The organism is Methylobacterium sp. WL119, assembly GCF_008039875.1.
GTDB lineage: Bacteria > Pseudomonadota > Alphaproteobacteria > Rhizobiales > Beijerinckiaceae > Methylobacterium.
In genome coordinates this window covers 1-42,787 of the sequence record NZ_VRUU01000043.1, presented here as the reverse complement: position 1 = coordinate 42,787, position 42,787 = coordinate 1, and the positions used below count along the sequence as shown (strand labels likewise).

At 69.5% G+C, this 42,787-nt stretch carries 34 protein-coding genes, 1 tRNA gene and 1 riboswitch; of the genes, 15 read left to right on the top strand and 20 right to left on the bottom strand.

The annotated features are described in order from the left end of the window. Positions 1-305 precede the first annotated feature (305 nt). The 6 genes from hpnA to FV227_RS16020 all read left to right on the top strand — a co-directional run bounded on the left by hpnA (position 306) and on the right by FV227_RS16020 (position 7,429). On the top strand, positions 306-1,346 hold the full coding sequence (gene hpnA / locus FV227_RS16045) for a hopanoid-associated sugar epimerase (RefSeq protein ID WP_147859434.1): 1,041 nt from the start codon (positions 306-308) through the stop codon (positions 1,344-1,346). Beyond that, a complete protein-coding gene (gene hpnC / locus FV227_RS16040) occupies positions 1,343-2,242 on the top strand; it encodes a squalene synthase HpnC (protein WP_147859433.1) in 900 nt (299 codons plus the stop codon). Before hpnA ends, hpnC begins: the two co-directional genes overlap by 4 nt. After that, positions 2,239-3,090, top strand: coding sequence for a presqualene diphosphate synthase HpnD (gene hpnD, locus FV227_RS16035; RefSeq protein WP_147725751.1), 852 nt, complete (start codon positions 2,239-2,241; stop codon positions 3,088-3,090). The genes hpnC and hpnD overlap by 4 nt, the downstream gene beginning before the upstream one ends. Continuing rightward, positions 3,090-4,376 carry a hydroxysqualene dehydroxylase HpnE gene (gene hpnE, locus FV227_RS16030; protein ID WP_147859432.1) on the top strand — a complete coding sequence of 429 codons (1,287 nt, stop codon included), beginning with the start codon at positions 3,090-3,092 and terminating at the stop codon, positions 4,374-4,376. The genes hpnD and hpnE overlap by 1 nt, the downstream gene beginning before the upstream one ends. Before the next feature lie 142 nt (positions 4,377-4,518). Continuing rightward, entirely contained in the window at positions 4,519-6,516 is a 1,998-nt protein-coding gene (shc, locus tag FV227_RS16025) for a squalene--hopene cyclase (protein ID WP_147725753.1), read from the top strand. Between the two features lie 148 nt (positions 6,517-6,664). Then, positions 6,665-7,429 carry a phosphorylase gene (locus tag FV227_RS16020; RefSeq protein ID WP_147859431.1) on the top strand — a complete coding sequence of 255 codons (765 nt, stop codon included), beginning with the start codon at positions 6,665-6,667 and terminating at the stop codon, positions 7,427-7,429. 33 nt (positions 7,430-7,462) lie between these two features. On the opposite strand, the gene FV227_RS16015 is transcribed toward FV227_RS16020, so the two are convergent. Both FV227_RS16015 and hpnH read right to left on the bottom strand, forming a co-directional pair. After that, on the bottom strand, positions 7,463-9,949 hold the full coding sequence (locus tag FV227_RS16015; protein WP_147859430.1) for an esterase-like activity of phytase family protein: 2,487 nt from the start codon (positions 9,947-9,949) through the stop codon (positions 7,463-7,465). 207 nt (positions 9,950-10,156) lie between these two features. Then, a complete protein-coding gene (hpnH, locus tag FV227_RS16010; RefSeq protein ID WP_147725747.1) occupies positions 10,157-11,320 on the bottom strand; it encodes an adenosyl-hopene transferase HpnH in 1,164 nt (387 codons plus the stop codon). A gap of 629 nt (positions 11,321-11,949) precedes the next feature. On the opposite strand from hpnH, the gene FV227_RS16005 reads away from it, so the two are divergent. After that, positions 11,950-14,607, top strand: a complete 2,658-nt coding sequence (locus FV227_RS16005; protein WP_147859429.1) for an MMPL family transporter — start codon at positions 11,950-11,952, stop codon at positions 14,605-14,607. Positions 14,608-14,723: 116 nt separating this feature from the next. Here FV227_RS16005 and FV227_RS16000 read toward each other — a convergent pair whose 3' ends face one another. The 6 genes from FV227_RS16000 to FV227_RS15975 all read right to left on the bottom strand — a co-directional run bounded on the left by FV227_RS16000 (position 14,724) and on the right by FV227_RS15975 (position 21,216). After that, positions 14,724-15,485 (bottom strand): YfdX family protein, encoded by a 762-nt coding sequence (locus FV227_RS16000; protein ID WP_147725745.1) that lies wholly within the window; start codon positions 15,483-15,485, stop codon positions 14,724-14,726. Between the two features lie 243 nt (positions 15,486-15,728). Beyond that, on the bottom strand, positions 15,729-16,580 hold the full coding sequence (gene hpnK, locus FV227_RS15995) for a hopanoid biosynthesis-associated protein HpnK (RefSeq protein ID WP_147859428.1): 852 nt from the start codon (positions 16,578-16,580) through the stop codon (positions 15,729-15,731). Between the two features lie 130 nt (positions 16,581-16,710). Beyond that, the gene (gene hpnJ / locus FV227_RS15990) at positions 16,711-18,144 is read right to left on the bottom strand and encodes a hopanoid biosynthesis associated radical SAM protein HpnJ (RefSeq protein ID WP_147725743.1); all 1,434 of its coding nucleotides are present in this window, start codon (positions 18,142-18,144) and stop codon (positions 16,711-16,713) included. 84 nt (positions 18,145-18,228) lie between these two features. After that, on the bottom strand, positions 18,229-19,413 hold the full coding sequence (gene hpnI / locus FV227_RS15985; protein WP_147725742.1) for a bacteriohopanetetrol glucosamine biosynthesis glycosyltransferase HpnI: 1,185 nt from the start codon (positions 19,411-19,413) through the stop codon (positions 18,229-18,231). Between the two features lie 76 nt (positions 19,414-19,489). Next, entirely contained in the window at positions 19,490-20,086 is a 597-nt protein-coding gene (locus FV227_RS15980) for an ABC transporter substrate-binding protein (RefSeq protein ID WP_187274837.1), read from the bottom strand. Further along, positions 20,086-21,216: a flippase-like domain-containing protein gene (locus FV227_RS15975; protein ID WP_147859426.1), complete on the bottom strand. Its 1,131-nt coding sequence runs from the start codon at positions 21,214-21,216 to the stop codon at positions 20,086-20,088. Before FV227_RS15975 ends, FV227_RS15980 begins: the two co-directional genes overlap by 1 nt. A gap of 207 nt (positions 21,217-21,423) precedes the next feature. Here FV227_RS15975 and FV227_RS15970 point away from each other — a divergent pair, with 207 nt between their 5' ends. Further along, a complete protein-coding gene (locus tag FV227_RS15970) occupies positions 21,424-22,596 on the top strand; it encodes an amidinotransferase (RefSeq protein ID WP_147842102.1) in 1,173 nt (390 codons plus the stop codon). A gap of 168 nt (positions 22,597-22,764) precedes the next feature. Here the strand turns inward: FV227_RS15970 and ettA are convergent, their stop codons facing one another. The 4 genes from ettA to FV227_RS15950 form a co-directional block, all read right to left on the bottom strand. Further along, positions 22,765-24,417 carry an energy-dependent translational throttle protein EttA gene (gene ettA / locus FV227_RS15965; RefSeq protein WP_147728950.1) on the bottom strand — a complete coding sequence of 551 codons (1,653 nt, stop codon included), beginning with the start codon at positions 24,415-24,417 and terminating at the stop codon, positions 22,765-22,767. 214 nt (positions 24,418-24,631) lie between these two features. After that, a tRNA-Leu gene (locus tag FV227_RS15960) sits at positions 24,632-24,717 on the bottom strand. A 40-nt stretch (positions 24,718-24,757) separates the two neighbouring features. Beyond that, positions 24,758-25,957: an FAD-dependent monooxygenase gene (locus FV227_RS15955; RefSeq protein WP_147859425.1), complete on the bottom strand. Its 1,200-nt coding sequence runs from the start codon at positions 25,955-25,957 to the stop codon at positions 24,758-24,760. A gap of 4 nt (positions 25,958-25,961) precedes the next feature. Beyond that, on the bottom strand, positions 25,962-26,216 hold the full coding sequence (locus tag FV227_RS15950) for a zinc-finger domain-containing protein (protein ID WP_147726292.1): 255 nt from the start codon (positions 26,214-26,216) through the stop codon (positions 25,962-25,964). A 170-nt stretch (positions 26,217-26,386) separates the two neighbouring features. On the opposite strand from FV227_RS15950, the gene map reads away from it, so the two are divergent. The 6 genes from map to FV227_RS15920 all read left to right on the top strand — a co-directional run bounded on the left by map (position 26,387) and on the right by FV227_RS15920 (position 32,280). Next, a complete protein-coding gene (map, locus tag FV227_RS15945) occupies positions 26,387-27,205 on the top strand; it encodes a type I methionyl aminopeptidase (RefSeq protein WP_147726291.1) in 819 nt (272 codons plus the stop codon). A 37-nt stretch (positions 27,206-27,242) separates the two neighbouring features. After that, positions 27,243-27,956: a DNA repair protein RadC gene (radC, locus tag FV227_RS15940; protein ID WP_246686345.1), complete on the top strand. Its 714-nt coding sequence runs from the start codon at positions 27,243-27,245 to the stop codon at positions 27,954-27,956. A gap of 90 nt (positions 27,957-28,046) precedes the next feature. Continuing rightward, positions 28,047-29,486 carry a circularly permuted type 2 ATP-grasp protein gene (locus tag FV227_RS15935; RefSeq protein ID WP_147726289.1) on the top strand — a complete coding sequence of 480 codons (1,440 nt, stop codon included), beginning with the start codon at positions 28,047-28,049 and terminating at the stop codon, positions 29,484-29,486. An 83-nt stretch (positions 29,487-29,569) separates the two neighbouring features. Continuing rightward, on the top strand, positions 29,570-30,514 hold the full coding sequence (locus tag FV227_RS15930) for an alpha-E domain-containing protein (RefSeq protein ID WP_147726288.1): 945 nt from the start codon (positions 29,570-29,572) through the stop codon (positions 30,512-30,514). 154 nt (positions 30,515-30,668) lie between these two features. Beyond that, entirely contained in the window at positions 30,669-31,496 is an 828-nt protein-coding gene (locus FV227_RS15925) for a transglutaminase family protein (protein ID WP_147859424.1), read from the top strand. Between the two features lie 31 nt (positions 31,497-31,527). Beyond that, positions 31,528-32,280 (top strand): peptidase, encoded by a 753-nt coding sequence (locus FV227_RS15920; protein ID WP_147726286.1) that lies wholly within the window; start codon positions 31,528-31,530, stop codon positions 32,278-32,280. Between the two features lie 199 nt (positions 32,281-32,479). Here FV227_RS15920 and FV227_RS15915 read toward each other — a convergent pair whose 3' ends face one another. The 4 genes from FV227_RS15915 to thiO are packed head-to-tail and all read right to left on the bottom strand — an operon-like array spanning position 32,480 to position 35,308. Next, on the bottom strand, positions 32,480-33,082 hold the full coding sequence (locus tag FV227_RS15915; protein WP_246686344.1) for a thiamine phosphate synthase: 603 nt from the start codon (positions 33,080-33,082) through the stop codon (positions 32,480-32,482). A 22-nt stretch (positions 33,083-33,104) separates the two neighbouring features. Further along, positions 33,105-33,905, bottom strand: coding sequence for a thiazole synthase (locus tag FV227_RS15910; RefSeq protein ID WP_147726284.1), 801 nt, complete (start codon positions 33,903-33,905; stop codon positions 33,105-33,107). A 3-nt stretch (positions 33,906-33,908) separates the two neighbouring features. Continuing rightward, positions 33,909-34,121, bottom strand: coding sequence for a sulfur carrier protein ThiS (gene thiS / locus FV227_RS15905; RefSeq protein ID WP_147842140.1), 213 nt, complete (start codon positions 34,119-34,121; stop codon positions 33,909-33,911). After that, positions 34,118-35,308 (bottom strand): glycine oxidase ThiO, encoded by a 1,191-nt coding sequence (thiO, locus tag FV227_RS15900; protein ID WP_147859436.1) that lies wholly within the window; start codon positions 35,306-35,308, stop codon positions 34,118-34,120. The genes thiS and thiO overlap by 4 nt, the downstream gene beginning before the upstream one ends. A 111-nt stretch (positions 35,309-35,419) precedes the next feature. Continuing rightward, a riboswitch (TPP riboswitch) is annotated at positions 35,420-35,548 on the bottom strand. A gap of 210 nt (positions 35,549-35,758) precedes the next feature. Here thiO and FV227_RS15895 point away from each other — a divergent pair. Continuing rightward, the gene (locus tag FV227_RS15895; protein ID WP_246686343.1) at positions 35,759-36,262 is read left to right on the top strand and encodes a TIGR02281 family clan AA aspartic protease; all 504 of its coding nucleotides are present in this window, start codon (positions 35,759-35,761) and stop codon (positions 36,260-36,262) included. A gap of 8 nt (positions 36,263-36,270) precedes the next feature. Here FV227_RS15895 and FV227_RS15890 read toward each other — a convergent pair whose 3' ends face one another. The 4 genes from FV227_RS15890 to FV227_RS15875 form a co-directional block, all read right to left on the bottom strand. After that, positions 36,271-37,530 (bottom strand): adenylate/guanylate cyclase domain-containing protein, encoded by a 1,260-nt coding sequence (locus FV227_RS15890; protein WP_147726281.1) that lies wholly within the window; start codon positions 37,528-37,530, stop codon positions 36,271-36,273. A gap of 173 nt (positions 37,531-37,703) precedes the next feature. Further along, positions 37,704-39,698 (bottom strand): RNA polymerase sigma factor RpoD, encoded by a 1,995-nt coding sequence (rpoD, locus tag FV227_RS15885; protein WP_147726280.1) that lies wholly within the window; start codon positions 39,696-39,698, stop codon positions 37,704-37,706. 196 nt (positions 39,699-39,894) lie between these two features. Then, on the bottom strand, positions 39,895-41,805 hold the full coding sequence (gene dnaG / locus FV227_RS15880; protein ID WP_147859423.1) for a DNA primase: 1,911 nt from the start codon (positions 41,803-41,805) through the stop codon (positions 39,895-39,897). Positions 41,806-42,005: 200 nt separating this feature from the next. Next, positions 42,006-42,467, bottom strand: a complete 462-nt coding sequence (locus tag FV227_RS15875) for a GatB/YqeY domain-containing protein (protein WP_147729595.1) — start codon at positions 42,465-42,467, stop codon at positions 42,006-42,008. Between the last annotated feature and the right edge of the window lie 320 nt (positions 42,468-42,787).

Genomic DNA, 42,787 nt, shown 5'->3' with positions numbered 1-42,787 from the left:
TGCGGGTGCGCACGATGACCCTGCCCGACAGCTACCAGGACCACGACAGCCCGGACAAGATGTACGCCGAAGCCGGCCTCGACGCCGCCAGCATCGTCCGGAAGGTCGAGGACATCCTCCCCGAGCGTCAGGAAGGGCGTTCGCGTCTCCGCCTCGCTTGAGGGCGTCGTCGCGCGCCACGATCCGGGCCGCCTGTGGCCCGGATCGCCTTGTCGTGCACGTCATTCGATGACAAAAGCCGGCTTGCTGCGGTGCGATGCCCAAAACGAAGGCATCGCCCGCGTTCCCGTGACGATTCGAGCGTGATGGCAGAGGCGACCCCAAGCGGTTCTTCCGACCTCGGCCCGGTGCTGATCACCGGCGCGAGCGGCTTTCTCGGGCCGGCCCTGGTCGACGTGTTCCGCAACGCCGGATTTCCGGTGCGCATCATGGTGCGTGCCACGAGCCCGCGCACGAACCTGACCTGGTCCGACGTCGAGGTCGTCGAGGGCGACATGCGCGACCCGGAGGCTTGCGCGGCCGCGATGCGAGGGCAGCGCTACCTGATCCACGCCGCCGCCGACTATCGGCTCTGGGCGCCGGACATGGAGGAGATCGTCCGGACCAACCGCGACGGCACCCGCAACCTGATGCGCGCCGCCCTCGAGGCGCGCGTCGAGCGCGTGGTCTATACGTCCAGCGTCGCCACCATCAAGCCGCCGGACGACGGCGTCACGCCCTCGGACGAGACGCGGCCGCTGACGCCCGAGACCGCCATCGGCGCCTACAAGCGCAGCAAGGTCGTGGCCGAGCGCGTGGTCGACGCGATGGTGGCCGGCAGCGGACTGCCCGCGGTGATCGTCAACCCGTCGACGCCGATCGGCCCGCGCGACGTCAAGCCGACGCCGACCGGGCGCATCATCCAGGAGGCGGCGCTCGGCAAGATGCCGGCCTTCGTCGACACCGGCCTCAACCTCGCCCATGTCGACGACGTGGCCGCCGGCCACCTGCTCGCCTTGCGCAGGGGGCGGATCGGCGAGAAGTACATCCTCGGCGGCGAGAACGTGCTCCTTTCGCAGATGCTCGGCGACATCGCCCGCATGGTCGGCCGCAAGCCCCCGACGGTGAACCTGCCGCGGGCCGTGGTCTACCCGATCGCCTTCGTTTCCGAGCAGATGGCGCGCATCACCGGCAAGCAGCCCTTCGCCACGATCGACGGCATCCGCATGTCGCGCTACCGGATGTTCTTCTCCGACGCGAAGGCGCAGGCCGAGCTCGGCTACGCCGCCCGCCCCTACCGGGAGGGGCTGTCCGACGCGATCGACTGGTTCCGCGGCGCGGGATACCTGCCGGGAGCCGAGCGATGAGCGCGTCCGGCACCGCCACGGAGCTGCGCTCGGGCAAGGGTGCGAACGACGAGAACTTCCCCGTCGCCTCGCACCTGATCCATCCGAAGAATCGCGGCGCGATCCTCGCGTTCTATGATTTCGTCCGCGCCGGCGACGACGTCGCCGACCATGCCGCGCTGTCGCCCGAGCGCAAGCTCGCGCTTCTCGACGGTCTCGCCGACGCCCTGACCGGCGCGGGGGCCGCCGACCCGGAGGCCGAGCCGCTCAAGCGCGAGCTCGCCGCCCGCGGGCTGCCGCCGCGCCACGCCCTCGAGTTGCTCGACGCGTTCCGGATGGATGCGCGCAAGAACCGCTACGCCGACTGGGACGAGCTGATCCATTACTGCCGCTACTCGGCGATGCCGGTCGGTCGCTACGTCCTTGACGTGCACGGCGAGGATCCCGCCCGGGTCTGGGCCGCCTCGGACGCGATCTGCGCAGCGCTCCAGATCGTCAACCATCTCCAGGATTGCGGCAAGGATTTCCGCACTCTCGACCGGGTCTACATCCCGCAGGACGCGCTCGATCGGCACGGCGCCACCGTCGCCATGCTGGGAGCCGCCAGGGCGACGCCGCAATTGCGCGCGGTCATCCGCGACTTGGCCGAGCGGACGCTGGGCCTGCTCGACGCGGGCAAGGTGCTGCCGGACCTGATCGACGACCTGCGCCTGTCGCTGGAGATCGCGGCGATCCACCGGCTCGCCGTCGTCCTCGCCCGCGGGCTGCTCGATCGCGATCCGCTCTCGGAGAAGGTCCATTACGGCAAGGCCGGTTTCGCGTTGACGGCGCTCGGCGGCATCGGCGCGACGCTGGCCCGCCGGCCGTTCCGAGGGCGCATCGTCCGCGCGGCGCCGCAGGGCAAGGCTTACCCATGACCGTCACCGCCACCGCGACGGCCCTGCCCGCTGACGAGGCCCCGGCCCTGTCGGCGGCCGGCTCGTCGTTCTACACCGCGATGCGCCTGCTGCCGAAGGAGCGGCGCGAGGCGATGTACGCCGTCTACGCGTTCTGCCGTGCGGTCGACGACGTCGCCGACGACGGCGGCGCGGCCGACCTGCGCGCGGCCGAGCTCGACCGCTGGCGCGCCGACATCGACGGACTCTATGCCGGCAGGCCCGCGGCGCGCGTGCGCGACCTCGTGGTTCCGGTGCAGCGCTACGACCTGAAGCGGGAAGACTTCCACGCCGTGATCGACGGCATGGCGATGGACGCGTTCGAGGACATCGTCGCGCCCGACGCGGCGACCCTCGACCTCTACTGCGACCGGGTCGCCAGCGCCGTCGGGCGCCTGTCCGTGCGGATCTTCGGCATGCCGGAGGCGCTCGGCATCGAGCTCGCCTGGCACGAGGGCCGGGCGCTGCAGCTCACCAACATCCTGCGCGACATCGACGAGGATGCCGAGCGCGGCCGGCTCTACCTGCCGCGGGAAAGGCTCGCCGCGATCGGCCTGACCGATCCGACGCCGCACGCGGCGATCACGCATCCGCGCATCGGCGAGGTCTGCGCCGCGCTCGCGGCGGAGGCCGAGGCGCATTACGCCGCGACCTGGGCGATCATCGCCAAGAGCCCGCGCAAGCCGACCAAGGCGGCCCGCCTGATGGCGGCGGCCTACCGGCTCTACCTCGTCGCGCTGCTCAAGCGCGGCTGGGCGATGCCGCGGGCGCGGGTGAAGCCTAGGAAGCTCGCCCTCGTCGCCGTGGCGCTTCGGCACGGGATCGTCTGATGGCGACGGTCCACGTCGTCGGTGCCGGGCTCGCGGGCCTGTCGGCCGCCGTCTCCCTGGTGGAACGCGGCGCCCACGTCGTCGTGCACGAGGCGGCCAAGCAGGCCGGCGGCCGCTGCCGGTCGTACTACGACCCGACGCTCGGTCTCGAGCTCGACAACGGCAATCACCTGCTGCTGTCGGGCAACGCCGACGCCCTCAAGTTCCTGAAGCGCGTCGGCGCGCCGGACGACGCGCTGACCGGCCCGGACGAGGCCGCCTTCCCGTTCGCCGACCTGAAGACCGGCGAGCGCTGGACCCTTCGCCCGAATGCGGGCCGGGTGCCGTGGTGGGTGCTAAGCAAGGCGCGCCGCGTGCCGGGCAGCCGCGCGCGCGACTACCTCGCGCCGCTCGGCATCCTGCGGGCGGCAGCCGGCAAGGCGGACGGTGCCGGCGGGACGATCGGCGCCAGCATGGCCTGCGAGGGCGCGCTCTACGACCGGCTCTGGCATCCGGTCCTGCTGGCGGCGCTGAACACCGAGGTCGCCGAGAGCGATGTCGGGCTGGCCGCCAAGATCCTCCGCGAGACGCTGGGCGCCGGCGGGGCGGCTTGCCGCCCGCTGGTGGCGGTGAAGGGCCTGTCCTACGCCTTCGTCGACCCGGCGCTGCGGTACCTCGCATCGAGCGGCGCCTCCGTCCGCTTCGGCCGGCGCCTGCGTGGGTTGGGCCTCGGCGCGGCCGGCGTCGAGCGGCTCGACTTCGCCGACGGGGCGGTCGACGTGGCGGACGGCGATTCGGTCGTGCTGGCCTTGCCGCCCTGGGTCGCCTCCGAGATGCTGCCCGGCCTGTCCGCGCCGAAGGCGTTCCGCTCGATCGTCAACGCCCATTTCAAGATGGTGCCGAAGGCGGGCTCGCCGCTGATCCTCGGCATGGTGAACTCGCTGACCGAGTGGCTTTTCGCCTATCCCGACCGCTATTCGGTGACGATCAGCGGCGCCGACCGGCTGCTCGACGTGCCGCGCGAAGATTTGGCCAAGCAGATCTGGGCCGAGATCGCGACCGTGGCCGACCTTGCCCCGGAACTGCCAAGCTGGCAGATCGTCAAGGAGAAGCGCGCGACCTTCGCCGCGACGCCGGTTGAGGCCGCGCGCCGCGCCGGCGCGGAGACGGCGTGGTCGAACCTCGTGCTCGCGGGCGACTGGACGGCCACCGGGCTGCCCTCGACGATCGAGGGGTCGATCCGCTCGGGCAAGACGGCCGCACTCGCCCTGTCGTGCGATCCGGCACGCACGCGCGGCGCCGCATGAGGCAGGACCGAGACGAGCATGCGTTCGGACCGGCGACGGGCCGGTACGGCCCATGCGTAGGCAGGACGAGAGGGGCGAGCCGTGATCCGATCCGGGACGATCGGGCGCGGATCGAGAGTTGTGGCCGTTTGAGGCGAGGATGATGCGAGAGGCTGTGAACAAGGTCGAGGCGCTGCAACGCCCGAAGACCCAGGCGATTTCCCTCGACGACGTCGATCACGGCGTCGCGCGGGCGACCCGCGCCCTGACCGCCCTCGCCCAGGCCGACGGGCACATCTGCTTCGAGCTCGAGGCCGACGCCACGATCCCGTCCGAGTACATCCTGTTCCACCAGTTCCGCGACACCCGTCCGCCCGAGGGCCTGGAGCCGAAGATCGGCAATTACCTGCGTCGCACGCAGGAGAAGCATGGCGGCTGGGCCCTCGTCCACGAGGGGCCGTTCGACATGAGCTGCACGGTGAAGGCCTACTTCGCCCTCAAGATGATCGGCGACGACATCGAGGCGCCGCACATGCGCCGGGCGCGCGAGGCGATCCTGTCGCGCGGCGGCGCGGCGCAATCCAACGTCTTCACCCGCTTCATCCTGGCGCTCTACGGCGAGGTGCCGTGGTCGGCGGTGCCGGTGATGCCGGTCGAGGTGATGTTCCTGCCGAAGTGGTTCCCGTTCCACCTCGACAAGGTGTCGTACTGGGCCCGCTGCGTGATGGTGCCGCTCTTCGTGCTGCAGGCGACCAAGCCGCGGGCGAAGAACCCGCGCGGCGTCGGCATCGGTGAGCTGTTCCTGACGCCCCCGTCCAGCGTGCGCCGCTGGCCCGGCAGCCCGCACGCGACCTGGCCGTGGACGCCGATCTTCGGCGCGATCGACCGCGTGCTGCAGAAGGTGGAGGCCTACTTCCCCCATCGCATCCGCCTGCGGGCGATGGAGAAGGCGCGGGCCTGGGTCAGCGAGCGCCTGAACGGCGAGGACGGGCTCGGCGCGATCTTCCCGGCCATGGTCAACACCGTGCTGATGTACGAGGCGATGGGCTACGGCCCGGACCATCCGCAGGTCCGCGTCGCCTGCGACGCGATCGAGAAGCTCGTCGTGGTGAAGGCGCACGAGGCCTACGTGCAACCCTGCGTCTCCCCGGTCTGGGACACCGCTCTGGCCGGGCACGCGCTGCTCGAGGCCGGCGGCACCGATGCCGAGGGGCAGGCCCGCGCCGGCCTCGACTGGCTGCTGCCGCGCCAGGTGCTCGACATCGCCGGCGACTGGGCGGCGGCCAAGCCCAAGGTCCGCCCCGGCGGCTGGGCCTTCCAGTACGCCAACGCCCACTACCCGGACCTCGACGACACCGCCGTCGTGGTGATGGCGATGGATCGCGCCATGCGCCAGCACGGGCTGGTGGCCAACATGCCGGACTACACCGCCTCGATCGCCCGGGCGCGCGAATGGGTCGAGGGCCTGCAGTCGAAGGACGGCGGCTGGGCGGCGTTCGACGCCGACAACAACCACATGTACCTCAATCACATCCCGTTCTCGGATCACGGCGCGCTGCTCGACCCGCCGACCGCGGACGTGACCGCTCGCGTCGTGTCGATGTTGTCGCAGCTCGGCGAGACCCGCGAATCGTCGAAGGCCCTCGATCGCGGCGTGACCTACCTGCTCAACGACCAGGAGCAGGACGGCAGCTGGTACGGCCGCTGGGGCATGAACTTCATCTACGGCACGTGGTCGGTGCTGTGCGCGCTGAACGCGGCCGGGGTCGATCCCGCCTCGCCCGAGATCCGGCGCGCCGTGGAATGGCTGATCCGCATCCAGAATCCGGATGGCGGCTGGGGCGAGGACGCGTCGAGCTACAAGATCGATCCGGCGTTCGAGGCCGGCTCCTCCACCGCATCGCAGACCGCCTGGGCGCTGCTCGCACTGATGGCCGCCGGGGAATGCGACGACCCGGCCGTGACCCGCGGCATCAACTTCCTAGCGCGCACGCAAGGAACCGACGGCTTCTGGAACGAGGAGCGCTACACCGCGACCGGTTTCCCGCGGGTGTTCTACCTGCGCTACCATGGCTATCCGAAGTTCTTCCCGCTCTGGGCGATGGCGCGCTACCGCAACCTCAAGCGCGGCAACAGCCGCCGGGTGGCGTTCGGGATGTGATCGGCCGACTTTGCGCGATCCGAGCGGAGCGGGCACGGGCGGGAAGGACCGTCTGCGCCACCCCGGGCTCGGCGAGCGGTCGGGGTGATTTGTAGGACGGACCGCCGGTGATCGCTTCGCGGATGCCACCCTTTACGATCGTCGACCCATGACCCGCGTGGAGCCGGCGTCCCCTGCCCGCGCGGTCGGTCTCCATGCGCCCGACCCCGCGTCGAGCCTTCCGGTGCTCGCCGTCACGGGCCTCGCCAAGGAACGCCGGCTCGCTTCGGGCCCCGGCGTCGAGGCGGTGGGCGCCGGCGGAAATCCCGCCCGTCTCGCCGCCCTGCTGGCGTCGTGGGACCCGCCCGGCTGCCGCGCGATCGTCAGCATCGGCATCGCGGGCGGTCTCGATCCGAACCTCGTTCCGGGCGACGTGGTGGTCGCGGCCGGAATCGTCGCGGCGGACCGGCGCTACGAGGCCGATCCGGCGGTCGCGGCCGCCCTGCTCGCGCGCCTCGGTCTGCCCGGCGACACGATTCGCTCCGGCGACCTCGCCGGCGTCGATGCTGCGGTGATGAGCGTCGCGGGCAAGGCCGAGCTGCGGGCGCGCACCCGGGCGCTAGCCGTCGACATGGAATCGCACATCGCCGCCGCCTTCGCGGAGCGGCACGGTCTGCCGTTCGCGGCGATCCGGGTGGTCTGCGATCCGGCGCACCGGGCCTTACCCGCCTTCGCCGCCCAGGCTCTCAAGCCGAATGGCGAGCCCGACATCCTCGCCGTCCTCTCGGCTGTCGCACGAGGATCGGCCCGGATTGTCGATCTTGTCCGTCTCGCGCGCGATTCGAACGCCGCCTTCGCGGCGCTCAGCCGCTGCCGCACGCTCCTCGGCCCGAGCCTCGGGGTGCCGCCGCACGAGGATCGCCGCGGCGCCTGAGCGTGCGGCTTCGGCGATCCTCTAGCTCGCCTGCTACCACTGATAGCGAAGTCCCGCGGTGACGCCGTGGGCGACGCCCGTGCGGGTGCCGATGGCCGCCTGATAGTCGACCCGCCAGCCCAGGTCGTCGGTGAGGCTGCCCTGCAGGCCGGCGCCGGCGCTGACGAAGTCGTCGCGCAGGAACGGCACGGCCACGGCGGCGGTGGCGAGACCGTTCTGGACGCTGGCGAGACGCACGGTGCCGCTGCTGCCTTGCGGAACCGTGGCGAGGTTGTACGCCAAGCGCACCGACGGGATCAGTCCGGCGAGCCCGTAATAGGCCAGCTCGCCGCCGAAGCGCACCGTGGTTTGAACCAGGGTGAGGTCGCGATACGCGATGTTGTTGCCCGCCGCTCCGGTCTCCGTGAAGCCGTCGACGGTGCCGGACAGGTGGGTGATGCCTGCGAACAGCGTCAGCCCGAGGTCGCCGGCTCGGATCGGCACGCCGGCCTCGCCGTCGATCGCGAAGGCGCTGCCCGAGCTGCGCCCGGACGCGGTGAGCCCGTAGGCCGCAGGTCGGCGGATCCCGTCGAGGCTGACCTCCGGCGCGCCGCCGACGATGCCCTGGGCGTAGAAGTCCGCACCGTAGTAGCCGGCATAGGCCGAGACCGTGAAGGCGCTCTGGTCCTGCCGGAAGCCGCCGGCGCGGCTGAGCGACCCGCCGCCGCCGCCGACGGCGACGCCCGCGCGCCAAACTCCGGGCAGCGGAAGATCGAGTCCGGCGCTGCCCTGCGCGATGGTGCGGTCGAGGGCGAGGCCGCCGTTGCGCGGCTGGTCGGCGAACACAACATCGCTGCGGATCCACAAGCCGCCGGACTGGCTCCAGGGCCCGGCGAGGCCCTGGCCGCGGCGCAGGGCGGCGAGGTGGTCCTGCACGCCCCGTGTCGCCGACGCGGCGAAGCCGAGGGTCGCGCCGCCGAGCCCCTGAAGCACCACGGGCGCCGTCTGCTTCATCACCGCGAGGGAGAGCGGATCGACGTAGGTGGGCAGCGTCAAGCGATAGGCGAGCAGCACCGAATCGTTGTTGATGCCGGCATCGTAGCCCTGACCGTTGATGCTGCCTTGCCGGGTGAGGAAGTCATTGTCGTTGCCGACGAGCAGGAAATAGTCGTTCGGCGCCCGCTCGCTCAGCACCGGCACGAGACCGAGGGCCTCGAACTTCTCCGAGAGCGTGGTCTGGGTCGCCGGGTTGGTGTTGAGGTTCATGCCGAAGCGCCCGAGCTGGACCGGGTTCAGCAGGTTGACGATCTCGGTCGTCTGCGCCGGCTGGACCCCGGGCCGCAGGGTGCCCCCCGGCGAGATCGGGGTGGCCCCGTCGTAGGGGGGGCCGGCGATGTTTGTGGCCTGCGCGATGTCGACCAGCAGGACGCTCTTGTAGACGATCGGCGTGGTGTTGCCGGTGCCGAGCCCGTTCGAATCGCGAGAGAGCACGAGGAACTGGGTGTCGTTGAGGGCCAGCATGTCGCTCTGTGCCGCCGTCCGGTTCGGCGCGCCGCCGTTGCCGGTGTCGCGGTAGGTCGGCAGCTGCAGCACGTATTCGCGCGCGGGCGCGGCCGGTACCGCGCTGCCGGCGAGGTCGTAGATCAGGATGCGGGTGTTGTTGCGCTGTTGCTGATTCGGGCCGGAATCCTGGAGCGTGGCACTCTGCAGAATGGTGACGAGGCTGCGGCCGTCGGGGGCCAGCGACAGCGCCTCGAAGCCCTGGTTGTTGCGTCGGCCGGTGTCGGGCGGGTTGATCGAGTTGAAGTCGAGCGCCCCGGCCGTGCGCGGCCGGATCGCGTCGGGCACGCCGAGCACGCCCTGAAGCTGCCCGCCGGCGCTGAAGTAATAGATGTTCGGCCCGTACTCGTCGCTGACGTAGAAGGAGCCGTCGAGTCGCCGCGCGAGACCTTCCGCATCGAGGCTGATCCGGCCTGCGCTCGGCCCGCTCGCCACCGAAGGCAGCACCGCGCCGAGCTGGGTCGTGGTGCCGGAGGCCGGATCGAGACCGCTGAAGCGCCGGCCGTTGGCATCGGTGAGCACGATGCCGCCGTTCGGCACGATCGCGATCTGCCGCTGGGAGGCGGTCAATTGCGGCAGGCCCGCGCCGGGATCGGGCGTGAAGCTGAGATTGAAGCGGTTCAGCCGGCCGGCGTAATCGGAGAACAGCCCGCCGCTCGGATCGTTGTAGCCCCGATCGGGCAGCGTGTAGAGCGTGCCGCTGTAGGTGGCCCCCGAGCGCCGCCAGCTGGCGAGGTCGATCGCGAGCGCGGAGAACGAGCCCAGCGTGTCGCCGAGGAAGTCGCGGGTGGTGGCCGGCAGCCGGCCGACGCCTTGGAGACCTTGGTTCACGACGGTCGCATCGCCAACCGTCACCGCCACTGGGCCGTCGGCCGTCGTCAGGTTCGGCGTGCGGATCGCCTGGGCCGAGGCCGCGCCCGTCAGGAACGCAAGCACGCCGAATGAGCCCACGGCTCGCGCCGCGCCGTACCGTGTCACCATCGCGGGATCCCCCAGCCACTCAAGCTGAGCCGCAGCTAGGGATCGGGCATGACGGCCCGGTGACGGCAGGAAGGATATTTGTCCTGCGTTGGGTCAGCTGCAGACATCGTGTCGCGAAAGGCACGACGCTCCACCGAGCCTCGCCGAAACGAAGGAGGCCCGCACGGTTTCCCGGGCGGGCCTCCTCGAATGCGCGTGGCCGAGCCGTCAGGCCGCGGTGCGGTTGCGGGCTTCGCGCTTGGTGTCGACGCCGGAGGCTTTGATCTCGGAGAGCTTCTGGGCGACGTTGCGGGAGAACACGAACTCGGCCGGGCGCTGGTTCTCGAGGCTGACCTCGGGGGCCATCTCACCCTCGGTCTTGATCCCGCGGATGGCGTGGATCAGCGGCTTCCAGGGCTTGCGCACCGAATCGACCACCGAGGAGGCCTCGTAGCCCGAGTGGACCATGCAGTCGGCGCACTTCTCGTAGTTGCCGGTGCCGTAGGAATCCCAGTCGGTCTCCTCCATCAGCTCCTTGAACGTGGCCGCGTAGCCCTCGCCGAGCAGGTAGCAGGGCTTCTGCCAGCCGAACACGGTGCGGGTCGGGTTGCCCCAGGGCGTGCAATGGTAGGTCTGGTTGCCGGCGAGGAAGTCGAGGAACAGGCCCGACTGCTGGAACGCCCACTTCTGGCGGCCCTTCTCCTTGCCGGCGCGGAACACGCCGCGGAACAGGTCCTTCGTCGCCTTGCGGTTCAGGAAGTGCTGCTGGTCGGGCGCGCGCTCGTAGGCGTAGCCGGGCGAGACGGTGATGCCGTCGATGCCCATCTTGGTCACGCTGTCGAAGAAGTCGGCGATCTTGTCCGAGGACGAGTTGTTGAAGAAGGTGCAGTTGATGGTGACGCGGAAGCCCATCTCCTTCGCCTTGGCGATCGCCGCCACGGCCTTGTCGTAGACGCCGCGCTGGCAGACCGAGCCGTCGTGCATCTCCTTGTCGCCGTCGAGATGGATCGACCAGGTGAAGTACGGGCTCGGCTTGTACTCCTTGATCTTCTTCTCGAGCAGCAGCGCGTTCGTGCACACGATCGCGAACTTCTTCTGCGCGATGATGCCCTCGACGATCTGCGGCAGGTCCTTGTGCAGCAGCGGCTCGCCGCCGGCGATCACCACCATCGGGGCGCCGCACTCGCGCACGGATTCCAGCGCGTCCGCCACGGGCAGGCGCTTGTTCAGGATCTCGTCGGGGTAATCGATCTTGCCGCAGCCGGCGCAGGCGAGATTGCAGCGGAACAGGGGCTCCATCATCATCACGAGCGGATAGCGCTTCCGGCCGGTGAGATGCTGCTTGATGATGTAGCTGCCGATCGTCGCGACATACCGGAGGGGGATTCCCAAGATACGGCTCCTGTTTGCGTAGCCCCGAACCAAGGGGCTGCTTAACGTGAAAAAAATTCGAATTCCAGCGCTCTAGCCTGGAACCGATCTGAACGGGCCGGTCCTGGGCCGTTTCGCGTGCGTGTTTGCGGGGCTGACGCAACCGCGCCACAGCCCGAGGGCCGTTCCTGCGAACGCGTCCTGCTTCGGGGGGGGGACCCCATCCTGCCAATGCGTCGGCAATGCGACGGCAGTCCCGCGAAACGGCGCATCCCGTGATATTGCGGTGCGAAACGGCGCCGGCGCCACACATCGATGGGGAGAGCCGCCCGCCTCGGGGGTCGCTGCGTTGCAATCGCAGGGCTGCAAGATTACTGAGCGCTGCGGCCTTGGCGCAACGATCGTGCCTCGGATGCGTCCTCATCCCGCGTCGTCCGGTGCGTTCACCGGGTCGGCGCCACGTCTTCGGCCACACGGCATCGTGAGACGACCGCGTCTCGATCAGGTCCGATCCTGCCTCGATGCGACCGGGTGGATGTGGCGAAGGTCTCGCGCCGTCGACGGATCCCGCGGGACCCGTCCCGGCAGCATACAAGATGTGAGAGTCGTGCGGCCTCGAAGGGCAGCCGCTCCAGGCAGGTAGGGTACTCGTGATCGAACGTCTCGTCGCGTTTTCCGTCCGACATCGCTGGGTCGTGATCGCCCTGGTGGCCCTGGTCACCGCCGCCAGCACCGGCATCGCGGCGCATCTGTTCCGCATCAACACCGATGTCGAGCGGCTGATCGATCCGAAGGAGCCCTGGCGCCAGGACGAGATCAACTACGAGAAGGCGTTCCCGCAGCGCACGAACACGGTCGTCGCGGTGATCGACGGCAAGACGCCGGAGCAGGCGGAAGAGGCCGCGAGCGCCTTCGCCAAGGCGATCGCCGTCCACAAGAACCTGATCGAGACGGTCTACCGGCCCGACGGCGGCCCCTTCTTCGAGAAGAACGGCCTGCTGCTGCTGCCGCAGGCGGAACTGGAGAAGACCACCGAGCAGCTGGTGCAGCAGCAGGGCCTGCTCGGGCCGCTCGCCTCTGATCCGAGCCTGCGCGGCGTGATGCGGGTGCTGGCGCTCGGCGCCCGCGGCATCAAGAGCGGCGACGCCAAGATCGAGGATCTCGACAAGCCGATGGGCGAGATCGACCGGACGTTGCAGACGGTGCTCGACGGCAAGCCGGCGCGGATGTCCTGGCAGCTCCTGCTGTCGGGCGGCGAGAGCAAGACCACCGACCTGCGCAAGTTCGTGCTGATCCAGCCGGTGCTCGATTTCAACGCGCTGCAGCCGGGCTACACCGCGACGAAGCTGATCCGGAACGTCGCCAAGGAGCTCAACATCGATCCCGAGCACGGGCTCGAGATGCGTCTCACCGGCCCGGTCGCGGTCGCCGACGACGAGTTCGCGACGCTGTCCGACGACGCGCTGCTGAACAACCTCGTCACCGTCGGCGCCATCGTCCTGTTCCTCTGGCTCGCCCTGCGCTCGGCGCCGCTGGTGGTGTCGGTTCTGATCACCACCTTCTCCGGCCTGATCGTCACGGCGGCGCTCGGGCTGCTGATGGTGGGCGAGCTCAACCCGATCTCGGTGGCCTTCGCAGCCCTGTTCGTCGGCCTCGGCATCGATTTCGGCATCCAGTTCTCGGTGCGCTACCGTGCCGACCGCTACGAGCAGCCGACGCTCGAGGACGCGATCCGCGCCGCCGCGCGCGGGGTCGGCTGGTCGCTGACCCTGGCGGCGGTGTCGCTGATCGCCGGCTTCTTCGCCTTCCTGCCGACCGCGTTCCGTGGCGTCTCCGAGCTCGGCCTGATCGCCGGCGTCGGCATGGTCGTCGCCTACCTGTTCGCGATCACCCTCCTGCCGGCGCTGATCGCCGTGTTCCGGCCGAAGGGCGAGAAGGCCGCCGTCGAGACCACGTGGCTCGCAGGCGTCGATCCGTGGATCATCCGCAATCGCAAGCCGGTGCTGATCGCCGTCGGCCTCGTCACGCTGGCCGGCGCCCCGCTGCTGTGGAAGCTGCCCTTCGATTCGAACCCGATGCACCTTCGCAGCCCGCACGTGGAATCGATCGCGACCTATCTCGACCTGATCAAGGATCCCGCCACGAGCCCGAACGTCGCCGACGTGCTGGCTCCGAGCGTCGACGCCGTGCCCGAGGTCACGAAGAAGCTCGCCGCGCTGCCGCTGGCCGCCGACATCATGAGCATCGACACCTTTGTGCCGCGCGACCAGGACAAGAAGCTCGCCACCGTCGCCGAGACGGCCGAGCTGCTCGATCCGATCCTCAACCCGACGCGCAAGCCGTCGCCGCCGACCGATGCCGACAACGTCAAGGCCTTGAAGGACACCGCGGCCGCCCTGACCGGCATCGCCGGCGGCAATGCGCCCGGCAACAAGACCGCCGGCCGTCTCTCTGGCACGCTCGACAAGCTGGCGGCCGCCAAGCCGGCGACGCGCGAGGCCGCCTCGGTCGCCCTTACCACCGATCTCGGCCCGCTGCTCTCGCGGCTGCGGACGGTGCTGCATCCCGAGAAGATCACCCTCGCCAACCTACCGCCGCAGCTGAAGGCCGAATGGGTCGCCGCCGACGGCCGCGCCCGCATCGAGGTGCATCCGAAGGGCAATTCCAACGACGACGAGGTACTGCGGCAGTTCGCATCCGAGATCCAGAGCGTCGCGCCGCACGCCACCGGCGCGCCGATCGCCACGACCTCGTCGAGCTACACCATCCTCGGCGCCTTCGTGCAGGCGGCGGTGACCGCCCTGGTACTGATCTTCATCATCCTCTCGGTGGCGCTGCGGAAGCCTTGGGACGTGGCGATGACGCTCGGGCCGTTGGTGCTCGCCACCTTGTGGACGCTGATGGCGCTGCACGTCGTCGGCATGCCGCTGAACTTCGCCAACATCATCGCCCTACCGCTGATGCTCGCGGTCGGCGTGGCGTTCCATATCTACTACGTAATCGCTTGGCGGGCCGGCGTCACCGACATGCTGGCCTCCAGCCTGACGCGGGCGATCTTCTTTTCCGCGCTGACCACGGGCACCGCCTTCGGCTCGCTGGTGCTGTCGAGCCATCCCGGCACGGCGAGCATGGGCAAGCTGCTGGCGCTGTCGCTGTTCTTCACGCTCATCGCCGCCTTCTTCGTGGTGCCGGCCTTCCTCGGTCCGCCGCCGGCCAAGCCCGATGCCGATCGCCCCGAGGGGGAAGAGGCCGGCCGGTTGCCTGGCACGGGCCAGGCCGTCCGCCCGGAGCCCGCCGCCGTGAAGTGACGGACGGCAGGCCTTTCTGCTCAAACGCACGGCGTCGTCCCACGGGGACGGCGCCGTTCTCGTTTGGTGGGCAGGCTTTTATCCGCGAGCGACCTCGGTCGGCGTGCGGGCTGCGATCAGTGCGCGGGCTTCGCGGTGCCGGTCCCGGTCGGCTCGGTCACGTTCGCCTTGGCGGATGCTCCCGCGGCCTTGGAGGCCTGCGGCAGGCTCGTCGCATCGATGACGTCGAAGCGGACGCCGTCCTCGGCCTGCTTCAGCGCGGCATTCGCCTCGTAGTACTTGCCCTGGTCCAGCAGCGCCGCAGCCTGGTCGACATCCGCCGTCGTCTTGGCCAGCGGCACAACGGCCATGGTGAAGTTCACGTTCACGCCGGCCAGCTTCAGCTTCTCGGCCGCGCCCTTGCGGTCGCCCTTCTCGAGATTCTTGTTGGCATCGGCCACAGCTGCCGCCTTCTGCGGCGTGGCGACGAAATCCTCGTCGAGCAGCAGCTGCCCGTCGACCGGCAGCCACGCGACGGGCTGCATCATGTCGCCGACGCCGGTGCCCTTGGCCGGCATCGCCTTGGCGGCGGCGGGCGGCTTGAGATCGGCCTCCGCCTTGGTGAACACGCTCTCGTCGGTCTTCGCCTTTGCGAGGACCGCCTGCGCATCGTGGACCAGCGTCTTGGCCTGGGCCGGGTCGGCATCGAAGATCGCGATCCGGGCGAGATGCAGGTCGTGGAAGCCCTTCGCCCCATCGGCCGACAGCTTGCCGACGTCCTTCTGGATCGCGGTTTCGTGGGAGGCGGCGGTCGTCGCAGCTTGGTCGGCGGCGTAGGCGGCGCCCCCGAGGGCGACGGAGGCGGTGAAGACGGTGGCGAGAAGGGTGTAGCGGGTCATGACGACATCTCCGATCCGTCCCATGCGGCGGCGAGGGTCTGTTGCGACGATCGTCTTGTGCCCTGGGGCTGCTGTCGGAACGCGGGCGCCGAAGCTCACGTTGCATGAAATTTTGGTCATCAATCGGACATGCTGCCGAAAGGCACGTCCTGATGAGCAATTTGCGAAGATATACAGTCGCTTTACAGTGTCGTTTCTGAAGCGTTTGAGGCGAATGCTACTGCGGGCTCCGTGATGACGTCGTCATCGTCTATTCGGCGCGAAATCCGAAAACCCGCCGCAGACGATCCCCGACCGCGCGACCGCATCCACGGAGGCCCGCGCGACGAGCGCGTCCCGCTCCGCGGCGTAGGCGTAGCCCGGCGCCTCGCCGAGGAAGCCGCCGGCGGTGGCCGGGTGGGTGTAGAGCTCGGTCAGGCCGTCGGGCAGGTGCGCGAGCAGGCCGGCCACGCGGGCGGGCGTCATCGCTCCGGACCAGGCCAGACCCAGGGTTCGATCGGGAATGGTCAGCCCCATCATCCGGGCCCGGACCGCGAGCAGGGCCGCCCAGGGTGCCGTATCGAGGGCCACCTGCGGGGTCGCACCGGGCTCGGCGCGCTTCAGCACCGCCCGCGGCTCGCGCGGCACGCGGATCGAGCGCATCCCGTAACGCGGCCCGATCGACAGCACCGCGCCGGCGATCAACGGATGCACGTGGAAGTGCTTATGCGCGTTCACGTGATCAAGTGGCAGACCGGTGATGCGGTAGGCCTCGAACTGCGCGGTGATCTCGGCGGCGAGCTGGCGGCGGACCGCCGGCCTCAGCGCAAGGTCGAGGCCGAGGCGTTCCATGTCGCGACGCATCAGGCCGGCGTCATCGGTGAGATCCGGCAAGGTGGCGGCCGGCAGCGTCGGCCACGCCTCGACGAGCACCAGATGCAATCCCACGCGTAGCGACGGCATCCGCTTGGCGCGGGCGACCGCGTCCGCGGCGGCGGGGGCCGAGACCATCAGGCTCGCCGCCGTGAGGATGCCGTCGCGATGGGCCTGCTCGACCGCCTCGTTGACCTCCGGGCTCAGGCCGAAATCGTCGGCGGTGACGACGAGACGCTTCACGAGACACTCCGGTGTACGGGGGCGCGGCTGTTTGCCGGGGGCCTCGGACTCGGACCCCTGAACGAAGACGGCCGGGCTTTGGGGCCCGGCCGTCTGGATCGGTCGATGCGATGGAAAGCTGGCGCCCTTGTCAGGCGGCCTTGGCGGTGCCCTGACGCTCCTTGAGGAAGCGGTAGAACTCCACGCCCTCGCGCAGGCGGCGCTTCATCATGTCGGGCGAGCGCACCATCTCGGAGACGATCGAGGCGATCTTCGGAGCGCGGAAGTAGAACTTCCGGTAGAACTCCTCCACCGCCGCGAAGATCTCGGCGTGCGACAGGTGCGGGTAGTGCAGCGGCGCGATCTGCACGCCGTTCTCATCCACGAGCTCGGCGTTCTCGACGTCGAGCCAGCCGTTCTCCACCGCCTGCTTGTAGAGGAAGGTGCCGGGGTACGGCGCCGCCAGCGAGGCCTGGATGGTGTGCGGGTTGATGCGCTTGGCGAAGGCGATCGTCTCCTGGATCGTCTCGCGGGTCTCACCCGGCAGGCCGACGATGAAGGTGCCGTGGATCGCGATGCCGAGGTCGTGGCAATCCTTGGTGAACTTCTCGGCGACCTCGACGCGCATGCCCTTCTTGATGTTGTTCAGGATCTTCTGGTTGCCGGACTCGTAGCCGACCAGCAGCAGGCGCAGGCCGTTGGCCTTCAGCACCTCGAGGGTCTCGCGCGGAACGTTCGCCTTGGCGTTGCACGACCAGGTGACGCCGAGCTTGCCCAGCTCGCGCGCGATCTCCTCGGCGCGGGGCAGGTTGTCGGTGAAGGTGTCGTCGTCGAAGAAGAACTCCTTCGTCTGCGGGAACTCCTTCAGGCAGTACTTGATCTCCTCGATCACGTGCGCGACCGAGCGGGTGCGGTAGGTATGCCCGCCCACCGTCTGCGGCCACAGGCAGAACGTGCAGCGGCTCTTGCAGCCGCGGCCGGAATAGAACGAGATGTAGGGGTGCTTGAGGTACCCGATAAAGTACTTCTCCATCTCGAGATCGCGCTTGTACACGCTCGTGACGAAGGGAAGCTGATCCATGTCGGTCATGATCTCGCGGTCCTCGTTGTGGACCACGACGCCGTCGGCGTTGCGATAGGACAGACCCTTGATCTCCGACATCGGCGTGCCGTCGGCGACTTCCTTGACGGTGAAGTCGAACTCGTTGCGGGCGCAGAAGTCGATGCACGGCGCCTGGGCCATCGCGCCGGCGGCGTCCACCGCGACCTTCGCGCCGATCAGTCCGGCGATCAGCTTGGGGTTGGCGGCCTTGAGCGCCTCGACGGTCTTCACGTCCGACTTGAACGACGGCACCGAGGTGTGGAGCACCACCATGTCGAAGTCGTTGGCCTGGGCAACGATCTCGGCCAGCTTGATGTTGTGCGGCGGCGCGTCGATCAGCTTCGAGTTCGGCACCAGGGCGGCCGGCTGGGCGAGCCAGGTCGGGTACCAGAACGACTTGATCTCGCGCTTGGCCTGGTAGCGGGACCCGGCGCCGCCGTCGAAGCCGTCGAAGGTGGGAGCCTGGAGGAAGAGCGTGCGCATGGGGTTCAAGGCCTCAGAGCAGGGCGATCGGATCGAAAGGATGACGGATCGAGGATGGCAAGTTTAAACGACGGGACGGCAAGGTCAGACGGTGGGCGACTCAGCATCCTGGCCGAGATTGCCCTCCGGAATAAGCGTTCCATCCGCAACGACGCGATAATCGTGACCTTTCCATGTCACCGCCCCCGATACGAAGCTCCATGAGAAGTTCGCGAACGAGAGGATGTCGCGGATCGGCAACAGCCAGTACGGGTGGGGGCCGATCCCGAAGGCACGCTCCAGCCGCATCGACAGGATGATGCGGCAGGCGAGCGCCAAGGCCGCGACGCCGAGCGCGGTCGCGCCGGCCTCCGGCATCAACGCGGCGATCAGCGCGATCGGGAAGGCGTGGGTGACGATCGAGCCGGCATAGCCGGCCGGGTCGACGTTGCGGATGGTGCGGTTCCAGCGCAGCTCGTGGGTCCAGAGGCCCGCGATCGCGGTGTCGACGCAGGTATGCCCGATGGTGAAGTTCGGGATCGCGACCCGGCCGCCGAGCCCGCGCAGCGCCTCGCCGATGGCATAGTCGTCGGCGAGGTCGTCCTTGAAGGTGGCGAACCCGCCGATCTTCGCCAGCGACGCGGCGGTGAAGGCGATGGTCGAGCCGAAGCACGGCTTGGCGAGGCCGAGCGCCGTGCCCATCACGACGTTGGGCAGGAACTGCACGTCGATGGCGAGCGCCGAGAGCTGCGCGAACACGCCCCGGTCGCCGGGAACGCCGTGGTACAGGCAGGTCACCCCGGTCACGCCGGGGGCGGACAGCTCGGCCACGACGCGCTCGAGATAGTCGGGGCGCACCACCATGTCGCTGTCGGCGAGCACCACCACCTCGTGCCGAATCACCTCCGACATGTTGATCAGGTTCGAGACCTTGCGGTTCGAGCCGTGCTGGCGTGCGTCGACGACGAGGTCGATGCTGAGCTGCGGGAAGGCCGCCTCGATGCGCCGCACGACGCCGATCGCCGGGTCGCCGGCGCTCTGCACGCCGAACACGATCTGCACCGGGCCGGCATAGTCCTGGGCGCAGAAGGTCCGCAGGTTCTCGAACAGGTTCGGCTCGAGGCCGCAGAGGGGCTTCAGCACCGTCACCGAGGGCCGCGCCGCATCGTCGGCGAAGGCGGGCGCCACCTTCGCGGAGCACCGCCCGGCGAGGAACGCCGCGGTGAGCGCGTACAGGCAACCCGCGAGCGCGGGGACCAGAAGGATCGGCGAGAGCCAGGTCAGGTCCATGGGAACGTCGCTCGGTCGCAAGGTGCGTGGGATCGATGGGCCGCGGCGTGCGGCACGAAAGCTCTGTGCAGGCCGTTCAAGGCGCCGGTTTGGCGTTCAGCATGCCGTCGGTGCGTTCGCGCAGGAATTTCAGCACCGCGTCGGCGCCGCCGGCCTTGAGCGGCTGGCCGAGGCTCGCCCGCTGACCCGCGACCTCGCTGACGTTGCCGTTGAGCAGGACGTCCTGGATGCGGTTGTCCGAATTCACGACGAAGTCGATCTGCGAATCGTCCCCGTCCGGGGTGGTGACGTGGGTGAGGACGCGCTGGTTCGTTCCGCTCGCCTCGCTCTTGCGCGTCACCTCGAACTTCGCGCCCGCCGCCCGTGCGAGGCGGTTGGCGTAGGTCACGACGAAGTTGCGGCGGAACGCTTCGGTGATCGCGCCCTGCTGCTCGGGCGAGAACTCCGCCCACTTGGCGCCGATCGCCAGGCGGACCATCGCCGGGTAGTCGAAGGACCGCTCCAGGGTCGGGCCGACCGCGTCGATGCGGTCCTTGAGGGTGCCGGCCCCGTTCTTCACGGCGGCGTCGAAGCGGGCGTAGAGCCCGTCGACCACCGCGACCGCCGGGTCGTCGGCGGCGAAGGCCGGAACGGTGCCGGCGACGAGCGCCAGCGCGAGGATCAACCGGCGCATCAGGCGCACTTCTTCAACTCCGGCACCGCGGTGTCCTCGATGTGGGCGCTCTGCCCGCGGGGGGGCGCATAGCTGTAGAACGGTCCGAGCGTCGCGGGTGCGGGGACGGCCCCGACTCGGCGAAAGGTGGTCCGGCCCTCCTCCTGCGCGGAGGCCTCGGGCTCGCTCGCCTCGCGGCGCAGGCGGCCCTCCTGCGTGTGCCAGAGCCACAGGCCGGGAACGCCGACGAGGAGGTCGGCCAGACGCTTGACCAGGGACAGGGCGAGCGCCGCCTCGGCCGGGATGCCGAACAGGGCGCAGAGCGCGATCAGCCCGCCCTCCTGCGCGCCGAGCGCGCCGGGGACCGCGAAGGCGGCGCCGCGCACGGCCTGGGCCAGGCTCTCGATCACGATCGCCTCTGCGAAGCTCACCGGATAGCCCATGAAGTGCAGGCAGACGTAGACCTCGAGCGAGCCGATGACCCAGCCGACGAGGTGCACGCCGATGCCCGAGACGATGCGCAGGGGCGCACCGTAGAGGCGTCGCAGGTTGTCGTAGAGCACGTCGACGGCGCCGAGCGCCTGCCATTCGCGGCCCGAGGCGAAGCGGTCGACGATCCCCTGGATCAGGCGGTGCCCGGCACGGCGCTGGATCAGGTAGAACGCGCCGATGGCGGGGGCGGCGATGGCGAGGCCGCCGGCGACGGTGCGCACGATCGGCCCGTCGCCCGCGAGCCAGATCAGGAGCCCGAGGCCGGCGACGGTGAAAAGCAGCTGGGTCAGCGCCTGCGTCATCATGTCGACGAACATGCTGGCGCCGGCCAGGCCCCCGGCGATGCCGCGCTTGGCCAGAAGGCGCGCGCCGATGAAGTCGCCGCCCACCGTCGCGACCGGCAGCAGCGTATTGATGCCCTCGCGCACGAAGCGCAGGTTGATGCAGGCGGCCAGGCTCGGGCGGCCGGCGACGGGGAAGATCACGAACCAGCCGAGGCCGGCCCAGGCGACGGCGACCGCGCGCGCGGCGACCACCGCCAGCGCGCCCCAGCCGGCACTCACCACCGCGGCCGCCACATCCTCGAGACCGGAAGACAGGAACAGGCCGACGACCGTGCAGAGGCCGGCGATCAAGGCCAGGGTCGTCAGACGCTTCATGATCCTCTTTCAAGCTCGGGGGTGGCTTGATGCTGGATTCTCGCCGCGATTTCGACCGAAAAAGACCGCTGCGGACGAGGAGTAAGGCTCAAGTTGCAGCAACGATCGGCAATGTCTATCACCCGATAGACACAGTGCGGACCAAAGCGGCACCAGGGGTTTCGCCCCGAGCAGACCGCCCGCGCAGCGTATCACGAAGGGATCACCATGGACCGCGACGCTTCCCACTCGGCCGGAGAGGCCGTGCTCGACGACGCCCGTACCGACGGCTTCGTCCGCGGCGACCCGGGCGTGCCGGCGCCGCACTCGCCGGTGATGGCCTGGAACGAGTGGGACCCGCTGGAGGAGGTGATCGTCGGCTCGCTCGACGGCGCCACGATCCCGACGCACCACCTGACCGTGATCTTCAACCTGCCGCGCGCCGCGCAGCCGTTCTACCGCTTCGCCTCGGGCTTCCGGTATCCGGCCTTCATGAAGAAGCTCGCGCAGAAGGAGCTCGATAACTTCATCGGCATCCTCGCCGGCGAGGGCGTGAAGATCCGCCGCCCAGACAGCATCGACTTCTCGAAGAAGTACCGCGCCCCGCGCTGGTCGTCCCGCGGCTTCTGCGTCGCCTGCCCGCGCGACCCGTACCTGGTGATCGGCGACGAGATCATCGAGAGCCCAATGTGCTGGCGCTCGCGCTACTTCGAGGGCGACGCCTACCGCTCGCTGTTCAAGGAGTATTTCCGCAACGGCGCGCGCTGGACCTCGGCACCGCGGCCGCAGCTGACGGACGAGCTCTACAACTACGATTATCGCGTGCCGAACCTGAAGGCCGGCGAGCCGATGCAGTTCACGGTCAACGAGTTCGAGCCGGTCTTCGACGCCGCCGACTTCGTCCGCTGCGGCCGCGATATCTTCGTCACCCGCTCGAACGTCACTAACCTGATGGGCATCGAGTGGCTGCGGCGCCACCTCGGGTCCGGCTTCCGCGTCCACGAGATCGAGAGCCGCTGCCCGCAGCCGATGCACATCGATTCGTCGTTCATGCCGCTCGCGCCCGGCAAGGTGCTGGTCAACCCGGACTACATCGACGTCGAGAAGCTGCCGGCGGTGCTGAAGAAGTGGGACGTGCTGGTCGCCCCGCGCCCCGACCCGGTCGAGGGCTTCATGAGCAAGATCTCGATGTGCTCGCCCTGGACCTCGATCAACGTGCTCGCCATCGACGAGAAGAAGATCGTCGTCGACCAGAGCCAGCCGACGCTGATCAAGGCGCTCAAGGATTGGGGCTTCGATCCGATCCCGGCGCCGTTCCTGAGCTACGGCCCGTTCGGCGGCTCGTTCCACTGCGCGACGCTCGACGTGCGCCGTCGCGGAACGCTGAAGTCGTACTTCTAGGATTTCACTGATCGTCCGCCGCATGATCCCCTCCCCCTCTGCGGGGGAGGGTGGGCCTCGCGTCAGCGAGGGTCGGGAGAGGGGATCGGCCTCTCCGGAAGCGTTGCCCCCTCACCCGACCCGCTTCGCGGGCCACCCTCCCCCGCAGAAGGGGGAGGGAAACCGGCCTCAGCGCGAGAACTTCTTGTACTTGATCTTCTTCGGCATCAGCGAGTCGGCACCGAGGCGGCGCATCTTGTCGGCCTCGTAGTCGGAGAAGTTGCCCTCGAACCACTCGACGTGGCTGTCGCCCTCGAAGGCGAGGATGTGGGTCGCGATCCGGTTCAGGAACCAGCGATCGTGGCTGATGATCACCGCGCAGCCGGCATAATCCTCCAGCGCGTCCTCGAGCGCCCGCAGCGTCTCCATGTCGAGATCGTTGGTCGGCTCGTCGAGGAGCAGCACGTTGGCGCCGCCCTTCAGCGTTCGCGCGAGGTGCACGCGGTTGCGCTCGCCGCCCGACAGCGTGCCGACCTTCTTCTGCTGGTCGCCGCCCTTGAAGGCGAAGGCCGCGCAGTAGGCCCGCGAATTGATCTCGCGCTTGTTGAAATAGATGATGTCGTTGCCGCCCGAGACCTCCTGCCAGACCGTGGCGTTGGGATCGAGCGCATCGCGCGACTGGTCGACGTAGCCGAGATGCACGGTCTCGCCGACCGAGATCGCGCCGCCGTCGGGCTTCTCCTGGCCGGTGATCATCTTGAACAGCGTCGTCTTGCCGGCGCCGTTCGGGCCGATGACGCCGACGATGCCGCCCGGCGGCAGCTTGAACGACAGGTCCTCGATCAGCAGCCGGTCGCCGAAGGCCTTGTTGAGGTGGTCGAACTCGATGACGTTGTTGCCGAGCCGCTCGTCGATCGGGATCACGATCTGGGCCGCGGCATCGACCTTGTTGTTCTGCTTGGCGACCAGCTCCTCGTAGCGCGTGATGCGCGCCTTCGACTTGGACTGGCGCGCCTTCGGCGAGGCGGCGATCCACTCCTGCTCGCGAGCGATCGAGCGCTGGCGAGCCATGTCCTCGCGGCCCTCCTGCTGCAGGCGTTTCTGCTTCTGCACCAGCCAGGCCGAGTAGTTGCCCTCGTACGGGATGCCCTTGCTGCGATCGAGCTCGAGGATCCAGCTGGTGACGTTGTCGAGGAAATAGCGATCGTGGGTCACGATCAGGATCGCACCGGGATAGTTCTTCAGGTGGCCTTCGAGCCAGTTCACCGTCTCGGCGTCGAGGTGGTTGGTCGGCTCATCGAGCAGCAGCAGCTCCGGCTCCCACAGCAGCAGCCGGCACAGCGCGACGCGGCGGCGCTCGCCGCCCGACAGCGTGGCGACCGGCTGCTCGTCGCTCGGGCAGCCCAAGGCCTCCATGGCCTGGTCGACCTTGGATTCGAGCTCCCACAGGTTCTTCGATTCGATCTCGTCCTGGAGACGGGTCATCTCGTCCGCCGTCTCGTCGGAGTAGTTCATCGCGAGCTCGTTGTAGCGGTCGAGCAGAGCCTGCTTCTCGGCGACGCCCTCCATCACGTTCTCGCGGACCGACTTCGTCGGATCGAGCTGCGGCTCCTGCGGCAGGTAGCCGACGCGGGCGCCCTGGGCGACGAAGCCCTCGCCGGTCCACTCGGTGTCGATGCCGGCCATGATCTTCAGCAGGGTCGACTTGCCCGAGCCGTTGATGCCCAGCACGCCGATCTTGGCGTCGGGGTAGAAGGACAGGTTGACGTTGTCCAACACCTTCTTCCCGCCAGTGTAGGTCTTGGTCAGGCCTTTCATGTGGTAGATGAATTCGCGGGCCATCGCAGGCATCCTATCAGGTTCGGCGGGGCCGGCGCGGGAGCGCGCCCGGCCCGATGACGGGTACAGGGCCGCACGGGCAGGCACGCGCCATGCCCGCGGCGAACCCTACGCGGTACGGTTCTGCGGAGCGTGCGCGTCGCACCCTTCCCCGCAATCCCTGGAGATGATCCCGCTCGCGTATCAGGACGGCCGGTGCCGGGCAAGGATCGGGGCGTGGTGGCCGCTGTGGGACTCGAACCCACACGGGCGAAGCCCGAGGCATTTTAAGTGCCTTCCGTCTACCAATTTCGGCAAGCGGCCCCTCGATGTGCCGAAGCGGTAGCCGCCGGCGTCGGCGAGATCAAGCGTTCGGCGTCCAGCCGTAGAGCCAGGCGTAGCGCGCGCGCATGCCGTCGGGCCCGAGGCGGCGCATCACCGCGTCGCGCACGAAGGCGGTGAGGCCGCCGGCATGGTAGGTCCGGCCGTTGCCGCGGGCGGCGCGCTGCACCCGGCGGACGCGGCGCCGGCGCGCCTTGGTGTAGGCCGCGAGCGCGTCCGCGACCGGATGCTCGGCGAGGCACCGCGTCAGGATCGAGCAGTCCTCGATCGCCAGCGCCGCCCCCTGCGCCAGGAACGGCAGCACCGGGTGGGCGGCATCGCCCAGCAGCGCGACCCGGCCGCGCGCGATCGGCCGCGCCACCGGGCGGTCGGCGAGCGACCAGACCAGCCAGGAATCCGGCACGGTCAGCAGCTCGAGCAGCTCCGGCGCGCAGGTGCGGAAATGCGCGCGCAGCACCGCCGGATCCCCGAGCCGGCCCCAATCCTCGTCGCCCTGCCGCTCGGGCACGATCGCCACGACGTTGAGGTCTCGGCCGGCATGGATCGGGTAGTGGACCACGTGCCGGCCGCGCCCGAGCCACAGCCCGGTCGCCTCGCCGGCCAGCGCCTCGGGCACGGCCTCGCGCGGCACGATCGCCCGCCACGCCGCCATCCCGGCGGTCGCGAGCGGGCGTGGGTCGAGGTGGCCGCGGATGCGCGAGCGCAGGCCGTCCGCCCCGATCACCAGCTCGGCCGAGAGGCTGTCGTTGCGGGTGCCGTTGCCGCTTTCGAGGGCAAGAGTGACGGCGTCCTCGGTCTCGGTGAGGCCCATGACGGCACGGCCCATCATCAGGCGGATGCCGGGGCGGGAGCGCACCGCGTCGAGGAGCAGGGTCTGAAGGTCGGCCCGGTGGATGACGTAGTACGGCGCGCCGAACTGCTCGCGGGCCTTGGCGCCCAGCGCCACCGCCCCGATCCGCCGGCCCGAATCGAGGGCGCGGACGGTCACGCCCGGCGGCTCGGAGCCGGCGCGCCGGAGCGCCGCCGCGAGCCCGAGATCGGCGAGCACGCGGCTCGCGTTCGGCGAGAGCTGGAGGCCGGCGCCGACCTCGCTGAAGCCGGTGCGGCGCTCGACCACCGTCACCGCATGGCCGGCGGCGTTCAGCGCCAGCGCCGCGGTCAGGCCGCCGATCCCGCCACCGACGATAGCGACGGTCAGCGGCGGCTGAGGGTCTCGGGGCATGACCCTATTCGGCCGCCGCCTTCTGATCGTGCCAGACGCATGCCGCCGGGTCGGCATGGCCGGCCTTCAGGTCGGCGCGGTGGCGATACAGCGTCGAGCAGTACTGGCAGATGATCTCGTTGTCGGCGCCCATGTCGAGGAACACGTGCGGATGATCGAACGGCGGCAATGCGCCGATGCACATGAACTCCCGCGAGCCGACATGGATGACCGCGACGCCGAGCTCGTTGTGGAAGTGCGGTACCGCCCTGTCAGCCATCGCGCCGTCCTGTGCCTTGGGACCCCTCGCACCGGGTCGCCCGAGCCCCGCTTATGCCGCCGTGCGTTCGTCCGGCGCAAGCCTGGGGGCGAACGCCGGTCACTTGGCGCCTCGGCGGCCACGCCGTACATAAGCCTTCGAAGACCGACCCGGCGCGGACAAGCCCCTCGATGACCCAGCAAGACCAAGCGACGCGGCGCGTGCCCCAGGCACCGATCCACGGGCCGGAGGGGTTCGCGGGCATGCGCCGTGCCGGACGCCTGACGGCGGAAGGCCTCGACGTGCTGATGGAGGCGACGCAGCCGGGCGTGACCACCGAGGCGCTCGACAAGCTCGCCTACGAGTTCGCGATGGATCACGGCGCCTACCCGGCCTCGCTGCTCTACCGCGGCTATCCGAAGTCGATCTGCACCTCGATCAACCACGTGGTCTGCCACGGCATCCCCAACGACAAGCCGCTGCGCGAGGGCGACATCGTCAACCTCGACATGTGCCTGATCCTCGACGGATGGCACGGCGATTCGAGCCGGATGGCCTTCGTCGGCGAGGTGCCGCGCAAGGCGGCGCGCCTGTGCGAGATCACCTACGAGGCGCTGATGCGGGGCGTCGCCGCGGTGAAGCCCGGCGGATCGACCAACGACATCGGCCGCGCGATCCAGGACTACGCCGAGGGCGAGCGCTGCTCGGTGGTGCGCGACTTCTGCGGCCACGGCCTCGGTCGGAGCTACCACGATGCGCCGACCATCCTGCACTACGTTGAGGCGAGCTACGACGTGCCGCTGCGGCCGGGGCAGTTCTTCACCATCGAGCCGATGATCAACCTCGGCCGGCCGGCGGTGAAGGTGCTCTCCGACGGCTGGACCGCGGTGACGCGCGACCGCTCGCTGTCGGCGCAGTTCGAGCACACGGTGGCCGTCACCGAGACCGGCGTCGAGATCTTCACGGTCTCGCCGAAGGGGCTGCACCAGCCCGGCAACCCAGGCGCTTGAGGTCGTGACGGGCCCGGGCGACGCGGCTGAGGGCGGATTGTTCGCCGAGCGGCCGGCCGTCGCGCCGAAGCCCGAGGAGCCGCCGCACTATCTCGGCCACCGCGATCGCCTGCGCGAGCGCTTCGCCAAGCAGGGGGCCGACGCCCTGCCCGACTACGAGATGCTCGAGCTTGCCCTGTTCCGCGCGATCCCGCGGCGGGACGTGAAGCCGCTGGCCAAGGCGCTGATCCGCCGCTTCGGCAGCTTCGCCGAGGTGCTGAGCGCCGATCCGGCCCGGCTCGCCGAGGTCGAGGGCGTCAGCGCCGGCGTGGTCGCCGACCTCAAGTTGATGGAGGCGGCGGGCCGCCGGCTGGCGCGCGGCGCGATCGCCCAGCGCGCGCTGCTTTCCTCCTGGGCCGAGCTCATCGAGTACCTGCGCGCCACCATGGCCTTCGCCACCCGCGAGGAGTTCCGGGTGCTGTTCCTCGACAAGCGCAACCACCTCATCGCCGACGAGATCCAGGGGCGCGGGACCGTCGACCACACGCCGGTCTACCCGCGCGAGGTGGCGCGGCGGTCGCTGGAGCTCTCGGCGACGGCGATCATCCTGGCGCACAACCACCCGTCCGGCGATCCGGCGCCCTCGGTCGCCGACGTGACGATGACGCGCGAAGTGATCGCCGTGCTCAGCCCGCTGAAGATCGTGGTGCACGACCACGTCATCCTCGGCCGGTCAGGCCATGCCAGCCTGAAAGGCCTGCGCCTCATCTGACGCGTGTTTGGAACGAGCCCCGAACGAGGCCGTAATCCCTTTGCGTGGCGCGCCTCTTGCCTCTAGCGTGACGGATCTGGGAGAGACTGAATGGCGGCCGTGGCCTTCGACGAGATGACCGCCTTCGCAGGCGCCGCGACGAGTCCCGACGACGTCCGCGAGGCCTACGGTCAGCTGAAGAACTGGCTCGACACGACGCCGGCCGACCATTTCAACACCCGCCGGAGCCAGGCCGAGCTGCTGTTCCGGCGCATCGGCATTACCTTTGCGGTCTACGGCGACAACGAATCGACCGAGCGGCTGATCCCGTTCGACATCATCCCGCGGGTGATCACCAAGCCGGAATGGGGTTTCCTGGAGCGCGGGCTGAAGCAGCGCGTCACCGCGATCAACATGTTCCTGAAGGACATCTACGGCGCGCAGGAATGCATCAAGGCCGGCATCATCCCGGCCGACCTCGTCTACAAGAACGCGCATTACCGCATGGAGATGCGGTCGTTCCGGGTGCCGCACGACCTCTACGTGCACATCGCGGGGATCGACATCGTCCGCACCGGCGAGAACGACTTCTTCGTGCTCGAGGACAACGCCCGCATCCCGTCCGGCGTGTCGTACATGCTCGAGAATCGCGAGGTGATGCTGCGGCTGTTCCCGGACCTGTTCTCCCGCCACCGCGTCGCGCCGGTCGAGAACTATCCGGACGCGCTGCTGGCGACGCTCCGCAGCCTCGCGCCGGCGACGGCGACCCGCGACCCGACCGTCGTGCTGCTGACGCCCGGGCGCTACAACTCGGCGTTCTACGAGCACTCGTTCCTGGCCGACAAGCTCGGCGTCGAGCTGGTCGAGGCGGGCGACCTCTTCACCAAGGACGACGTGGTCTACATGCGGACCACCGAAGGCCCGCGCCGGGTCGACGTGATCTACCGCCGCCTCGACGACGACTTCCTCGATCCGCTGGTGTTCCGGCCGGATTCGATGCTCGGCGTGCCGGGCATCATGAACGCCTACGAGCGCGGCAGCGTGACGCTCGCCAACGCGGTCGGCACCGGCATCGCCGACGACAAGGCGGTCTACAGCTACATGCCGGAGATCGTGAAGTTCTTCACCGGCGAGGAGCCGATCCTGCACAACGTGCCGACCTATCGCTGCCGCGAGAAGGAGGCCTTCTCCTACGTGATGGACAACCTGTCCGAGCTGGTGGTCAAGGAGGTCAACGGCTCGGGCGGCTACGGCATGCTCGTCGGGCCGCACGCGACCAAGCGCGAGATCGAGGAATTCGCCAAGCGCCTGCGCCACGCGCCGGACGGCTTCATCGCCCAGCCGACGCTGTCGCTCTCCACCTGCCCGACCTTCGTCGCCTCCGGGGTGGCCCCGCGCCACGTCGACCTGCGCCCCTTCGTGCTGTGCGGCGCCGACGAGATCCGCATCGTGCCGGGCGGTCTCACCCGCGTGGCGCTGAAGGAAGGATCTTTGGTGGTGAATTCCAGCCAAGGGGGCGGTACGAAGGACACCTGGGTTCTCGACGCGTGATGGCGTGACGCCTGCTTTCACCGAGAACCGCCCAGCGGTGGACGCCCCCGGGCCGAAGCCGAAGAGACCCCAGCGAAACAGCCATGCTCTCCAGGACTGCCGACAACCTCTACTGGCTCTCGCGCTACGTCGAACGGGCGGAGTTCGTCGCCCGCATCCTCGATGCGGCGCATCGCCTGGCCTCGCTGCCGACGAGCTACGGCGGGGGCGAGACCAACGAGTGGGCTTCGGCCCTCGCCTCGGCCGGCGATCCGGAGGTGTTCAAGCCGCACTACGACGGCGTGAACGCCGCGACGGTGTGCGACTTCCTCGCCTTCAGCCCGCACAACCCGTCCTCGATCCGCTCCTGCATCGAGAGCGCCCGCGAGAACGCGCGCAGCGTGCGCACCGCGCTCACCACCGAAATGTGGGACACGATCAACGGCGCCTGGCTCGAGCTGCGGTCCTACGAGAAGAAGGACCTCGACCGCGACGCGTTCACGCGCTTCCTCGATTGGGTGAAGGGCATCTCGCTGACCTTCGACGGCTCGGCCTACCGGACGATGCTGCGCAACGACACCTACTGGTTCACGCGTCTCGGCACCGCGATCGAGCGGGCCGACAACACCGCCCGCATCCTCGACGTGAAGTACAAGATCCTGCTGCCGGACACCGAGAAGATCGGCGGCAGCCTCGACTACTTCCAGTGGACGACGATCCTGCGCGAAGTCTCGGCCTTCAACGCCTATCACTGGGTGTATCGCGAGAGCGTCAAGCCGTTGCTGGTCGCCGACCTCCTGATCCTCAACCGGCAGATGCCGCGCTCCTTCGCCAACTGCTACGGCGTCCTCGTCGAGCATCTCGACCTGATCGCCGACGCCTACGGACGCCGCGGCGCCAGCCAGCGCTTGGCGAGCAACCTGCTCGCACGGCTGGAAAGCGAGGAGATCGACCGGGTCTTCGCGTCCGGCCTGCATGAGTTCGTGATCGCTTTCATCGGCGAGAACAACAAGGTCGGCGCCGCCATCGCCGAGCAGTATCTCGGCTGAGGCTCGAGCCGCAGCGGAATACGCGCGGTTCCGCTTCCGCGGTTGCGCGCTCCGTCGGAACGTCGTGTAAAACGTGTGACTTCGGGCGCCGCGGCGTCCATCAGGGGCGCCGTGTCGCCGAGACCGGCGGAGCCAGGACGGGCAGAATCGACGCATGCGCATTCGCGTGGTCCACGAGACCATCTACAGCTACGAGCAACCGGCACGCGGCCTGATCCAGGTCCTGCGGATGACGCCGCGCGACCATGACGGCCAGTACGTCCGGCGCTGGCGGATCGAGCCTTCGGTCGACGGACGGCTCACCGAGCGCGAGGACGGCTACGGCAACGTGGTCCACTGGTTCACGCCGGACCAGGCCTCCGACGCGTTGGTGATTCGCGTCACCGGCGAGGTCGACACCCACGAGACCCACGGCATCGTCCGCGGCGCCGTCGAGCGCCTGCCCGAGACGTTCTACCTGCGCGACACCGACCTCGTGCTGCCGAGCCCGGAGATCCAGGCGCTGTCCGACGCGGTCGCCGGCGCCGGAGACCCGGCAGCCCTCCCCTTCCTGCATCGGCTGATGGCCGCGGTGCACGCGCACATGGCCTACACGCCAGGCCCCGCGAGCGCCGCCGTGCCCTCGCCGAAGGCCTTCGAGGCCGGAGCCGGCGTATGCCAGGACTTCGCCCACGTCTTCATCGCCGCCGCCCGCTACCGGGCGATCCCGGCGCGCTACGTCTCCGGCTACCACCGCCCGGAGGGGAGCGACGCCGAGCAGGAGACGCCGCACGGCTGGGCCGAGGCGCTGGTGCCGGATCTCGGCTGGGTCGGCTTCGATCCGACCACCGGCGACGCCACCACGGAAGCCTATATCCGCGTCGCATCCGGGCTCGACTACCTCGGGGCTGCCCCGATTCGCGGCAGTCGCACAGGCGGCGGCACCGAAACGCTGGACGTGAAGCTCCGGGTGGAGCAAGCCCAGGCGGCACCGCAATCCTGACGCTCCGCGCCTCTTCGAAAAGCCTGATCCCATGACTTACTGCGTCGGCGTCCTCGTCGAGGAAGGCCTGGTGATGATCGCCGACACCCGCACCAATGCGGGGCTCGACGACATCTCGACCTATCGCAAGCTCCATCACTTCAACGTGCCGGGCGAGCGGGTGATGATGCTGGCCTCGGCCGGCAACCTGTCGGTGACGCAATCGGTCCTGAGCCTGCTCTCCGAGGGCGTGCCCGGCGACAACGGCGAGGCCAAGCTGAAGCTCGTCGAGACGACGACGATGTTCGAGGCGGCCCAGCTCGTCGGCCGCGCGATCCGCCACGTGCGCGCGATCGAGAAGGCGGGCTTCGAGGCGGCGAGCCTGCGCTTCTCGGTCTCGCTGCTGTTCGGCGGCCAGATCGGCAGCGAGCCGATGCGGCTGTTCCTGATCTACTCGGCCGGCAACTTCATCGAGTGCAGTACCGATGCACCGTTCCTGCAGATCGGCGAGCACAAGTACGGCAAGCCGATCCTCGACCGGGCGGTGAAGTTCGAGACCGAGCTCTACGACGCGCTCAAGGTCGGACTTGTCTCGATGGATTCGACCATGCGCTCGAATCTCGGCGTCGGCCTGCCGATCGACATCGCGCTGGCGCGCCGCAACGCCCTCGACCTCGAGGTGAATCATCGGATCGAGGCCGGCGAGGGCTACTTCCACGACCTGCGCGAGCGCTGGTCGGCGGCGCTCCGCGCCGCGCATCGGGCGATCCCGCGCCCGCCCTACGGGCCTGCCGCCGCGAAGTAGTTTCTCACGCCGGACATCCTCCAACCGTGAGCCTCACCCTGAGGTGCCGCAGCGAAGCGGAGGCCTCGAAGGAGCCCTGCAGCGCGCGCGCGATTTTCGGAGCCCCCCTTCGAGGTCGCCGACGCGGCACCTCAGGATGAGATCGAGAGTGGAGACGAGGCTGGATCGGCGAGCATCGAATTCTGATCATGCGTAAGGCTCACGGTGGCCCGTCCGAGGCCGCTTCCCAGGCACGCAACAGCGCCCGAGCTTCGCTGGAAGGGTCGTCGACCCGCATCAGGCCGCCCATCACGGCCACGCCCGCCGCGCCCGCTCGGCGACACGCGGCGGCAGTGGCGACGCCGATGCCACCCAGTGCGACGACCGGGATTCCGATCCGCGCGGCCGCTGCGATGGCGCCGAGGCCGAGGGCGGGACCGTAGCCGGGCTTGCTCGCCGTGGCGAAGACCGGGCTCAGGGTCACGTAATCCGCGTCTTCCGCCGCCTCGACGTCGCGCAGGCCGTGCGCCGAGACGCCGACAAGCGCCGAGGTGCCGAGACGGCGCCTGGCATCGGCGATGGCGGCACGATCCGCCCCGCCGCCGAGATGGACGCTCGCGCCGAGGGCCGCGGCAAGCTCGAGATCGCCGCCGACCGAGAGCACGCCGCCGGCCTCGCGGAAGCGCTCGGCGATGCGCTCCGCCAGCGCCCGGCGCTCGGGCGGTGGCAGATCCCTGTCGCGAAACCAGACCCACCGGCACCCGCCGTCGAGCACGGCGGCGATGGTCTCGCCCAGGGGGCGGGGCCCGCGCCGGTCGGTCACCGCAAGGAGCGGCGACGGCAGGCTACGAGCCGACAAGGCCGAGCTGCGGGCTCGACGGCTCGGCCCGGCCGCGGCGCGGGATTCGGCCGGCGCGGTAGGCATCGCGGCCCGCCTGCACGGCGTTGCGCATCGCGCGCGCCATGCGGACGGGATCGTCGGCCTTCGCCACCGCGGTGTTGATCAGGCAGGCGTCGGCGCCCAGCTCCATCGCGATCACCGCGTCGGAGGCCGTGCCGATGCCGGCATCCACGATCACCGGTACGCCCATGCGGCGGCAGATCAACTCGAGGTTGGCCGGATTGGCGATGCCCATGCCGGAGCCGATCAGCGAGCCCATCGGCATCACCGCGGCGCAGCCGATGTCGGCGAGCCGCTGGCAGACGATCGGGTCGTCGTTGCAGTAGGGCAGCACGACGAAGCCGTCGTCGACGAGGTGGCGGCAGGCCTCGATCAGCTCGGCGACGTCCGGGTACAGGGTCTCGCGGTCGCCGATCACCTCGACCTTGATCCAGTTGGTGTCGAGCGCCTCGCGGGCCAGCTCGGCGGTCATGATCGCGTCGCGGGCGGTCTCGCAGCCGGCGGTGTTCGGCAGGAAGCGGCGTCCTTTCAGGATCTTCACGGTGTCCGAGCCGTGGCCCTGCAGCGAGACCCGGCGGATCGAGGCGGTGGCGACCTCGGCCCCGGAGGCCGCGACCGCATCGCGCATGATCACCTGCGTCGGGTAGCCCGCGGTGCCGATGAACAGCCGCGAGCCCAGCGTGACGCCAGCGATCACGAAGGGGTCATCGGCCTCCGGTCGGAGGGGTGTGAGCGTGTCGACCATCCTCTAGCCTCCCTGCATGGCGCGTACGATCTCGATGCGGTCGCCCTCGGAGATCGGTGTGGTGTCCCAGTCGCGGCGGCGGACGACGCGGCCGTTGAGCGCGATGGCGACGCCCTGCGGATCGGTGCTGCCGGTCTCCTCCGCCGCCTGCGCGAACAGGGCGGCGACGTCGGCGGCCTCGATCTCGCGAGCCTGTCCGTTCACCGTCAGCTTCATGCCGACACCCTCAGCTCGGCGCCCGGCGCGAACCGCGCCAGCGAGAAGTCCTGCGCGACCGCCGGCATCGCGCCCGTCGTGACGAGGGCGGCGATCGCGTCGGCGGTCACCGGGGCGAGCAGGTAGCCGTTGCGATGGTGACCGGTGGCGACCACCAGGCCGGGGGCGATCTCACCGAGGATCGGCGCGTCGTCGTCCGAGGTCGGGCGGAACCCGCTCCAGACGGCCTCGACCTCCATCTCCTCGATGCCGGGCAGCACCCGGCGCGCGCCTTCGAGCAGGGCATAGAGCCCGCCGGCGGTGACGCCGGGGCGGAAGCCGCAATCCTCGACCGTCGCGCCGACGACGATGTGGCCGTCGCTCTTTGGCGCCATGTGGACCTGCTCGGTCCAGACCATGTGCGAGAGCGTGCCGGTGCGCGCCGTGGTCTTCAGCGCCAGCGACTGTCCCTTCAGCGGGCGCACGGGCAGGGCGAGGCTTTGCGGCAGCAGGCCGCCCTCGCCGCTCCAGGCGCCGGCGGCGAGCACCACGGTCTCGGCCAGCACCACGCCGTCGGCGGTGCGCAGGCCCGCGACGCGGCCGCTCGTGCGCTCGAGGGCGACAACCGGGCTGTTCTCGACGAGCGCCACGCCGGCGGCGCGGCACGCCTCGACGAGCGCCGCCATCACCCGGCTCGGGTCGACCTGGTGATCGAGCGGGCAGAGCACGCCCGCGGTGACCGAGGGGCGGAGGGCCGGCTCGCGGCGACGCACGTCGGCACCCGCGATCCACTCGGCGGCGACGCCCGAGCGGCGCTGCAGGTCGAAGCGGAAGCGCAGGCGCTCGACCTCGTCGCGCCCGATGGCCAGCACCAGCGTCCCGTCCTCGCGGTAGTCGATGTCGAGGCCGGACGCCGCTTCGAGCTCGGCGCGAAACCCCGGCCAGCGCCGGAGCGAATCAAGCGCCAGCGGCAGCAGCGGGTCGGAGCCGGGCTCGTGCTCGGCCGCCGGCGCCAGCATGCCCGTGGCGGCGAGGCTCGCGCCGGAGCCGATGGTCTCCCGCTCGACCACGACGACGGACCGCCCGGCCTGCGCCAGCCGCCAGGCGATCGACAGCCCGATCAGGCCGCCGCCGACGATCGCGACGTCGGCACGCGCCGGCAGCGGGACGGTTGGCCGGGCGCCGCCGCTCGTCCGGCGCGTCCCGATCGGTGATGCTGCGTGACGACCCGAATGACGACCCAAGTGATCCTCCGCGTGCTGTCGCAGAGACCGGGCCTGACGCTTCGTCTGAGAAGCTGGGGCACCCCGTCGTCGAAGACGGCGCCCACGGTCCAATCCCTACGCCGGTGTGAACCGGATCAGGTTCGAAGGATTTCCGCGCCGCGGGCCCTCACGAGCCTGCCAGCGGTTTCTCAGCCCCTTGCCGGGGATCTCCCTGGAACACCGCAGATGTGGTCCCGCCGGCCGCCTCGGTCAACCCCGCGGGCCGATCCCCTCCTGCGGATGCGCGCGATTCGTCGTCGCGCCGAGACGGACCGGAAACCCTGTCGGCAGATGGCCGCGCGGTTCCGTCCGGCGGCGGGCACGCCGCCACGCATCGTTCACCGGCGTCATGCTCGTCTAAGCGTCCTCGATCGGCGGGGGCGAAGGTAGGCGATGCGGACGATCCTGATGCTCTGCCTCGCGGCCGGCCTCGTCGCGGGGGTGCTCGGAGGCATCGGCAACCGCCTGACCAGCCGCAAGGCCGCGGCCCCACCGGTGCCGACGGTGCAACTGGTTGCGTCCGCGCCGACGGCGATCGCGCTCGGCGCCGACCGCAACGGCCACTTCCTCGCCGATGCGCTGGTCGACGGGCGATCGCTGCGCATGATGGTCGACACCGGGGCCACGACGTGCAGCTTTGCGGAAGAGGATGCCGCCCGCCTCGGCATCGTCGTCGGGCCGCGGGACTTCACGCGCCCGGTGATGACCGCCAACGGGACGATCCGCGTCGCACCGGTGCGGATCGGCACGATCCGGATCGGGCCCGTCACCGTGCGCGACGTCGAGGCCGTGATCGTCCCGAGCGGACGCCTCGGCACGAACCTCCTCGGCATGTCGTTCCTGAAGCGCGTGCGCGACTTCAGCATCACCGGCGGGACGATGACGCTGCGGGGCTGAGGCCCGCCTCAGCTCTGGCCGCGGTGCGGCTTCGGGCGCGGGCGATAGACCATCATCGGCTCGGCGAACCCGTCGAGCACGTGCTCGCCGAGCGGCACCGGATCGCCCCACAGGAAGTCGACGAAGGGCTTCGACATCAGCAGCGGCTCGCCGAGCGTCTTGTTGAGCCGGGCGATGCGGCTCGCCATGTTCACGTCGCGGCCGATGACCGTGAAGTCGAGGCGCGTGCCCGAGCCGACGTTGCCGTAGGCCGCCTCGCCGTGATGGAGCGCGATGCCGGCCATCATCGGCACTGTGAATTGGTGGAGGGTGTTGGCCTCCTCCAGCGCCGCGAGCGCACTTTGTGCCGCCGTCAGCGCCCCCTTGGCGGCGCCGCCGAGGTCGTCACCCGGCTCGCGGAAGATGGCGAGCAGGCCGTCGCCGAGATACTTCAGCACCTCGCCGCCCTCCCGCTCGATCGGCGGCACGAGACAGTCGAAGAAGATGTTGAGCAGGTCGACCGCCTCTTCCGGCGTCATGTTCGCCGAGATGCGGGTGTAGTCGCGCATGTCGGCGAACAGGATCGCCGAGCGGATGCGCTTCACCTGCCCGCGGCGGATGTCGCCCGACAGGATGGCGCGGTGCGGCTCGTCGCCGACGTAGATGCGCAGCACCGTGTCAAGCTGCTTGGTGACGATCCGCATCTCCATCACCGCGGCCAGGGCCGGCATGATGAAGCGCAGGATCGCCACGTCCTCGTCGCGGAATCCGTCCGGGTCGCGGGTGGCGAAGGTGATGCCGTTATGCGTGCCGTTGGTGAAGAACAGCGGCACCACGATGTAGTGGCGGTAGCCGGCGGCCCTCAGGTCGGGGATCACCGAGTAGGCGTCGTCCGGCGTCTCGGCGAGGTCGAGGATCAGCCATTCGCCGTCCTCGTGCACCTTGCGGAACGGGCTCGCCGCGTAGGCGCGCTCGGAGGCTTCGCCGTGCGGGAACAGGCGCACCGTCGTGCCGGACTCGCGCGTCCAGATGCGGCCGATGCCGGAATATTCCGAGTGCAGCGTATCGATCGCCGTCGAGGTCCGGTCCACCGGAACGCCGACCGCGTTGAGGCGCTCGGCGAAGCCCGCGATCAGGTCGTCGGGCTCGGGCAGGCGGGCGCCCTCGCTCAGCAGCCAGTCGCGGATCGCGACGCAATCCTGCAGCGCGCCGAACGGCACGTCGTCCGCCTCCGAGCCGTCGGCTGCGGCGGTCGGCGGCACGGGTGGATGCTGGCGACGCTCAAGCATACGGCCAAGGTGGGTTCACGAACCGCCAAAGCAAGGTTCAGGCTGACGATGGCGAGATCGATCCGGATCGAAGACCATCATCCCTTCGCCGCCTGGAACGCGAGATCGCGCCGTGAGCACGGCGCGATCCGACGATCGCATTTCGGCGAATTCGAGAATGGCGTATCCGACGCTCAGTTGTCCAGGAAGCTCCGCAGCTTCCGGCTCCGGCTCGGATGCTTCAGCTTACGCAGGGCCTTCGCCTCGATCTGACGGATGCGCTCGCGGGTCACCGAGAACTGCTGACCGACTTCCTCGAGGGTGTGGTCGGTGTTCATGCCGATGCCGAAGCGCATGCGGAGCACCCGCTCCTCGCGCGGGGTCAACGAGGCGAGGACGCGCGTCGTGGTCTCGCGGAGGTTGCTCTGGATCGCCGCGTCGATCGGCAGGACGACGTTCTTGTCCTCGATGAAGTCGCCGAGGTGGCTGTCCTCCTCGTCGCCGATGGGCGTCTCGAGGGAGATCGGCTCCTTGGCGATCTTCAGGACTTTTCGGACTTTCTCGAGCGGCATGGCCAGCTTCTCGGCCAGCTCCTCCGGGGTCGGCTCCCGCCCGATCTCGTGCAGCATCTGGCGCGAGGTGCGGACGATCTTGTTGATCGTCTCGATCATGTGCACCGGGATTCGGATGGTGCGCGCCTGGTCGGCGATCGAGCGGGTGATCGCCTGGCGGATCCACCAGGTCGCGTAGGTCGAGAACTTGTAGCCGCGGCGGTACTCGAACTTGTCGACCGCCTTCATCAGGCCGATGTTGCCCTCCTGGATCAGGTCCAGGAACTGCAGGCCGCGGTTGGTGTACTTCTTGGCGATCGAGATCACGAGGCGGAGGTTGGCCTCGATCATCTCCTTCTTGGCCTGGCGGGCTTCGCGCTCGCCCTTCTGGACCATGTTGACGATCTTGCGGTACTCGCCGATCTCCAGGCCCGTCTCGGAGGCGAGCGTCAGGATCTGCTCGCGCAGGTCCGAGACCTGCTTCGAGCCCTTCTCGACGAGGTTCTTCCAGCCCTTGCCGCCGAGCGTCCCGACGCGGGTCATCCAGTTCGGGTCGAGCTCCCAGCCCTGGTAGTGGCGCAGGAACTCGTCGCGGGCGACGCCGTGGCTCTCGGCGTAGCGCATCAGCCGGCCCTCATGCGAGATGAGGCGCTTGTTGATGTCGTACAGCTGCTCGACCAGGGCCTCGATGCGGTTGTTGTTCAGCGACAGCGACTTCACGTCGGCGACGACGGTGTCCTTGAACTCGGCCTGCTTCTTCTCCTGGGCCGACGTGGTCTTCTCGCTGTTCGCCTTGCGCTCGGTCTCCTCGTTCTGGAGCTTGCGCAGCTTGCGGTAGTTGTTGGCGATCGCGTCGAACGTCTCGAGCACGCGCGGCTTAATCTCGGCTTCCATCGCCGCGAGCGAGACGTTGTTCTCCATGTCGTCGTCGTCGTCGCCGCCCTCGGGCGTCGGCGCTTCCGGCTCGGCATCCTCGCCTTCGGCGGCCGCCTCCGCGATCTGCGGGTTCTTGCCGTCAGGGCCGGCATAGGTCGCTTCGAGATCGATGATGTCGCGCAGCAGCACCTTGCCGTCGACGAGCTCGTCGCGCCAGATGATGATCGCCTGGAAGGTCAGCGGGCTCTCGCACAGGCCGGCGATCATCGCCTCGCGCCCGGCCTCGATCCGCTTGGCGATGGCGATCTCGCCCTCACGCGACAGCAGCTCGACCGAGCCCATCTCGCGCAGGTACATCCGCACCGGATCGTCGGTGCGGTCGGTCGGCTCCTTGGTCGCGGTGACGACGGCGACGGCGCGCGTCGGGGCGACCTCGGCCACCTCCGTGCCCTCGGCGCTCTCCTCGTCGTCCGACGCCTCGCCGTTGGCCGGCTTGTCGGCGGCGGCCTCGTCGGTCTCCTCGGCCTCGACGACGTTGATGCCCATCTCGGAGAGCTGGGACAGGACGTCCTCGAGCTGGTCGGGGTCGGACTGCCCCTCGGGGAGGACCTCGTTGACCTCCTCGTAGGTGATGTAGCCGCGCTTCTTGGCGAGCTTCACCATCCGCTTGACCGAAGCATCCGTCAGGTCGAGGAGCGGCCCATCGGTCTGCTCTGCCGGAGCGGTGTCCGTCTCGTCCCGTTCCGTTGCCTTCGTCGCCATGATCAGCCTATTGTTTCGGCGCGCCACGATGCGGGGGCCTTTCGGCCACGCCGCGCCGTCGGCGCCGCAATGCGTGTGAGACCCGGGCGAACCGCTTCGACCGCGTCGTATTCTCGAGTTCGGTATGCAAGCGAGACGCTTGACCGATTGTTAACCATGCCGCGAAGGCGTGTCGTATTCCGCCATCGCACAGGCCCTACGACACAGTCGAGTCGTTCGTGTCCTGCAGGTCCGCCTCGGTCTCCGCTCCCGCGATCACCGCCAAGCGCTCCTTGACGTCGCACAGCCAAGCGAAGTTCGCCTCTGTTTCTTCTTCGACGAGCGCACGTTCCGCCTGTCGGAGTTCGCTATTTAGCGCGCCGGCCTTGCGGTGCAAGATCACGGCCTGCCGCAAAGCGTCCTCCAGCTTGACGAGATCGGCGTGCGGATCGAGGGCCCAGCGGTCGCCCGGGCGCACCCGTGCCGCCAGCCGCGCGCTCGCCGCCTCGAGCCCGGCCCGCGCCAGCCGATTCTCGACCACCGCCACGTCCGGGTCCGCCGCGTCGGCGGCGCGGTCGAGCAGAACCGAGCGCAGGGCCACCGCATCCGCGTCCTCGAGATCGAGGGCGGCGAGATCCTCGGCTTCGAGCCCGAGCAGCTCGGGATGCACGAGGAGGCTCGCCACGATCATCGCCTCGCGCGAGCCGCCGCTGCCGGAGAAGCCGTTCGAGCGGGCGAGGCCCGCGCTCGGCCCGGCGGTCAGCCGCGGCGAGGGCGGCGGATCGCCGGGGCGCGGCTTGCGGACGTAGGCATTCGGCCGCCCGCCCGGCTGGTAGGCGCCGCGCTGCTGCGTCGCGCCGCGCGGCGAGAGCCCGCGCAACCGCTCCTCAATCTCGTCGCGGTAGTAGCCCCGCACCGTCTCGTCGCGGATGCCGGCGACGAGGCCGCGCAGCGTCTTGGCCAGGCCCGCCCGGCGCTCGGGCGTGTCGGTCGAGCCGGTCTCGACGGCGCGGCTCCACAGCATCTCGACCAGGGGCTTGGCCGCCTCGACCACCTTGTCGATCGCGTCCGAGCCGCCCGAGCGCAGCAGGTCGTCCGGGTCCTGGCCCTCCGGCAGCATCGCGAATCGCAGCGACCGGCCCGGCTCCAGCATCGGCAGCGCCACGTCGAGGGCGCGGAAGGCGGCGCGCTGCCCAGCGCCGTCGCCGTCGAAGCACAGCACGGGCTCGTCGGCATGCCGCCACAGCAACGCCAATTGCTCCTCCGTCAGCGCGGTGCCGAGCGGAGCGACGGTGTTGGCATGGCCCGCCATCGTCATCGCGATGACGTCGACGTAGCCCTCGACAGCGATGATCGTGCCGCGATCGTGGGCGGCCTTCCGCGCCCGGTTCAGGTTGTACAGCACCTGCCCCTTGTGGAAGAGCGGCGTCTCGGGCGAGTTCAGGTACTTCGCCTTGGCGTCCGCCTGCATCGCCCGGCCGCCGAAGGCGATCACCCGGCCGCGCACGTCGGCGATCGGGAAGATGATGCGGTCGCGGAACCGGTCGTAGGGAACGGCGATGTCGTCGCCGGTCACCAGCAGGCCGAGCTCGCCCATCAGCGCCTTGTCGACGTCCTTACCCGCCAAGTGGTCGCGCAGGCCGTAGCGGTCTGCCGGAGCGTAGCCGAGGCGGAAGCTCCTGCGGATCTCGGGGCCGAGCTCGCGCCGGTCGAGGTAGGCGCGGGCGGCCGCCCCCGCGGGCGAGGCCAGCCGCTCCTCGAACCACGCGGTGGCCAGCTCCATCACCTCGATCGCGCCGCGGCGCTTGGTCTCCATCTCGCGGGTGTCGGCGGTGGGAGCCGGCAACGTCACGCCGGCGTCGGCGGCGAGCCGCTCGACGGCTTCCGGGAAGCTCAGCCCTTCGGTCTCGATCAGGAAGCTGAAGATGTCGCCGTGCTTGCCGGACGAGAAGCAGTGGTAGAACTGCTTCTGGTCGTTGACATAGAAGGACGGCGTCTTCTCGGCGTTGAACGGCGACAGCCCACGCCACTCGCGCCCGGCCTTCTTCAGCTTGACCCGCCGGCCGACTACGTCGGAGGCGGGAAGCCGGTTGCGGATCTCTTCGAGGATGTGGGGCGGGTAGCGCACGGAGATGCGGGACTCGAATGTCGTTGGCCGCCGAGTATAGCGCTTTCGGTCCTAACGAGTCCTCCGGGTCGAATCGCCCGATCCAGGCGGCCGGCCGACGCGCCGGATCGACCCTTCGATCGTAACGACTCGCCGCGTCGACGCGGGGCTGCGTGCCAACGCGGAAGCGCGCAGAAAGGACCTCCGTGCCTGAGGTGCCCTCACGCCTTGGCGTTCAGCGACGCCTTTACCAGCCCGCTCGCCTTCGCGAAGTCCATGCGGCCGGCATAGGCGCCCTTCAGCACGGCGATCACCTTGCCCATGTCCTTCGGGCCGGCGGCGCCCGCCTCGGCGATCGCGGCGTCGACGGCGGCCTTGGTCTCGGCCTCGTCCATCTGCCGGGGCAGGTAGCCCTCGATGATCGCGATCTCGGCGCGCTCGTTCTCGGCGAGCTCCGGCCGGCCGCCCTGCTCGTAGACGGAGGCCGATTCGGCGCGCTGCTTGATCATCTTCTGCAGCAGCGCCAGGATCTCGTCGTCGGTCGCCGGCTCCTTGCCGAGCCCGCGCGCCTCGATGTCCTTGTCCTTCAGCGCCGCCTGAATCATGCGGATCGTGGCGAGCTTGGCCTTCTCGCCGGCCTTCATGGCCTCCTTCATCTCGGTGGTGAGGCGGGCGCGCAGCATCGATGTTGTCCTTGTTGTGCAGAAACGGGTGGCTGGCCTGCGGTTTGCAGCGATTGAGCCGCCTTTGACGCGGCCCCACATTGACCCCATCGCCGCGGGCTCGATAAGACCGCGGCACACGATCATCAGCCGCCCGCTCGCGCCGTCTCGACGGCGCCGGTCGAGGCCGGACATAAGCGAGATCACGCCGATGCTGCAAGACAGCGCTTCCGCGCCGAAAGACGGCGCCGCCGCTCAGGCGCGCCCCGCCCCCCCCAGTAACTTATAAACAAAATACGCTGGCGAAGAAACAACATGTGCAGCTATAGATGGGAGCCGTA

What these genes read in the sequence shown, in the direction of transcription:
- hpnA (WP_147859434.1), top strand. Translation starts at nt 306, where the DNA reads ATGGCAGAGGCGACCCCAAGCGGTTCTTCCGACCTCGGCCCGGTGCTG.
- hpnC (WP_147859433.1), top strand. Translation starts at nt 1,343, where the DNA reads ATGAGCGCGTCCGGCACCGCCACGGAGCTGCGCTCGGGCAAGGGTGCG.
- hpnD (WP_147725751.1), top strand. Translation starts at nt 2,239, where the DNA reads ATGACCGTCACCGCCACCGCGACGGCCCTGCCCGCTGACGAGGCCCCG.
- hpnE (WP_147859432.1), top strand. Translation starts at nt 3,090, where the DNA reads ATGGCGACGGTCCACGTCGTCGGTGCCGGGCTCGCGGGCCTGTCGGCC.
- shc (WP_147725753.1), top strand. Translation starts at nt 4,519, where the DNA reads ATGCGAGAGGCTGTGAACAAGGTCGAGGCGCTGCAACGCCCGAAGACC.
- FV227_RS16020 (WP_147859431.1), top strand. Translation starts at nt 6,665, where the DNA reads ATGACCCGCGTGGAGCCGGCGTCCCCTGCCCGCGCGGTCGGTCTCCAT.
- FV227_RS16015 (WP_147859430.1), bottom strand. Translation starts at nt 9,949, where the DNA reads ATGGTGACACGGTACGGCGCGGCGCGAGCCGTGGGCTCATTCGGCGTG.
- FV227_RS16000 (WP_147725745.1), bottom strand. Translation starts at nt 15,485, where the DNA reads ATGACCCGCTACACCCTTCTCGCCACCGTCTTCACCGCCTCCGTCGCC.
- hpnJ (WP_147725743.1), bottom strand. Translation starts at nt 18,144, where the DNA reads ATGCGCACGCTCTTCCTCCAGGCTCCCACCTTCGACGGCTTCGACGGC.
- hpnI (WP_147725742.1), bottom strand. Translation starts at nt 19,413, where the DNA reads ATGGACCTGACCTGGCTCTCGCCGATCCTTCTGGTCCCCGCGCTCGCG.
- FV227_RS15980 (WP_187274837.1), bottom strand. Translation starts at nt 20,086, where the DNA reads ATGCGCCGGTTGATCCTCGCGCTGGCGCTCGTCGCCGGCACCGTTCCG.
- FV227_RS15975 (WP_147859426.1), bottom strand. Translation starts at nt 21,216, where the DNA reads ATGAAGCGTCTGACGACCCTGGCCTTGATCGCCGGCCTCTGCACGGTC.
- FV227_RS15970 (WP_147842102.1), top strand. Translation starts at nt 21,424, where the DNA reads ATGGACCGCGACGCTTCCCACTCGGCCGGAGAGGCCGTGCTCGACGAC.
- ettA (WP_147728950.1), bottom strand. Translation starts at nt 24,417, where the DNA reads ATGGCCCGCGAATTCATCTACCACATGAAAGGCCTGACCAAGACCTAC.
- FV227_RS15955 (WP_147859425.1), bottom strand. Translation starts at nt 25,957, where the DNA reads ATGCCCCGAGACCCTCAGCCGCCGCTGACCGTCGCTATCGTCGGTGGC.
- FV227_RS15950 (WP_147726292.1), bottom strand. Translation starts at nt 26,216, where the DNA reads ATGGCTGACAGGGCGGTACCGCACTTCCACAACGAGCTCGGCGTCGCG.
- map (WP_147726291.1), top strand. Translation starts at nt 26,387, where the DNA reads ATGACCCAGCAAGACCAAGCGACGCGGCGCGTGCCCCAGGCACCGATC.
- FV227_RS15935 (WP_147726289.1), top strand. Translation starts at nt 28,047, where the DNA reads ATGGCGGCCGTGGCCTTCGACGAGATGACCGCCTTCGCAGGCGCCGCG.
- FV227_RS15930 (WP_147726288.1), top strand. Translation starts at nt 29,570, where the DNA reads ATGCTCTCCAGGACTGCCGACAACCTCTACTGGCTCTCGCGCTACGTC.
- FV227_RS15925 (WP_147859424.1), top strand. Translation starts at nt 30,669, where the DNA reads ATGCGCATTCGCGTGGTCCACGAGACCATCTACAGCTACGAGCAACCG.
- FV227_RS15920 (WP_147726286.1), top strand. Translation starts at nt 31,528, where the DNA reads ATGACTTACTGCGTCGGCGTCCTCGTCGAGGAAGGCCTGGTGATGATC.
- FV227_RS15910 (WP_147726284.1), bottom strand. Translation starts at nt 33,905, where the DNA reads ATGGTCGACACGCTCACACCCCTCCGACCGGAGGCCGATGACCCCTTC.
- thiS (WP_147842140.1), bottom strand. Translation starts at nt 34,121, where the DNA reads ATGAAGCTGACGGTGAACGGACAGGCTCGCGAGATCGAGGCCGCCGAC.
- FV227_RS15895 (WP_246686343.1), top strand. Translation starts at nt 35,759, where the DNA reads ATGCGGACGATCCTGATGCTCTGCCTCGCGGCCGGCCTCGTCGCGGGG.
- FV227_RS15890 (WP_147726281.1), bottom strand. Translation starts at nt 37,530, where the DNA reads ATGCTTGAGCGTCGCCAGCATCCACCCGTGCCGCCGACCGCCGCAGCC.
- rpoD (WP_147726280.1), bottom strand. Translation starts at nt 39,698, where the DNA reads ATGGCGACGAAGGCAACGGAACGGGACGAGACGGACACCGCTCCGGCA.
- FV227_RS15875 (WP_147729595.1), bottom strand. Translation starts at nt 42,467, where the DNA reads ATGCTGCGCGCCCGCCTCACCACCGAGATGAAGGAGGCCATGAAGGCC.